Origin of the sequence: Brevibacillus sp. SYP-B805, from assembly GCF_011059135.1 — a bacterium.
In the GTDB taxonomy this organism is placed as follows: Bacteria; Bacillota; Bacilli; order Brevibacillales; family Brevibacillaceae; genus Brevibacillus_F.
The window spans coordinates 1-55,954 of the sequence record NZ_JAALGD010000018.1 but is presented as its reverse complement, the minus strand read 5'-3'; the positions used below and the strand labels follow the sequence as shown (position 1 = coordinate 55,954).

Genomic DNA, 55,954 nt, shown 5'->3' with positions numbered 1-55,954 from the left:
CTTCGGCATCGAAACAGGCCTGAACTGACGTTGGCTCAGCGGACGGCTTGCCCGCAGTAGGCATTGACTGCCCGGGCGAATCGCTCCACACCCAGCATCATGGTTTCCCGGTCGGCATGCGTGAAATTGATGCGGAGCGTGTTGCGTTTGGGCGTGTCGACATAGAACGGCGCTCCCGGAACAAAGGCGACCCCTTCCTTGACGGCATAGGGAAGCAGCTGCTCGGCGTCCACATCCTCGGGAAGCTCCACCCAGAAAAACATGCCGCCTTTGGGCGCATTCCAGGTGATCTCTTCCCACCCCTGCTGGGTCAGGAGATGATGCATCATCTCCTTGCGCTCGCGATACTCTTTCCGGATCTTGGCGATGTGGCTGTCCAGGTCAAAATGGGTAAGCAGCTCATGCAGCCCCATCTGATCCAGCGAGCTGGAATGGAGGTCGACGGCCTGCTTCGCCCGCACCATCGCCTGGATGATGTTCACATCGCCCATCGCCCAACCTGTGCGCACGGCCGGCGCGACGATCTTGGAGAAGGTGCTGGTGTAGACCACGGCCGATCCGTTCGGATGCTCATCCAGGGAGAAAATGGTGGGATAGGCAGCGGACGAGTCGTCAAACCGCAGCTCGCCGTACGGATCGTCTTCGAGAATCAGGACATTGTTCTCCCGGCAAATGCGCAAAAGCCCCAAACGGCGCTCCAGGCTCCACGCCTTCCCGGTCGGATTGGAAAAGGTGGGAACCACATAAACCATTTTGGGTCGGTATGCGGCGATCTTTGCCTGCAGATCGTCGAGATCCATGCCGTCCGCATCCGCCTCGACCCCGATCATGCGGACTCCCCGCGATTGGAACAGCTGAATGGCGGCCAGATAGCTGGGATTCTCCATCAGGACACAGTCGCCCGGATCCAGGTAAACGCGGCTCAGCAGATCGAGCACCTGCTGGGAGCCGGTGGTGAGGATCATGTTGTCCAGACCAACATGCATGTTCTTTTGCTTCATCCGGCCGATAATCCATTCTCTCAGCGGAATGTAGCCGTCAGTCAAGCCATATTGCAGCGCTTTCTTTTCTTGGGAAAAGACGCGATTGAACGCTTCTTTCATTTCCGCGACAGGGAAAAACTCCTCAGCCGGCAGACCGCCCGAAAACGAGATCACGGAACTGCCCTGCGTCAATTTGAGGATTTCGCGCACGGCCGACGATTTCAATGCATCCAAGGATTTCGAGAATGAATACTCCATCTTTCCGAGCCTCCCCCGGTGAACTATTATTCCTGTTGTACCACCTGCCGCATATGAAGTCCAATCTTTTGTAATTATCGCCCCGATAGGTTTCCCCTATAGTGCGGGACTCAAGCCGACAGCCCCACCGGGAAAACGGCTCTATTGAATCATCCCGGGAATCAAAGTATAATTTCAACGGCTGTTCTGCCAGAATGCCGTTTTTTCATCTTGTTTCAGGATGTGAGAGCATTCTCCATGATCGGAAAAATACGCTATCTGCTGTTTCTCTCGGTCTCCTGTGCGATTTTAAGCGAGTGGAAGCTTTCCCCGTTCGAAGATCAATTCCGGTTCAGCTTCGGGGCGGCGGTCTTCTTTTTCTTCCTGCTGTGGAACCGCAGCGTCCATCCGGTTCTGGCGGGGGCGTCGGTCGGCGGCGTGATCGTCCTGTTTCGCACCGGGATCAACTTGCTGGTCGAAAACGTCCATGGACACTTGCTCGATTTGATTCTTCAAAATGTTCCCCCATTCATGTATTATTTTTCGTTTTCCGTCTTTTTCTCTCTGTTCCGCCTTCAACGTTTTGCGGAACGGCCCGTTCTGCTCGGCATGCTCGGCACGCTTGTCGATGTGCTGTCCAACTCCTGTGAACTGCTAGCCCGTTTCCTGATGTACCATAGCATGGTCACCATCTCCAAATTTAATATGATCATCTATATCGCCATCTTCCGCAGCTATTTCGTCGTCGGCTTCCTCACGCTGCTGAATCTGAAGCAAAGCAAGATCGCGGAAGAAAAGATGCGGCAGCGAAACGAGGAGATGCTGCTGTTCATCTCGGATTTGTACGAAGAAACCATTCAGCTGCAGTCCTCGCTGCAGCACATCGAGGAGATTACCCATTCCGCCTATTTGCTGTATGATTATCTCAAGCAGAAGGATGATCGGGCGGAAGAAGCCCTGCGGCTGGTGGGCCAAATCCATGAGATCAAGAAAAACAACCAGCGCATTTACGCGGGCCTCAAAAAGCTGATCGACCAGGAGAAAAACTTCGACTACCTGAATATGAAAGAGCTGAGCGAGCTGGTCGTGCGCTCCAACGAGAAGTATGCCGGCATGCTGGGGAAACGAATTCACTTTGCGCTGGATGTGCAGCCCGACCAGTATGAGGTGCATGCGTTCACCCTGTTGTCGGTGATCAACAATCTGGTGGTCAACGCGGTGGAGGCCATCAAGGAAACCGGCACCATCACCCTGAAGGTGTACCGCCGCGAGGAACAGGTCCATATCTCGGTCATCGATGACGGTCCCGGCATCCCGCCCGCCAAGAAAGCGGTGATTTTCAATCCCGGCTATACCAACAAATTCGATCATTCCGGCAAACCTTCCACCGGCATCGGCCTCACCTATGTCAAACAGCTCGTGGAAAGCCTCGGCGGAATCATCGCGGTGGAATCCAGCGGCAGCAACCAGGGCGCGCAGTTTCTCGTACAGCTGCCCATGAAAACGATTTCAACAAGTGAAGGGAGGGAAGAACAGCGGTGAACATTTTTATTGTGGATGATGATGAAAGCACCCGCTACATGCTGCGGGAAATCATCGAGGACAATGACGTGGGCAGGGTTGTGGGAGAGGCGGACTGCGGCAGCAAAATCAATCATCATCTTCTCCAGTCCCTCAAAACGGATGTGCTGCTGATCGACCTGCTCATGCCCAAGTCGGACGGCATCGAAATCATCCATCAGCTGAAAAACAGCCCGTTCGACGGCATCATTATCATGATTTCACAGGTCAGCTCCAAGGAGATGATCTCCAAGGCATACCTCAGGGGCATCGAGTATTACATACTGAAACCGATCAACCAGATTGAAGTGCTCTCCATCCTGCGGAAGGTTTCCGAAAAGCTGCTGTTAAGGCGAACGGTGGATACCATCCAGCAATCGCTGCGTCTGGTGACCAGCTCCCGGCCGGTCCTGCAGCAGACGGCCGAAAAAGATAGCGCTTTCGTCACCATCGTGAAACATGTGCTGCATGATCTGGGGTTGACGGGGGAACCCGGATACCATGATCTGGTGGAAATCGTCAGCATCATGCGGGAGATGGACAACCATCGAACGCTGCCCCATGAGTCCCCGAAGCTGAAAGAGATCTACGCCTTGCTTGCGCTGCGCAGGCTCGGACTTTCGGAGGTCAACGCGCAGGTGAATCGGGAAATCAAGGCATGCGAGCAGCGGATCAGAAGAAGCATCACCCATTCCATCATCCATATCGCTTCGATCGGGCTCACGGACTTTTCCAACCCGCTGTTCGAAAAGTATGCGCCCAAATTCTTCGACTTCCAGGAAGTCCGCAGGGTGATGAAGGAACTGGAGAAAGACAGCCTGCAGATCAATCACATCTCCGTCAATACCAAAAAATTTATCCAGGCTCTCTATCTGGAGACCATCCTGTAGACAAGCCGCAAAACCCGACTCTGCTGCAACTCCCGGGTCTTGCGGCTTTTTCCCCGCTAGCCGGCGCAGATCTCCCGCACCGCGTCCGCCGTCTGTTCGCCGAAGGCATCCTGAATAAGCCGAAGCCCCCAGAGGTAGGCGGGCCGATACCCCTCGACGGCGAAGAGGTCGTCAGCCAGATGAGCGGCCGCCAGCCTGCGGGGCAAGCTGGCGCAATAGAACTGCTCCAGATAGTCGGTCCCCCAGCGGGAAAAAGTGGCGGTCTGGGCTGTCACCGCCGTGATCAGGACCCGGTCCCCCATCTCGATCATCTCCAACGGATACAGCTGGCAGCTGAGCGGTTTCAGCGCATAGAGATCCTGTCCGGTCGCCTCCGCATGGGCATGCAGGGCGCATCCGCGGCTGCCGTTGATCGCTGTGCAGTAGTAGCAGCTGCCCTCATGGAGCGGGATGCTCCCCAGGCGATTTCCCTGCTCCCAGATGCCGTGCTTTTCCGCTCTGGCGATCCTGCCAGGGTCCAGATAGCCGGTGAGCACCGCGGCGGCTTCCCGATCGATGAACGGGATCTGCCAGGCATCTACCGCATACGGCTGCCCACCCTCGCAGCAGGTCATGCCATGAACCTGCCGGCAGTGGAGGCAGTCCAGATGTAACGGCGTCCGCAGCGCCTCCCGGTCGATCAGGAAGGAACCGTAGCGAACCAGGTCGGCTTTCCGCCGCTTCACATATTTCATGCAGTGGTACGCCTCTTTTTCTCCCATCGGCTCCGGCGTGCCATAGTAGCGGCAGCTTCCCTTTTTCATCGCTCCAGAATCGCCTCTGCCTCCAACCCGAAGATCTGCAGTCGCCCTTCCGCGAATGCGCCCAGATCCGACTCTTCCGCCGGAATCTCCATCAAAATCTCCACTTCGTCTCCGTCCGCTTCGAACAGCAGGAAGAGATCCTTCTCGCCGAATTCGTTATCGGTCAAGCGGATCTCCGTCAACACCGCGCGAAAGGTGGTAACTTCCTCATCCTCGCTCTCCGTATCCCACTGGGTGAAGGTAATGCTCGCCTCCTGCCGGAGATATTCCCGTGTCAGCACATCCAACAGTTCATGATGTGTATTGAGATCCATGCCAGCTCCTCCTTGTCATGGCGGATGTCCATCCCGCCACTCCCATCGTACAGCCTTCCCGGGGAGGATGCAACGTTTCCGCTTCACCGGTTGATTCACGGTGCAAACCGGCATGATCTCCAACTGCCCTGCCAAAAAACAACCACCCCCCGTATGAAACGGGAAGTGGTCGTCCATTACCGGCGAGGACTTCTGTTCGCCTTGTGGATGATTCGGCAAAATTACGATGGATCCACTCGTTTCAAGACGCCCTTTTCCAGACTGTAAACGCCGTTGCCTTCCGTCGCTTCCAGCTGCCCGTTTCGGAAATAGAGACAGGCGTTTTCATCAATGCCATAATTGCTGTGGTTGGGAAATGTGCCGACTGCGCTGCGCAGATGAGCTTCATCATTCCATTGGGTAAAGTGTACCGCAATCAATACGTCAGACAACAGCCCCAATCCCTTTCTTAGCTGAAATTCGCCTTGTGCATTGTCGTTTGGGGAAATGATGCACCATTCAGGAATGATTAACGCCCCTGCCGAAAATCCTGCAATCGGGATGCCTGACTCATAGCTTTCCTTCAATGCATTGGAAATCGGCGTTTCCACAATATAATCAGCATACAAATTCGTATCGCCGCCACCGATGATGATGCCTGAACTGTTTTTTATGGCATCGATCGCTTTCTCCACAGGTGTAGAGGGAAGAGGCAAATAATTGAATGCTCTTAGGCCCCATTCTTCCAATGCTTGTGTATAGAGGGGGATAAATTGTTCCCAACCATCCCGCTCCACGAATAAAAGGACGACAGGCGCCTTTGTTTTTGACGCAGCTTCTACGAACTTTTTTGCCATATGTAAGGTGAACGGAGGAACGCCTCCAAAAAGGAACAGATGCTTATCCATATGCTCCCCCTTCTTTTTTGCAATCGATCGCGTTGGTTTGCATGAAAAAACCGCCTTTCCCGGCGGTCATGCAGACTGGGTCAACTTGTTGACCAGTTGGGCCAGCGCAAAATCCTTGCCGGTCAGCCCCTTCGCTTCTTTTGTCGACAGCGTAAAGGTAATGCTGTGTCCGACGATGCGCATCTCCAGGTGCTGATAATCCTGTTCCAGGTATTCCGCCACCTGGTTGATCAGCCGAATGACGGACCGGAAGTCTTCACATACGAATGTACGGGATAATGCCATTTGCTGATCGTCCAGCTTCCAGCCGGGAATCTTGCCAAGATTAAACTTCACCTGCTCCAGCGTCAGCCTGCTCATGTGAAATACCCCCCTTTGGCAAAGTGAACGGGATGCCTTACCACATCTTATTCACGATCACGGGGGGATAGTCACATGATTCTTGTCCATCCGATGCCTATTCTTTGACGGCAAAGAAAATCATCCGGGGCGATGTCAGCCGATCGTAACCGGCATAGGTGTAGTCACCAAAAAGCTGAATCTGGGAGAATCCGGCCCGTTCCAGCATGGCGGTCATCTCATCCGCTTCATACAGCCGTACCTGTTCCAGGTATTCGCGCGGCTCCGACGCTTCCGCATCCCGGACGCGGATGCGCTTTTTCACGCAGCCGCCCTCGATCCAGCGCGTCTCTTCGATGAAGAGTCCCTCGATCTCCTTGGTGGAGAAGGGAACCAGATGGGTCCTGACATAGGACGGATTCAGGTAGTCGATCACCACTTGGCCGCCCTGCTTCAACGCTTTTGCCATATTGGCCACGACCAGGGCATTCTCGTCATCCGTGGAAAAATAGCCAAAGCTCGTAAACAGGTTGACGACGATGTCAAATTCGTCCTCAAACGGGATGCGGCGCATGTCATGCTGGTAAAACGTGAGGTTGGGGTATGGATTCTGTTCGCTGGCGAGCTGCAGCAGAACGGAGGAAAGATCGACCCCCACCACTTCGTATCCCCGTTTGGCAAAGGCACGCGCGTGTCTCCCGCTGCCGCAGCAGAGGTCGAGGACGCGGCCAGCAGGCTTGATGGGCAGGCGGGCCAGCAGGTTGGCCACCTCTCTGTCGGCCGATTCCTCATCCCGGTGTTTGTAGACAAGCACGTAATCCTCGCGAAAACTGCGTTCAAACCACGCTTCTTCCATGCGGCAGTACTCTCCTTTGTCAAGTTGCTCCACCCATTATACCACAGGTTGTGCGCATGGCTTACGCTTTGAGCCGGTCGCTTACACCTGTGAAGAAGGAGAACAGGGTGTGGCAGGCCGCGCGCACGGAGACGACCGCCTTGCATCGTGAACGGCTCATCGCCCGCACATGCTTGGCGATGCTTGCTTTGGCCAGCTTGACATACGCTTCCGGATGGATATGGAGTTGACCCTGGCAGCGCGTTACCCGTTCCACTCTCTTTCGGGAAAGGGATGAGCCTGAAATCCTTGTTGACAGGGTGGATGCGAAAATGTTAACTTTTAGTCGTAATTCAGTTAACAATTAACGGAGGAATACGTATGCAAAATCAACGTTTGCGAGGACTTATTTTATCCGCCTTATTTGCCGCGGTCACCGCGATCCTGGCACAGGTGACCATTCCGCTGCCGCTTGTTCCCATTACCGGACAAACCCTGGCAGTCGGGCTGACCGCCACCATTCTGGGCAGCCGTCTCGGCACGCTGTCCATGGTGCTGTATGCCTTGCTCGGGGCGATCGGTTTACCGGTGTTTTCGGAAGCGTCCGGGGGCTTTCACGTGATCATCGGACCGACCGGCGGCTACATTCTCGGCTTTATCGTCACCGCCTATATTATCGGCCTGATGCTGGAGAAGACGCGCTTCACCTTCGTCATGGCGATGGCGGCCAATACGGTGGGCATGATCGTCACCCTGCTGATCGGCGTCGTGCAGTTGAAATTCGTGACCGCCATGCCCTGGGACAAGGCGTTTGCGGTCGGAGTCGCCCCCTTCATCGTCGTCGGCCTGATCAAGGCGGCCCTCGCCTCTGTCATCGGGGTGAAGGTGCGCCAGCGTCTGGCCCAGGCCCGCTTGCTGCCCGCAACTGCCGCAGCGGAATAACAACGCTGGGTGATGGTTCCTGCTCGCTCTCTTGACAACCGGCGAAGAGGTTGAACGTGTTCGCTGCGAAACACGACAGCGCGCAGGGGGCAAACATCCGGACAGCAAAACAACGGTTGCTTGAAGCAACCGTTGTTTTTTGTCTGCTCCTTCATGACGTGTTTTCCAACCGCTCTATCAATGCGCGGATCTCCTGAACCACCCGATTCCGCTGCCTGACAAAATAGGTTTTCCTGAACAGGAAGGTTTCGGGGGAAGTGTTGTTCCGATAGGTGTTCTTCACCTGATGCAAGCCGGGGAACGGTCTGAACGGAAACGTATTGTCATGGTCATAAGGGCTTGAATAGGAGAACATGAGCCGATTCAAACTGCCGCCCAGCTTTTTCAGCAGACGATTGTATGCATCCTGCTGTAACGAAAGCTTTTCGTGACGCTCCTGCCACTTTTCGACAAGGGCATCCATGGCCAGAAAGATTGGGCCAAAATCAAATTCTTCATCCGAATGCCGGTCTATTTCCCAGAGGAGCTGTTTTGCCTTTTCCAGAAAACCGACGATCCGGATCGGTAAAACCTCACGCTCGGCAAGGGCATGGATGAGGGCGACATGGAGTTTGGTATCCCGGTGGAGCAAATCCAGATCCACCTTGTCATACAAATCTTCCTCCGTATGCCACCACCATCCACCGGCGCAGCCGGGGCTGCATATCGGTGTGCCTTCCGGCGGTTCGTACTTGATGCCCAGATGAATGGGAATGTCCACACCCCAAAAAGATTGATCGGCTCCTCTTGGCAGATATGCCCATGTTGTCGGTTCCTCGCCGGTAATCCTTACGAAGAGATCCCGCAGAAATTCCGGATCTTCCATGCCGGTCGAGCGGGGCACCATCTTGATCCCGCCCCGTGTGCCGGGGAAGTCGACGTTGATGTGGGCCACGCAGTTTTGGTTAAGGTCTTGCCAATGATGGTCGCAATACCAGGCAGATCCCGCGTATCTGGCATTGGAATGTCCCGGCCACCACGCGATTTTGATCCCCCGCTTCAACTGACGGGAATAGCGGGCAAATACAATGGCAATCTCCAGGCATAAGGCATTGCCGACCGCATTGTCCGTTGCTCCCTTATGCCACGAATCGTAATGGCCGGACAGGAGAATGTACTCGTCTGTTTTACCTGGAATCGTAGCTACCGGCAAGCTTGCCGTTTTGATCCCCGTGCGCACTGCCGTTTTCACCAGGACATTGACCGGATGTTGTTTTACCTGCTCCAGCAGCCTGACGCCATCCTCGTGCGTCACGCCGACCACCGGAATGTTGGGCAGGGTATGCACGTTCTCGGGCGTTGGGGTTCCCCAGATCGGACGACGGTTTCCTCATGGATCAATGCCTCCGGAGTCGGCCAGATATGGATCAAGCCCTTTGCGCCCACCTGTTCCAGCTTCTGTACATAATCCTCGTAGTAGTTCCAGGAAAGGACCACTTTCCCTGCCAGTTTCCGCAGCCATTCTTCCTCTTCCCGCGGATTGAGCCCCTCCCCCCGGCTGTATGGGTCGTAGATGACTTCGCCGCTGATTCCGTCCGGGCAATGCTTGCAAAATGAGCGGGCCTTTGCGCGCAGCGAATATGGTTCGGGCGAGAGTACCTGCACCTCCCCGTGAATGGGGTCGCTGCAATACATCTCCAGCCGATGCCGCTCATGGTCGATCCCGTACGCGGACAGTTCCTCGATAATGGCGTCAACGGCACGTTCGGCTCCACTCTCTCCCGTCAACCGATCCCACTGGCACAATGCCTTCACATGTTTGTCCAACCGTTCGCGATCAACGGCTTGCAGCAGCGATTCCAATCCAGCGTGATCCGCATCCGATTTCCCCATGATTCCTTCACCTTCCTAGCGTCAACGATCTGCCGGTTAATAGGCAATCAGGTTGGCGATGATGACAAAGACGGCGCCGGTAGTCACCCAGACAAGCATGAGCGGCCAGATGAATTTCACCCATTGCTGGTAGGTAATTCCCGATACGGCCAGGCTCCCCATCAATGCAGACGACGTGGGGAGAATCATGTTGGTGAAACCGTCCCCCATCTGGAATGCAAACACAGCGGTTTGCCGGGTGATGCCGAGCAGATCGGCCAGGGGCACCATGATCGGCATCGTGGTGGCAGCCAGTCCCGTACCCGAGGTGATGAAGACGTTCATAATGGTTTGGAAGAAGTACATGCCCAGCACCTGGATCGAACCGGGCAGATGGCCGACTGCATTGGACAAGGTGAAAACGATCGTGTCAATCACGTTTCCCTGTTCCAGCACAATCAGAATGGAACGGGCGATCCCGATGATAAAGGCCCCGAATGTGATGGCGCTCGCCCCTTTGACGAACTCACTGGCAATCCGGCTCGGACCAAAGCCGGCACAAAATCCGGACACCACGCCCATGGTAAGGAACAGGGCGGACAATTCTTCCATCCACCAGTCTTTTTGGGAAACGCCCCAGATCAGGAGCGCAAAGCTGGCGACAATGGTCAACACCGTCAGAATATGCTTGACTTCCAGTCCCGGAAGCTGGGTCAGATCCAATTTCGCTTCGGAGGACTCTCCTTCCAGATTGTGGACGATGCTTTTCGACGGGTCATTTTTCACCTTGCGCGCATAACGGATCAGGTACCAGCTGGTAATCACGAGGAGGACAAGCAGCAGCAGCGCGCGCATCCACATGCCGGAAAACATCGGAACTTCCGCGATCACCTGCGCGATCCCCACGTTAAACGGATTCATCAAGCCGGATGTAAAGCCGATCGAAGCGCCGAGCGACACCATCGCCGTTCCCGTTAACGCATCGTATCCAAGCGATCGGGCAATCGCAATGCCCAACGGTACGAACACCATCACTTCCGACGACATGCCCATCGTGAAACCGCCGATGGAGAACAGGGCCAAAAACACGGGGATAACCAAAATCCCCCGTTTGGAAAAGGCCCGTGCCACTCTGCCCGTGACAGCTTCGATGGTTCCGGTTGCGGTAATCACCTGGAATGCCCCGCCGATGATAAAAATGAAGAAAACGATGTCACTGGAATCAATCAGGCCCTGCACAATCGCTTTCGGGACTTCAACCAGACTGATTGGATCCGCCTCAACCGGATGATAGGAATTCGGTACCACCAGCTTCTTTCCCGAAGCGGGGTCCTTCGCTCTTTCAAATTCGCCGGCAGGCACCAGATAGGTAAGCGCCGTCGCGATGAGGGTCAGAATCACCAACAGGACGAAGGTGTGAGGGATCTTGAAGTATCTCCGCCAAAAGGATGTCGGTTTGTTGGTACCGGCTGCCAAGGGGGTTGGAGAATGTGCATTCATGATACGGCCTCCTCGTCTCTTTTTTTCTTCCAGTCCTCGAATTCTTTCCGAACCTGGTGAAACGCATCCGGGTCGGTGCATAGATCATACGCAGTCATCGCCAGCGCTTTTGCAGCGCGATTCAGCCCGATCAAGCCATTCTCGGAAGCGGCCGCGGCGGTAAACTCCGGCGTATGGGTGCCGGCCTCCGTAATTTTGATGTAGGGATGGATGGTAGCCGTCACCTGGCTCACATTGCCGATATCGGAGGAACCGATTCCCCCCTTGCTCGGCGGTTCGCTGACCTCGATTCCCATGGACTCCAGATTGCGCGCAAACAAAGAGGCAAGCGCTTTGTTGCTGTTTCTTTCCGCGTACACAAGGCCTTCCTTGATTTCCGCCCGCGCCCCTACCGCCTGGGCGGAAAGCATGACCGCCTTGTACACTTTTTCGGTCAGCTCGCGCAGCTCCCGGACGGTGGTCGCCCGGATGATAAATTTGGCCTCGCAGTAGTCCGGAACGATATTGGGCGCATCTCCCCCTTTGGTGATAATCCCGTGAATCCGCACGTCTTCCTTGCAAAACTGGCGCAGAGAATTGATGGCAACAAAGGCATTGATCAACGCATCCAGGGCGCTGATGCCTTTTTCCGGTGCGGAAGACGCATGGGCCTGCTTGCCATAGAAGCTGAAGGTAGCGTCAACGCAAGCCAACGCGCCGCGAAGCACCATCGTTCGATTGTGCGGGTGGCACAGCATGGCCACATCCACGCTGTCGAAAACGCCCTGTTCGCACATGATGATCTTGCCGCCGCCATCCTCCTCGGCCGGTGTGCCAAGTACCACAATCCGACCGGGCAGCTCGGGAACCGCATCTTTTAAGGAGAGAGCCGCCCCCACCGCCGCGGTTCCGATCAAATTATGGCCGCAGGCATGACCGATTTCCGGCAGGGCATCATACTCGGCGAGCAAGGCGATCGTGGGTCCGCCCGCTCTTCCTTCCCAGGTGGCGCGAAAAGCGGTTTCAAGACCGGCAATGCCTCGTTCCACGGCAAATCCAGCCTCCTGAAGGGGGGCCGTCAGCCACTCTGCCGCTTTTTTCTCGTGAAAGCTGAGCTCCGGGTTGGCGTGAATGGCCAGGGCGATCTCGCGCAGTTGGGCGTCACGCTGATCCACGGCCTGCTGAATGCGGAGCTTGTCTGAAGAAATGTGTTCCTTGCTCATGAAAAAGCCTCCTGATGGCACGTCTAAATATTCCAAAAATTACTGATGGCTTCATTGTATGGCTTATGCTTCTATAAGTAAAATTGAAAAATTTTAGCTCTAAACTATAAAATTTTTTATAGGTTTTGTAAAAAAAGTCGCACCCCGAAAAGGTCATCTCCACTCCCTTGTCTTTTGGCACGGGAAGCCGTCTATATCTGAAAATCGCAGCTCTTCATGAACTGCACGAACCGATCCACCACCGTGAACTGCAAGGTTGCCTCCCTGTAAAGCATCCACGTCCTGCGCTTGATCGGTTGACCGTTCTTCAATGTCAGATCGACGGTATGCAAGCCTTCATTCGGTCTGACAAACACGCTTGGGATGATGGTATACCCCAATCCGTACTTCACCATTTCCTTGCAGGTCTCATAGCTATCCACCTGCATGGTGATCGTGGGTGGCTCCCGGTATCTTTCATGCCACCATTGGTCGATAGCGTGGCTCAGCGAAAAGGACATCTGATCCCCCATCTTTAAAGTGAGCTTGGGTGGCCGATAGTTAATCCTCGGCAAGTACGGCAGCGCTTCCAGATCCAGCTCCTCCGACGACACCAGGCAGATATTTTCCTCCTGAATCAAGTGTTTTTGATCCAGCCATTGAAACTCTCCCCGAATAATGCCCACCTGTATCTCATCCTGCAGCAGCAAGTCAAAGATTTCCGAGCTGAAGCCGGTATCCACGTGAATTTGCACTTTGGGATACAGCTTCAGAAAGTTCTTGATCAGCAAAGGAAGTTTGTACTGGCCAAAATAGATGGAAGCCCCGATCCGGAGCGTTCCCTGCACTTCCGTCTGCATATTGACGATATGGTCTTTGATCTCACGCAACTCGGCCAGCATTTTGTAGGCGCAGGTAATGAGGTACTCTCCTTCCGGGGTAAACCGGAAGCCTTTTCCGTTTTTCACGATGAGAGGCACTCCAAACCGTTTCTCCAACTGCTGCAGGCGATAGGTCAGCGCTGGCTGCGTCATGTACATACGCTCCGCCGCTCGCGTCAGGCTCTTTTCCTTGTGGAGTGCTTGCAGCATCAGCCAATCCTTTTCGTCCATTTGTATACCCCTCTTTCCGCGCTTTCATGATGAACAATTTTTTCAGAATAGACTAACAGATGTCGGCCAATGCGTCTACATCCTTATAATTCTACCGTCAAAAAAATGCAGCCTTGCTCAAAGAAAGCAGGCTGCATGTCCTTTTCTTGCAATCAGCGGCGCACCGCGCGCACGAGATGAATTTTTTCCGCGAGGCGGGGAAGGATGATCTCCACCGAGCTTTCATCTTCCACGCAGTCGTATTCGTTGATGTTGATCCGCAGCACCGGGCAGGCCGTAAACGAATTGATCCAGCGCTCATACCGCTGGTAGAGATCCTCCCAGTAGGAGATCGGGGTCTGCTGCTCCATGGGGCGTCCCCGTTCTTTGACCCGCTGGATGATTTCCTCGAAGCTGCCCTCCAGATAGACCAGGACGTCCGGATGCGGGAAATACGGCGTCATCACCATGGCTTCGAACAGCTGGGTATAGGTTTCATAATCCTCATCGCTCATGTGCCCCTGTTCATGCAGCATCTTGGCGAATATGCCGGTATCCTCATAAATGGAGCGATCCTGGACAAAACCGCCCCCATATTCAAACATGCGTTTCTGCTCCTTGAAACGCTCCGCCAGAAAATAGATTTGCAGATGAAAGCTCCAGCGGGAAAAATCGTCATAAAAGCGGCTCAAATACGGGTTGTTGTCCACTTTTTCAATGGAGACCCGAAAGCCCAGCAGGTCGGCCAGCGCACGCGTAAAGGTGGATTTCCCCACGCCAACCGTACCGCCGATGGTAATCACGGCATTGTGCGGAATGCCGTATTTTTCACGAAGATGGCTGTTTTTGAAATCTGTCATGAAACCATTTACCCCTTACCTGTTAACTGAATGTCCACATCTTTCCGTTACTTGCAGGCAGCGTTCGGCAGAAACGGTTCGATCCGGTCCAGCACGAAGCGCAGGTCTTCGGGATGATGCACATAATCAAGATGATCGCAATCAAACATCAAGACGGGCACTTCCGGATGGCGCAGTTGGAATTGGTGCATGAACTCATGGTAATCGGCGATCAGATTCTCCATGTAGCGAACGTCCATGTTGCGTTCGACATCGCGATCGCGCAGCGCGATCCGTTTCATCACGGTATCGATGGAGGCGGTCAGGTAGACGACCAGATTGGCTGGCGGGATGTCGTGGGTCAAGATGTCGTAGATCTGCAAATATTTCGGCAGGTTTTCCTCATCCAGCGTCCGTTTGGCGAAGATCGTATTCTTAAAGATATTATAGTCGGAAACGACGGAGATGCCTTTGGCCAGATACTGTTTGCGGATATCCTGCAGCTGCTTGTAGCGGTTGCACAGGAAAAACATCTCCAGCTGAAAGCTCCATTCCGACATATTCTCATAAAATTTGCCGAGGAACGGGTTCTCGTACACGATCTCCTCCAGCAGCTGCAAGCCGTATGTACGGCTGATCGCGTGCGCCAAGGAGGTTTTCCCGATGCCGATGGGCCCTTCCACGGTGATAAACACAGGCTTCATGGTGATGTGCGATCCTCCCCCAACGATGTAGAGCGAATTTAATTGTAACACGCTTGTACCGGTTTGTCGAAATGATTCGAGGGAAGTCGATCAAAAAGTTTTGCTAAACCGTCAATTCCGATATGGTATAATGGAATAACTGCCAACTTCCTCAGTAAAGGAGCGTTTTGCGTGCGTGTCGTTACTCATATGGGCGAGCTGATCGGGCAGACGCCGGTCGTGCGGCTGCGCCGCCTCGTCACCTCCGAGATGGCCGAGATTTTCGTCAAGTTGGAAAAGTTTAATCCGAGCGGCAGCGTCAAAGACCGGGCCGCCTATCATATGCTCGTGGAAGCGGAAGCCGCCGGGCTGCTGCAGCCGGGTGCCACCATCATCGAACCGACCAGCGGCAATACCGGCATCGGCCTCGCCATGGCCGCCGCCGTGAAGGGATACCGCGCGATCATCATCATGCCGGATACGATGACACGGGAGCGGATACAGCTGTTGAAAGCATATGGCGCCGAAGTCGTCCTGACGCCCGGTGCGGAAAGGATGCCCGGCGCCATCCGCAAGGCAAAGGAACTGCTCGGCCAAATTCCGGGCAGCTTCATGCCGATGCAGTTTGAAAACGAAGCAAACCCCCGGATTCACCGCATGACGACCGCCCAGGAGATCCTGCGGCAGATGGACGGCAAGCTGGACGGATTCGTTGCCACCGCCGGAACAGGCGGCACCATCACCGGTACCGGCGAAGTGCTGCGCCAGCATCTGCCGCATCTGCATATCGCCGTCGTCGAACCGGCCGGCTCCCCCGTTCTGTCGGGCGGTTCCCCCGGCCCGCACAAGGTGGTGGGCACCAGTCCGGGTTTTATTCCGCCCATCCTGAACCGTTCGATCTATGACGAAATCATCCAGATTACCGACGAACAGGCGCTGGAGACCACGAGACAGCTCGCCAGCAAGGAAGGCATCCTGGTGGGGCCTTCCTCCGGGGCGTCCGTCTACGCCGCCCTGCAGGTGGCCCGCAAGCTGGGGCCCCACAAAAAAGTGCTCGCCATGTGCGCGGACAGTGGCGAGCGGTATTTGTCGATGACGGAACTGTTCGGGTCGTGATCAGGCCCTAATGTGTCCGGGTGGTTAAGGTGTCTTCCCCCAGCAGATGCTCCAGATGATGGACATCAAATTCCATCGTCTGCAGCTGGTGTTTCAGCATGGTCTCCGTCGTGAAATCGCCGGCCTGGGCGGCAAGCTGGATCAGATCGCGAAAACGGGCGATGATCTGCTGGTAGGCGCGCATGTCGTTGGTCAGCATCGTGCGCAGGTCCAGCACACCCTCCTCTTCCGGGGAGAACACGCACATCTCCTGCTGCTTGCGCGGGCTTGAAATCGGATAAGCCCCCAACACGGTGATGCGCTCCGCCACCTCATCCGCGATCTTCAACTGCCGGGCGGCGAACTCATCCAGCAGGACATGAAGATCCCGAAAGCTCGGCCCTTCCACGACCCAGTGGTGCTTTTTGAGCTGATGGTACAGCGTATACACACTGCCCAATGCCACATTGAGCGCATCGCTCATTTGTTTTGCGTGCATCCTGTCGAGTCCGACAGGATTTTCCTTTACCTCGCCGATTTTGTGGAGCAGCATCTGCTGCGTGCCCAGCATGCGGTTCACCTCTTTTTTTTCTTGATTCCTGCCTATTATGCGCGCAGGCAAAGGGCTCGATACGCATGAAAAAAAAGCGATCATTCTCCCGGTTGTGACCACAAAAATCCCCCTTGCCGCAGCATTTCCGCAAAGGTCGACGGTCAAGAGGGGAATATGGAGGGGTGGGCAGGCGTTCAGCCGTCACGCAGCTGTTTCTTGCAGCGGGAAAGAAGCGATATCGCCCGTTCCTTCTGCTCTTGGGGAACCTGCAGGGTATAGAGGAAAACGGAGCGTCTCGCCCTGCCGGACAATTTCACGCGAATGCCCTGGTGTTCCAGATATTTGCGGCATTCATGCGCCGCCCTTGGCAATCCGTAAGATTCGTGGATGGTAACCCATTTTGTCCACATGGCTGGTACCGCCTTTACTGCCTTCTTACTTCATACATAAGCAGCAGGTGGGCGTTTGGTTCTTCGTTTCAGGAGGAAATCTCCGCCCAGTGATTGGTGGGCCCGTGCCCGCTTCCCAGCTGCGGAGCCGTTTGGATGGCCGCGACAATGAAGCGCTGCGCCCGCTCCACCGCTTGGAGCAGTGCCGTCCCTTTGGCCAGCTCGGCCGTCAATGCCGCGGAAAACGTGCAGCCGGTGCCGTGTGTGTTTTGGGTGTGGATGCGCCGATGCGGAAACAGGTGGTATTGCTGCCCGTCGTAGAAAAGATCGACAAGGTCATCGCTGTCCAGATGCCCCCCTTTGACCATCACATGCCGGGCCCCCATCGCATGGATCCGTTTGGCTGCTTCCTTCATCTCCGGCAAGCCGGCGATGGTCATGCCCGTCAAGCATTCCGCTTCCGGCAGGTTGGGCGTCACCACCTGGGCAAGGGGCAGCAGGTGCCGCTTGAGGGCCTCGATGGCATCATCGCGCAACAGTTTGGCCCCGCCTTTGGCGACCATCACCGGGTCAACCACCACCTGCGTCACGCGATGGGCCCGTATTTTCTCCGCGACCGTTTCGATGATCTCGGCACTGAACAGCATGCCGGTTTTCAGCGCATCGGTGCCGATATCGCGGAGAACCTCCTCCATCTGGGCAGCGGTCGCCTCGGCCGGCAGCGGGTATACCGCCGCCACCCCCAGCGTATTCTGCGCGGTGATCGCCGTGATGGCGCTCATGCCATAAACGCCGAAGCGGTGGAATGTTTTCAAATCTGCCTGGATGCCTGCGCCGCCGCCGCTGTCCGATCCGGCCACGGTCAGCGCCCGTGCCAATGCTCCCATCCTGTTAGGCTCCTTTCCCATGTCGTTTTGTCACAATCCGGTTACAAGTATAACACCTGTCCGTTCCGTTCGGTATACTAGGAGGTGTGAATGGCTTCCGCAAAGGTTGTGATAACGTTGACATACCGCAAACTTTTTCTCGTCGTGGTTCTTCTTCCCCCGCTCATCATCGGCGGTTTTGAATTTATCCGGCATGACTTCCTGCTGGCATACATGTCCATGGAAACGGGGAACCTCTATATTACCTTGATCGCCTTCCTGCTTTCCTTCCTGTTTGCCAGTTGGGTTTTTGGCATGATCAAGCGGATGAATGCCCGGCTGGTGGAAGAGCAGGCCCGCCTGGCGGTCTACCAGGAACGGGAACGCCTGGCCCGGGAGCTGCATGACGGCATTGCCCAATCCCTCTTCTTCCTCAATGTCAAGCTGCGTCAGGGGCAGCTGGAGGAAGCCCGCGCCGCCGTTTCGGAGATCGACCGGCATGTGCGCCAGGCGATTTTCAACCTGCGCGCGCTGCCGGAGGAAGGCCACTCCTTCACCGCGCGTCTGGAGAAATGGCTCGCCCAGTGGAGCGCCCTTACCGGGGTCGAGGTGGAGCATCAGCTTGATCTCCCGGACGGCCGCTTCACGCCCGCTGAGCAGGTGCAGCTCTTCGGCATTGTGCAGGAGGCGTTTGCCAACATCCGCAAGCATGCCCAGGCCAGGCATGCGCGCATCGTCCTTCAGCAGGAAGGGAAGCAAGGGTGGCGGCTGGCCATCACGGATGATGGCAAAGGATTGGACCCGCAGGCCGGCTGGGAAAACAAATACGGCATGATGATGATGCGTGAGCGGGCCCAGCAGTTGGGGGCCGATTTTGCCTTGCGTACACGGGAGACCGGCGGGACGGAACTGCTGCTTGTCTTTGGCAAGGGAGGGAAAAGCGCGTGACCCATTACCGTGTCCTGATTGCGGATGACCACCCCATGGCCAGACAGGCCATCCGCAGCCTGCTGGAGCAGGATGCATCCTTTCAGATCATTGGAGAGGCGGCGGACGGCGAAGAGGCTTATCGCCAGTGCGGCCGCCTGCTGCCCGACCTCGTGCTGATGGATATCAGCATGCCGGTTTGGGACGGGCTGAAAGCCACCAAGGCGGTCAAGAAAACATACCCGCAGATCAAGGTCGTCATTTTGAGCGTCTCCGACGACGTCGGCGACCTGATCACGGCCATCCAATACGGCGCACAGGGCTACCTGCTGAAGAATCTGGAGCCCGAGGATTGGCTCAGCTACCTGCACGCGCTGCTTGACGAGGATGCCGAAATCCCCCGGGAGATGGCAAGCCGCCTGCTTCACCGCTTCCGCAGCGGACAGGCGGAGAACGAGCCCGCCCCCGATGTGCTGACGCCGCGGGAGAAGGAGATCCTCCTGTGCATAGCCGCCGGGGAGACCAACCGGGAGATCAGCGAGGCGCTTTATATCTCCGAGAATACCGTTAAAAATCACATCAAAAACATCCTGGAAAAACTGCATCTGTCCAATCGGGTCCAGCTTGCCGCCTACGCCGTGCGCCACGGGCTGATTCAGAAGTGATCGGAAAGAGAAGACGCCCTGCGCCAAGGGGCGGGGTGGCAGACAAGAATCGGGATGGCAGAGAACTGCGACCGAAAAAAAGTGGCAAGCCGCTGCTGGCTTGCCACTTTTTTTCGAAATGTCCCTTAGTCTTCCATGGTGGAGAGATCGCCCGTGGGCAGTCCCAGTTCCCATGCCTTCAAGACGCGGCGCATGATTTTGCCGGAACGTGTCTTGGGCAGCTTGTCGCAGAATTCGATCTCGCGGGGCGCCGCATGCGCAGCCAGACCCTGCTTCACAAACTTCTTGATATCCTCCATCAGTTCCTCGCTCGGCTCATAGTCCGCCCGCAGGGAGATGAAGGCCTTGATGATTTCGCCGCGCACCGGATCGGGTTTGCCGATGACCCCCGCTTCCGCGACGGCCGGATGCTCCACCAGCTTGCTCTCCACTTCGAACGGACCGACGCGCTCGCCGGACGTGTTGATCACATCGTCAATCCTGCCCTGGAACCAGAAATAGCCGTCCTCGTCCATATATGCGGAGTCTCCCGATACATACCAGCCGGGGATGCGGAAGTATTCCTCATACTTGGCCGGATTTTTCCAGATCTGCCGCATCATCGACGGCCAGCCCACGCGGATGGCCAGATTCCCCATGCGGTTCGGCGGCAATTCATTGCCGTGGTCATCGATGATTGCCGCATGAATGCCCGGGAACGGTTTCCCCATCGATCCCGGTTTGATCGGCATGCATTTGAAGTTGGTGATCAGCTGGCCGCCCGTCTCCGTCATCCACCAGGTGTCGTGGATGCGCTGGTTGTATACCTTCAAGCCCCAGTATACCACTTCCGGATTCAGCGGCTCTCCCACACTCAGCACATGGCGGAGAGAGGACAGATCGTAACGTTTGACGACATCATCGCCCGCCCCCATCAGCATCCGGAATGAAGTGGGCGCACTGTACCAGACGGTGACCTTGTACTTTTCAATGGTGCTGTACCAGCCGTCCGGGCTGAAGCGGCCGCCGCGTACCACGTTTGTCGCCCCATTGAGCCACGGTGCGAAAATCCCGTAGGAAGTGCCTGTCACCCAGCCGGGGTCCGCCGTGCACCAGTAGATGTCGTCCTCCTGCAGGTCGAGTACCCATTTCCCGGTCTGGTAATGCTGGATCATCGCGTTGTGGACGTGCAGCACCCCTTTTGGCTTGCCGGTCGAGCCGGACGTATAGTGCAGGATCATGCCGTCTTCCCGATCCACCCATTCGATCTCCAATTCGGCGGAAGCTGCCTTCATCGCTTCATGGAAATCTACTACCTCCACATCGGTCTCGCTGTCCTTGCTGCCGACGAGAATGACGTGCTTCAGCGCAGGCAGTTCCTTCACCGGCACCCGCGGCAGCAGCGACGGCGTGGTAACGATGGCGACGGCCTCGCTGTCCTGCAGGCGGTCGCGCACAGCCGCTTCCATGAACGCTTCAAACAGCGGCCCGACGATCGCACCGATTTTCAGCGTTCCTAAAACGCTTACATAAAGCTCCGGCGTACGAGGCATGAAAACGAAAACCCGGTCCCCCTTCCCGATGCCGAGGCTTTTCAGCACATTGCCGAACTTATTGGAGAGTTCGCTCAATTGGGCGAACGTATACGACTCTTCTCTCTCCGCATCGCTGTAAAGAAGCGCGATTTTGTTCTTCCGGTCCGTCAGAAGGTGGCGGTCGATCGCTTCGTATGCCATGTTCACCTTGCCTGTCTCATGCCAACTGAATGCCTTCTCCACGTCAGCCCAACTGAAGTTGGCATAAGCTTTTTCATAATCCTGCAAATTATAATGGCCTTCCACAGGTGGGATCAGTTCCACTTTCATACTTCCACACTCCTCGCCTTCTGCATTTTTCATTTTCTTATATTATTTCTTCCTTTTCTGATAAATTCCTTGTTCCTGCGACAGGAAACTTTCCCGTTTTTCCCAACAACTGCTTGTCCTGTCGACGCATCGAATCACGTATAATGGTTGCGATCATGTGTTTTTCGACGGGGTGAAAGAACGGCAATGATGTGGGGATTCGCGTTGTTTTTTCTTTTCATACTGTTTGCAAAAGCGTATCGCAACACGTTTGACCTGCAAATCTCCTGCGTTCCGGTAGCCATGAAAGCTTCGGAACGGATTCGGACCGATCAGTGGCTGCCGCTGAGAATCCTGCATCTTTCCGACCTGCATATGGAAAATCTTTCCGTGAAAGCGTCCGCCATCGTCGACCATCTGAAGGGAGAGCCGCTCGACCTGATCGCCATCACCGGCGATCTTCTGGATCGCGCCAAAAACATCCCCGCTGCCGTCCAGTACGTGGCAGCGCTGCAGCAGCTGAATCCGCAGCTGGGCACCTATATCGTCTTCGGCAACCATGACTACGTGCTTCCCCCCCACAATCTGGCGCAGTTGAAAACGGAACTGGAGCGGATCGGGTGCCGGGTTCTCCGCAACCAGACCCACACGCTTGATGTTCACGGGCAGAAGCTGCACATCATCGGCATCGATGATTACGCCACCCGCCGCAGCGATCTGGAAAAAAGCTACCGCAGCGTGACGGACGAGGGATTGCGGCTGGTTCTTACCCACGATCCCAACATCGTCCTGCGGATGAAAGATTACGAATACGATTATCTGCTCGCCGGCCATTTCCACGGCGGCCAAATCCACTGGCCCAAACCATATCATCTCATCAAAATGGGCAAGCTGCCGCGCATGAACATCGTGAAGGGGCTGCACTACCGGGAAGGCCGTCCTTTTTACATCAGCGAAGGCCTTGGTCAGACGGGGCTCAATTTCCGTCTGCGTTCCCGCCCGGAAATCACGGTGCACATCCTGCAGCCGCAGCCGCTGCCAGAGCACCAGGCCGTCCGTCTGGAGCAGGCGAAGGCGCAGCCGGAAGCCGCTCCCACATGGGCGCTTGAATAAGCTATAATTAAGGGAAACGAACTGCGTTTCCTTTTTTGATGCGGAAAAACGGATGCGAGGGAGCAAGCGTGGAGAACCAGTGGAAGACCGAAATTGACCGAATTCGCCAAGCGACCGGCCTGCCGATCGGTTTGCATACCTGCGCGGCTCACGCCTGGGAGCGGGAGCGCCGCCGTTTTGAAGCGGAAGGGGGCGAGGTGGTCCGTTGGGCTGCCGACCAGCATGCCGTCTGGTACATCGGCATTCCCCGTGATGCGTGGCCGGAAGCGGCACGGGCGCTGCTGCCCCTGCTTTTGCCCCCGCCGGAACGGGAAATGACGATTCAGCAGCAAGCGATCAACTGGTTGACATCCTTCTGCAGCGGCCGGACCGAACCGCTGCCGGCCGCCCTGGAAGCCGTCTGGCAGTGGCGGGAACCGCGCGCCGTTTTCCTGCTGACACGGGCCCATGCGGACCGTCCGTTGGAGCTGTCCCAGTGGCAGCAGCTGCTGGCCGACTTTTTCCCTTCGCCCTCCGCGCAGCACATCTGGCTGCTGCCGTTATCGGCCGTCCACCTGCTGCTGCTGGTACCGGTCACCGCCCTTCCGGAGACGGAACCGGCGGAAGACGACAGGGCCATGTGGCTCGACTGGGCCTTTGGCCTGCATGATTTGCTGACGACAGAGACGATGGAGAGCGTCATCGTCTGCGTCACGGAACCTGCTGCCCATCCGCGCCAGCTGCCGCAGCTCTTGCAGAAGTGCCTGCTTCTCTCCCGGGCCCTGCAGCGTTTCCGTTTCCGGGAGATGGTGGCGGGCACCTGGCAGTACCCGCTTGAGCAATGGGCAGCCTCCCTGGATGATGCGACCCGGGAGGCCGTGCGCCGCTCTCTCGACCGAATGGGCGCAATGACGCTGTCACCCGATCAAGCGGAGATTCTGGATGCCCTGTTTGCCCACCACCTGAATATCAGCGAAACGGCGCGTCACCTGTATCTTCACCGCAATACCCTGCTGTATCGGCTGGACAAGCTGAAGGATCAAACCAATCTGGATCCGCGCCAGTTTTCCGATGCGATCCTGCTTCGGCTGGCCATGCTCTTTCAGCAAAATGCTTAAACTTTTTGTGCATGTTTGCCATAGTGCGCTTCTTCCCCCCTTGCTTACAATGAAGACAAGCAACTGAAGGAGGAATGAGCATGGCACAGGTACGGCTCAATCACATCTACAAGCGCTATGCAAACAATGTAACAGCCGTGAAAGATTTTCATCTGGATATTGAAGACCGTGAATTTATCGTCCTGGTCGGTCCGTCCGGCTGCGGAAAATCCACCACCCTGCGGATGATCGCCGGACTGGAGGAAATTTCCGAAGGCGACCTCTATATCGGAGACCGCCGGGTAAACGACGTTCCGCCGAAAGACCGGGATATTGCGATGGTGTTCCAAAGCTACGCGCTTTATCCGCACATGAATGTGTATGAAAACATGGCGTTCGGCCTGAAGCTGCGCAAATTCCCCAAAGCGGAGATCGACAAGCGGATTCAGGAAGCCGCCCGCATCCTGGACATCGCCCACCTGCTTGACCGCAAGCCCAAGGCGCTCTCCGGCGGTCAGCGCCAGCGCGTGGCACTGGGCCGTGCGATTGTGCGCGAACCGCAGGTGTTCCTGATGGACGAACCGCTGTCCAACCTGGATGCCAAGCTGCGCGTGCAGATGCGGACGGAGATCTCCAAACTGCATCAGCGGCTGAATACCACCTTTATTTATGTCACGCACGATCAGACGGAAGCCATGACGATGGGCGACCGCATCGTGGTGATGAAGGACGGCGTGATCCAGCAGGTGGCAACCCCCACCGAGATCTACAATCATCCCGTCAATCAGTTCGTGGCAAGCTTTATCGGATCGCCCGGCATGAACTTTGTGAAAGGGCGCGTGAGAGAAGAAGGCGGCAGCGTGCTGTTTGAGACGAAAGGCATGCAGATCCAGTTCCCGGAAGACAAGGCCCATGTCCTGCGCCAGCAAGGCTATGTGGGCAAGGAGGTCACCTTCGGCATCCGCCCGGAAGACATTTATAGCGACAACCAGTTTATGGAAGCCAACCCGTTCAAGTCCACGATCCGCGCGGAAGTGGATGTCGTGGAGAACATGGGGTCTGAGCTGTATGTATACTTCAACAACATCGGCGATACGGAAATGGTGGCGCGGGTCGACGCCCGCGAAGGCTTGAAACCTACCATGGCCGTAACCCTCGCGATGGATCTCTCCAAATGCCATGTGTTCGACAGCACGACGGAAGTCGCCGTATTCTAACAGGCCAATCCCCCGTAGCAGACGTTACGGGGGAATTTTCTATGCGTTACAATCCGTTCCTTTCATCATTTTTCCTTCATAAACACTCCCTTCATGCAGCAGGATAAGCGTAATGAACGTGCAGGGAGTGAGTTGGTTGCGCAGGTTCTCCGCTTTACTGATTGTTGTTCTGTTCCTTGGTCTCGTCCTCATTCCGGTTCAACAATACCGGATGCAAGAGATGCGGGAACCCCATCCGTCCGTCACTTCACTGGATTCCACCATCCCGCGGATCAACTACATGGAACAGGTAAGAGATATTCGGCGCACTCTCGAAAGAAAGCCGCATATCGCCGAAATCCATCACAATGAACGGGACCGCAGTCATTTCGTGGAGCATGAGGTGGTCGTCCGCTTCTCTCCCCGTCCCAGCCAGGCCGCCATTGACGCCATGCTGAAAAAAGCGCATGCGCACGTCAAGCGGGATTACGGCCACGCCATGATCATTAAATCGGAGTCGCTGACCACCAAACAGCTGATGAAGTTGTTTGCGGAGCATCCCGACTCGATCTACGCCGAACCCAACTATCTGCTGCTGCCGAACCGTGTCCCCAATGATATCCTGTACCGGCGCTATCAATGGAATCTCCCCCTGATCGGGATGGAGCAGAGCTGGAATGTCAGCCGGGGCAGCGGCAAGGTGGTCGTCGCCATCGTCGATACGGGCATCGACCTGGATCATCCCGAATTTCGGGGCAAGCTGGCAACAGGCTATAACGTGCTGGAAGACAACCATTATCCCATGGATGACAACGGCCACGGCACCCATGTGGCCGGGATTATTGCGGCCCGGACCAACAATCGGGTAGGGATCGCCGGCATGTCCTGGAACAGCAGGCTGATGCCGGTCAAGGCGATCGGCGCTGACGGCTCGGGGACCGCCTTTGACATTGCGCAAGGCATCCGCTGGGCAGCCGATCATGGGGCGGATGTCATCAATTTGAGCGTGGGCAATTACACCTCTTCGGCCGCCCTGCGCGAAGCATGCCGGTACGCCTACGACAAAAACGTCGTGCTCGTGGCGGCCACCGGCAATGACGCGACGGATCAGCCGGGCTATCCAGCGGCGTACAGGGAAGTGTTTGGCGTCTCGGCCGTTGACCATAACCGCAACCGGGCCGATTTCTCCAATTACGGCGATTATGTCGATGTGGTTGCCCCGGGGGTGGATATCGCCAGCACCTATATCTACAGCGATTATGCCGCTCTTTCCGGCACCTCGATGGCTTGTCCGCATGTGGCTGCGCTTGCTTCCCTGATCCGCTCCGTCAACCCGGACTTGAGCAGCGAGCAGGTGATGAACATCATGCGTTCCACGGCGAGGGACCTGGGCAGGCCGGGAAAAGACCCATTGTACGGCTACGGCCTGATCGATGTCAATGCCGCCGTCCATCAGGCCAAGGCAATGGCAAAACTAAAGCCGAACGAACAGCCGCTGCAGGTGCAGCCCCCCGGCGTCGGCGGGCTGCTGAACAGGTTTCTCCACCGTCTCCGCTTCGGCTTGTAACAACATATGGGAGGGCTATCCATGAAAGCATGCATACTCTTTGCCCAGCCAGGTGAGCAAAGCTTCCACCATGAAATCCTGCACCGCGTGGAGCGCGCCCTGAACCAGGCCGACATCTCCTATACCGTGCGCGATCTGTACAAGATGAACTTTCAACCTGTCCTGAGTGCCGCAGACATGAAAGGCGTCGAACAAGGGCGTGTCAGTGCCGATATCGAAGAAGAGCAGCAGCTGGTTACCGATGCCGATCTGTTGGTGATGGTCTACCCGGTCTGGTGGTGGTCCCAACCCGCTGTGCTGAAGGGATGGATCGATCGTGTCTTTACGCATGGCTTTGCTTTTCGCTATGAGGCGCATGGGCCGGTCGGCCTGCTGACCGAAAAACGAGCGATCGTGTTTACGACCACCCATGAGTCGGAGGAAGAGATACGGGCGAGGGGCTTCGATGATCTGATCACCAAACAGATCGCCGACGGCATCCTCTCCTTTGTCGGCTGCGAGGATGTGGTGCATCGCAACTTTGCCGCCGTCTCCTCTGCGAGCGACCAGCAGCGCAATCAGATGCTGGATGAGGTGGAGACAATCGTCTCCCGGGCTGTCCAGCCGGTTACCGTCTAGGGCAAGCGCCTGCAAAAAGAGCACAGCCACCTGGCTGTGCTCTTTGATTGTCCTTATTTCGCTGTCGGTTCCATCCGTTTTTTGGTCAGGTAGTCCGTCTCGTAGTAATGCAGATCATCGCGCATCTGCTCGAATTCCTTGTACAGGGAAAGCGTCAGTTTCTGCAGTTCGGGAGTGACCGGTTTGCGGAAATGGATCGCGTCCTTCCCTTCGTATGCATAGCGGCCGTCTTCATCGTACACTTCGCCCTTGGGATAAAAAAAGGAATTGATGCACGTATGATACACCTGATACAGCACTTCTTCGGCAAACGCCTCGTCGAAACGCGCCCGGCGCAGGACGACGCCCAGCTTTTCATAAGCGTTTTCCGAATAGACAAGCAGATGGCGCAGATCGGATAGGAACGCACGGTAGTAAGCTTCATACTCTTCCGGGTCTCCGGACGCCTTTACCAGCCCGGCCAGCGTTACCTGATTGAGAAAGCGCTCCAGTTCCTTGCTTACTCGCTTCAGCTTGGTGCAGGTTTCTTCACATAACTGCTTCAAGTGCTTTTCAGACATAGGAACCTCCTCGGCCATCATGGGTCGTATTGTTTTTTACCATTGTAAAAAAAGCTGGAAGGAGACACAAGGATTTTCTTCCTACACGGTTCCCGATGTTTCGGCCGTCCTCACACCGGCTGCGGCCGTTTTCCGCAGATAGATCAGATAGGCGGCAAACAAGCCGAGCAGCGTCATCAGGAGCAGCACGAGGGCGTCCACCCGGACAGCGGAGAGGCCGTGCCCTTTTGTCAAAATCTCGCGGACCGCGTGCAAAAAGTATGTGAGCGGCAGCGATTTGCCGATGGCGGCGATCCCGGCCGGCATGGACGCAAGCGGCCAGGTAAATCCGGACAGCATGAATGACGGCACGGCGATCAGCATCGCGGTTTGGGTCGCCTGCAGCTGATCTTTGGCATAAAACGAGATGGCAAAGCCAATCCCCAGCACGGCGGCATGAAAAAGGGTTCCGACCAGCAGGAGATGCAGCGGATTGCCGTAATACGGCACCGCGAAGCCTTTCAGCAGGATGGCAAAGGTGAATACCAGATTGAACGTGGCGATCAGCAGATACGGCAGCAGCTTCCCTGCCGCCAGCTGCCAGAAGGTATGCGCGGCCAGCGTCTCCTGCCATGTTCCCGCATCCTTCTCCCGGGCAACGGCCAGCGCCACGCCGAGAAACAGCGTTTGTTGCAGGACGGTTCCCCCCAACCCGAACACCATGAACGAAAGGTAGCTGAACGTCGGATTGTAGAGAACGCGGTAACGATAGTCAATGCCGGTGTAGACGTTCTTCCCCTCGTCGCCCCACTGGCCGCTGGCTTCCAGTTTTTTCAGCGTCACGCCGGCCGATACCGACTTGATCACCGTGTTGGCGGCGCGGACGGCCGTATTGGATATCATCAGGTTGCTGCCGTCAATGATCGTCAGCACCTCCGTCTCCCGCCCGGCCTTTACCTGCTGCTCCAGCCCGGCCGGAATCAGGACCGCGACCTGTGCGCCGCCTTCGTCGATCAGCTTGACCGCTTCCGCTTCGGAGCCGACAAGAGCCGTGACGGCAAACGATTGATCGAAGTCAAACGCCCGAATCAATTCCCGGCTCAGTTCTGTCTGATCGCTGTCCACGATCACCGTGGGCAGCTCCATCACTTTTTTCTGTTCATAGAGAAAGCCGAAAAGGGTGAAGTACATAAACGGTACGACCAGCATGACGAGCAGGATCGTTCGGTTGCGAAAAATGGCGCGCCACTCCCGTTCAAACAGCCGGATGGCTTTATTCACGGCGATCCGCCCCTTCCAGCCGCCATTCAACGGAATAACCCGGCCGAAGTTGTGGATCGTGGAGACTCAGCTTCACCTGAAAAGCCCTCACGTCCCGATCCCCCAGCTCCTGGGTCGCTTTCTTCACCGCAAAATCGGCGGCCGGGGCAATGGCGGCGATGGTTCCTTCCACTTCCTTGCCCAGGGCAGGAACATACAGCGTCGCCTTTTGCCCGACGTTCAGCTTGCCGAGCTCATTCTCGTCCAGATAGAACTTGACGAAATGCTCACCTTCTGCCTGGATCGTGGCGACCGTAAAGCCTTGTGCCACTAACTCCCCTTTTTGCACGGCCACGCTTTTCACCACCCCGGCAACCGGTGCCACCAGCCTGGTGTCGTTCAGATAGGCGTCGATTTCAGCCAGCGCTCCTTTTGCCTGCTGCACCGCCGCTTCCGCCTGCTGGACGTCCAGCTGTTTGAGTCCCACCTGGCCGCGCCCGGCAACCGCCTGCTGGTAGGCCGCCTCCGCCTGTTCCCACTGCGCCTTTGCGGCCTCCAACTGCTCGCGGCGGGAGCCGGATTGGGCCATTTTCAACTGTTCTTCCACGGCCGAAAGCTCCGCCTGCGCCTTGTCGAACTGCATCTGCGCTTCTTCCAGCGCGGTTTTGGCCACCGCTCCTTCCTCATAGAGCTTTTTCACCCGATCCAGTGAGGTTTGGGCCACCTGCTTGGCGGTGCGGGCTGCCTGCAGCTTCGCCTCAAGCTGGGCGATCTCTTCGGGGCGCGCCCCGTTTTTGTTGGCTTCGTATTGGGCGCGCGCCGCTTCTACAGCCGCCTGTGTCTGCCGGATTTGCGCGCTGCTCGCGTCATCCGTGACCGAGACGCCTTTTTTGGCCTGCTCCCACTTGGTCAGGGCCAACTGGTAGGCTGCCTGCGCCTGCTGCCGTTTGGCAAGCAGTTCGTCGCTGTCCAGGAGGGCGATCGGCTGCCCCGCCTTCACGGTATCGCCTTCTTTCACCAGCACTTCCTTGATGGAACCGCCCATCTTGAAGGCAAGATCCACTTCGGTTCCCTCCACCACGCCGACATGCCGGTTGGCGAGATCGGCCGCCCCGTTCGCTCCCGGAGACAGCAGATAGCCCCCTACCAGGACAATGCACGCCAGGAAACCAATCACACCGAGCCATGAACGTTTATGCATGCGCGTTCTCCCCTTCCGTCATACGCTTGATTCCGAGCGCACCCTGACACAAGCGGATCAGGGTGCTGCGCGTCTCCTCCGTATAGACCGGCTCCTCCCGAAACATTTTGCGCAGCACCGTAAACCCGACCATCCCGAACAGCGCCGATGCGACGGTGCGCACCTCCAGGTCGGGGGAGATGATACCTTCTTCCTGCAGCTCGCGGAAGTACACCTCCATGGTGGCAAAGTATTCGGAGAGAACCGTTCCGATCAGCCGGTCACGCTGCCAGTCGCCGGAAATGCTGAGAAGCAGCAGGCACAGCTCCCTGTTCTCCGCGAAGAAGCGAAGATGCTCATCCAGTACGTAAAGCATGCGCTCCGAGACAGAGCGGGTACTGTCTTTCATCGCGCCGGTTACGGAATCGATCAGCATCTCCACGCCTTTCTGATTGACATGCAGGAACAGCTCTTCCTTGGTTTTGAAATGATAATACAGCGTTCCCTTGGCGACATTGGCCGCTTCTGCGATCGTATCCATCGTGGTTTCACTGTAGCCGTTTTGCGCAAAGGCGCGCAGGGCTCCCTGTGAAATCTGTTCTTTTTTGGATGCAGCCATCGAATAATGCCTCCTCCCTAAATTGAACTGACTAGTCAGTACAAAAATAATATAGACCTCTTCTCCTCTTTCGTCAAGGATAAAAAGATCCTTTCCGTGAAACCTTAATTGGAAGGAGCCCTAAGAACACCCCGCCGACCTAAGCTAACGCTGCTGTCGGCGGGGGCCCCCCAACCTTTCTTGCTTCGCTTTCGTGCTGTAAAAATATTAAACACGCCCACGCTTGCCGTTGCCGGTAAGGGTGGACGTGATGCTTTTCAGTCAACCAGGTTATATCCTTTGGTCGTATAGCCGATATCATTCATCAGGGATTTCATCTCATCATCCGATATGGGTTGGCCGGTCTGGATGCGCCGGGTCAGCTCCGCCACCCTTTGATACAGGGCGGGATTGGTGGTGACATACAGGAGATTGTAGCGCGTCTCCGCCTGCAGACGGGAGCGGATGGCGGTGACCACCTGATGGTGCAACCCATCCGGACTGTTTTTTACCGTATCGTCCGGCGCAACGGGTGACCCTTTCGTATCGATCCTCGTGTTGACCTGATCCCGTTTCGGCGCACCGCTGGGGAGAACGGCGACAATCATGTTATCCATATACGTCAGGATTTTGGCGTCGGCCACGCCGGGCATTCGCTCCACCCGCCGCTCAATCAGGCCGAACAGGCGCGGCTCCCGCTGCTCACGCCGGGCGACAAAGTACATGGCCGCCGGTCCTTTGTCCCTGCCCCTGTTGTCATCCACAAAATTGATCCCATACGCATCATAGCGATTCTTCCTGCTGCCCGGCCCAAGATCCTCTGCTCCCCGCTGTTTGTCCGGCGTGCAGGCCGCTGATCCAAGCAGGGCAAGCAGCAGCACGATAACGAACGATCCGATCGCGGTTTTCTTCAACGCACCCACCTCCGTTTATCCTTAGGTTGGCTGCAGGAGGGGGTTTTACCCGTGTAAAAGTTTACCGAACGCTCGTCTAACCCCGCCGACTTAAGCTAACGCTGGTGTCGGCGGGGCCCCCAACCTTTCCACCTTCGCTTTAGCGCTTTAAAGAACTTAAAATTTCCGATATACCAAAAAAACAAAGCCAGCGCTCCACACGCGCTGGCTTCGGACGTCTCTTACTGTTCATATTCGCCTTCAAACGTATCCTGTTTGTTGTCTTTCTCCGCTTTCAATGTAAAGGTGGTAATCTCCGGATCCCCGCTCTTCTGGAAGACGAAAGAGCCGTCGTCCTCAACCGGTACTTCATACCATTTGCCATCGAATTCAACGGTCAGTTTGGAACCCGTCTCCACTTTCCCTTCGATGCGGAAGCTGGATACAATCCCGGCCACATTGAACGATTTCGATTTAATGGAGGTCTTGTCGATCAGGTTGGCAGCTGCCGGTTGTTGTCCCTGGTTTTGCGTCGGGTTGGACGGCTGCTCCTGGGTAGGCGCCTGCGCCGCTTCCTTGTCGGTAATCTTCACCGTCTGGGTAACCTGCTCCCAGTCAACCTTGTAATCCAGGGCTTCCGCAATGAAGCGAACCGGAACCACGGTACGTTGGTTCACAATTTGGGCAGGCACATCCAGCGTGATGGTCTGACCGTTGCGCTTCGCGATTTTTTGGCTGACCACCAGGCTTACCGTGTTTTTATTCTTGGTGATGGTAACGGTGCGGGTCGTGTTGTTCCAATCCACCTTGAAGCCCAGCCCTTCCGCGATCGGCCGGATCGGAACCAGGGTGCGGCTGTTCATGATCAGCGGCTTTTGATCAGGAAAGCTGATGGCTTTATTGTTATACGTTACTTTGATTTCGACTTTGGCTGCGGTTGCGGCGAGAGCCGAAGCAGGTACTAGGGCCAGCGCCAAACACAGGGCCGTGATTTTTTTCCACATCGTTTACAATCAACTCCTCTATGTATGATGGTGAACAGCTATTAATCTACTATATTCGACAACCGGTTGCAAGGCACCTTCGTACGGAAAGGGAGAAGAAGCGGTGGTCTATTCGTCCTATCCTATTTTTTCCGTTCCTTTGTTATAATGAGAGGCATGAATCGACAAAGAAAACGAAGGGATAGGAGAACATTGAAAAAGATATGGCTGCTGTTCATGCTGACGGTTTTGCTCGTATCCGGTCCCGCCGCCGTCGGGCAGGCCGAACCGGCCAAGATCAAGCTGGGCAGCGATCTGATTACCACCCAGTTTCATGCGCTGATCCAGGGAAAAAGGGTCGGGTTGGTGACAAACCAGACCGGGGTCAACAGCAACGGCGTCAGCACCATCACGCTCCTGGCACAGGATAAAACCCTCTCGCTGAAGGCCTTGTATGCGCCGGAGCACGGCATCGACGGGAAGGCAAGCGCAGGAGCCTATGTGAAATCCACCATTCATCCGACGCTGCGCATCCCCATCTACAGCTTGTACGGGGAGACGAGAATGCCGACAGCCGACATGCTGAAGGATATCGACGTGCTGCTGTTCGACCTGCAGGATATCGGCTCGCGCACGTACACGTACATGTCGACGCTGAACTACTGCCTCAAGGCAGCGAAGGCAAACAACAAGCCGCTGATCGTTCTCGACCGGCCCAATCCGGTTGGCGGCGAAATCGTGGAAGGCCCCGTCCTGAAAGACCCTTACCTGTCGTTTGTCGGTGTGGACAACCTGCCGATGGCCCATGGCATGACCGCCGGAGAGCTCGCCCTCTTTTTCAACCGCAAAATCGGCGCCAATCTGACGGTAATCCCGATGGCCGGCTATACGCGCAGCATGGTTTATCAAGACACGGGACTTACCTGGATCCCCAGCTCTCCCCGCATCCCCGATCTGGACGCCGTCTTTGGCTACATGGCGACCGGCATCGGCGAAGGAACAGGCATCTTCCAATCCGATTTCAGATGGATCGGCGGCAAGGGGATCGACTCCTATCGATATGCCACACTGTTGAATGCGGCGAATCTGCCGGGCGTCCTGTTTGTCCCGGATCCGAGAGGCAGCAACGGAGGGGTCAAGCTGGTGATCACCGATGTACACGCCTTCAATCCGGCCAAAACCGGCCTCTACGCCCTTGCCTACGCCCATACGCTCACCCCCTTCCCCGTACCGAAAAGCACGGGCAAGAACATTGTGATGTTTGACAAAATTTGGGGAACCAACAAAATTGGCGAATATTTGGAAAAAGGGTATTCCCCGCAGCAAATCGAAGCCGAGTACGCCGAAGAACTGGCCGCTTTTTACGTCCTGCGAAGCCAATACTTGATCTATGGTGATCAGCCGTACCAGCCGACGGCTCCGATCACCAGCCCAACCCGGTAAGCCTGCCTTCCCGGGTTTTTTTCTTTTCACCGGTAAAGGATGAAGACCCGATGCCCTCTGCCGGAGAAAACGGCCATTGGGAAAAAAAGAGACCCGCAGCAGCAGCGGGCCTGTCAAATGGAGGTAGAGAGAGAAACCATGTAATAAATTCTAACATAAAAACACCAATAGTCAACCAATTTTTTCTATATGTCAGATTTTATTACATTGAATTAACAAAAACATTCTCTAAATGTGCGATTCTTGTCAGTAGGGTGTTCCGGAATCGGCTCACTGTCTCCTTTGTAAAAATAAAAAACTGCCACAAAGGGCAGTCATACTACTTCAATAAATGTAAAACACCATTTGGTAACTGATTTGCTTGTGTTAACATGGCTTGTGAAGCTTGCACTAAGATATTTTGTTTTATGAATTCCATCATCTCTTTTGCCATATCTGCATCTCTAATCCGGGATTCTGCCGCTGTAAGGTTTTCTGTGTAGGTGCTTACATTTTCCATGATATGTTCGCAACGGTTTTGGTATGCTCCTAATGCAGAGCGTATTTCTGAAACGCGATTAGTGGCATTATTAATAAATCCGATAGCTTTTGAAGCATCAATTTGAGTATCAACTTTCGCAATATGAATACCTATGGCTACAGTATTCATTGCTGGTATCTTTATATCAAGTTTCTGATTAGCTTGAGATCCAATTTGCAAGGAGATTGTAGTATCACTAAACCCGACGACCACCTTGCCGTTATATCCAACTCCAACGTAACTTTCACCGTTAAAAGCTAATCCGTTAATGTCATCAAAAGTAGAACCAGAATCTGACGTTTCCCATACTGATCCATCTTTCGAAGTGAAAAGTTGTCCGCCCCATGAAACAGCAAGCAGTTGCTGTCCATTATATAGTACATTATAAAAAATGTCGCTTGGATTAGCTACCTGTGTCCAAGATAAACCATCAGGTGATGTTAGAATTACTCCGTTTCCAACAGCCACATATTGATTGTTTGCCCAAATTACAGCATTTATGTCACCTGTTGTGCCTGATGATTGCGATACCCAATTCACGCCGTCTGTTGATCTAAGTATTGTTCCATTCCTTCCAACCACAATGTACTCCTTACCACTAGAAGCTACATCAAGTAATTGTTCTGTTGTTCCAGACACAAGAGGAACCCAATTATTACTTATGGTAGGATCTGTAGTTGTGGCTAACTGCCCATTATCACCAACTGCAAGGTACTTTCCGCCAACATAATCAATGTCAAACCACCTGCCAGTCATACCGGTAATAGAACTAAATCCTATTCGATCTGCTCCATCTGTAGATAAGTAAATATGATCACCTTCACCGATCAAGAAATGCTGTCCATCCCAATTTACCGTGTTAAGATTTACACTGGTCACTGGTGGCGCCGGTTGGTACCAATTTATACCATCTGTTGACGCTAATAAATTCCCTTGAGTGCCCACTGCTAAGAATATATTTCCATTCGTTGCTATTTTCCAATAGTTCCCTGATGACCCACTATCAATAACATTCCAGCTTATACTGTTGCCATCACCACCATCAAATACCTTTATCCCATTAAATTCTGTGTTCTTGGCAATGTTATCAATTTCTTCCTTTAACTCTTCAAATTCCTCTTGAATACGTTTCCTGTCATCGTCGCTATAAGTACCGTTCGCAGCCTGTACAGCCAGCTCATTCATTCTTTGAAGTATATCATGAACAGTTCCTAAAGCACCCTCAGCAGTCTGAATAAGAGATATTCCATCCTGAACATTTCGTTTTGCCTGCTCTAACCCTCTAATCTGTGCCCTCATCTTTTCAGAGATCGCCAATCCAGCAGCATCATCTGCGGCTTTGTTGATCCTTAGGCCAGAGGACAATTTTTCCAAAGCGTTAGTTGACTTTCTATTATTTGATCGCAGTTTGTTATAAGTGTTGAGGGCTGCTAGATTGTGCGAAATAATCATGAAAACCATCCTTACAAAAATAGTTCCGTATACCTATTATATCGGTAACATTTCCCAATTTCGTAAGATATTTTTCTTGTTTTTCAGCGCGGATTACGCTCGGCTGAACCTCCTTCAGAAAAAAGCAAAAAGCAGGTGAATTATCTTCACCTGCATCCCTAACGATCTGGATTAAAAGACGAACTCCATCTATTTTGACTTTTTCACACAATCTGTTTCAAAAGTATCCAAGTCGGTAAAACCCTTGATATGACGAGTATGGCGGAGGGAGAGGGATTCGAACCCCCGTGGGCTTGCACCCTAACGGTTTTCAAGACCGCCCCGTTATGACCACTTCGGTATCCCTCCGTATGATATGACTGCCACATGCAAGTTAAAGTATAGCATACGGATTGTTTGTTATGCAAATCATTTTTTCACGTTCTTTAAAAGAACCACTCTTTTTTCACCTATCCGTGAGACTGGAGCATCCGATGAGACTGAAGCCGATCGGGAGCGTCTTCCGGTGCCGATCGGCTTCAGCCGCAAGTTGACGACTACGCCAAACGGATGCCCAGAAACTTCGGTTCCGTCATTTCTTCCATGGCAGCTTTCACGCCTTCTCTGCCGACACCGCTCAGCTTGACTCCCCCGTACGGATAGTTGTCCTGCCGATAGGTGGAAACCTCGTTGATCCACACCCCGCCCATTTCCAATTGCTCATACAGGCGGAATGCGCGGTGAATATCCGAGGTAAACACCCCTGCCTGCAACCCATAACGGGAATCATTGGCAAGGGCCACTGCCTCTTCTTCGGAATCAAACGGCGCAATCGTCACGATCGGAGCAAACACTTCCTCACAAACCACTTTCATGTCGGGCGTCGTATGGGTCAACACGGTCGGCTGCAGAAGCGTTCCTTCTCGCCGACCGCCTGCTGCGACCACGGCCCCTTGGGCGACGGCCTCGTTGATCCAGCTTTCCGCCCGAATAGCGGCCTCTTCCGTGATCATCGGCCCGACGTCGGTCGTTTCCAGGGATGGATCGCCGACCTGCAGCGCTTTCACCCGCGTCACAAACTGCTCGAGGAAACATTCGTAAATCTCCCGCTGCACATAGATGCGCTGCACGGAAATGCAGGTTTGGCCGGCAAAGGCAAACGCCCCTTTGACCAATCCTTCCACGGCGGCATGGAGATTGGCATCCGCGAAGACAATGTTGGGCGAGTTGGCGCCCAGTTCCAGCGTCACTCGTTTGTTGCCGGCCATCTCCTTGATTTTGTACCCGACTGCACCGCTGCCGGTAAAGGTGACCATCTTGACGAGCGGATGCGTAACCAGATGTTCTCCCACGTCTTGACCGGTGCCCATCACGACGTTCAGCGCCCCTTTGCACAATCCGGCTTCCTCGAGCAGCCGGGCGAGTTTCATGGCCGAAAGCGGGGTTTTCTCCGCCGGCTTCAGGACGACGGTGCAGCCGACCGCCAAGGCGGGGGCCACTTTGTGCAGCACCAGGTTGAGCGGAAAGTTAAACGGAGTAATGGCTGCGACGACGCCGACGGGGAAACGTTTCACCAGGCCGAACCGGTTTTCCCCGCCGATCGCGCTGTCCATCTTCAGCAGCTCTCCGTCGTCCGCCTTGGCCTGCTCGGAAGCGAAGCGCAGCACCTGCACCGCTCTCGCCACTTCCCCCCGCGAGTCCCGGATCGGTTTACCCGCTTCCTGCGTCAACAGCGCAGCAAACTCCTCACTCCGTTCCTCCAGCAGGTCGGCCGCTTTGCGCAGGATGGCGGAACGCCGATGAGCGGGCAGCTGTTTCATCGTTTCCACAAACACCCGATGGGCTGCCTGGATGGCTTCTTCCACATCATTCCGCGTGGCCAAGTCGACCATGCCGACCAGTTCGCCGTTAAATGGATTGCGTACCTCGAACGAGGTTCGTCCGTCTCCCCGTCTTTCTTCCCCGTTAATCAGTGATCCGATATGCAGCATAAGCCGCCCGGCCGCCGCAAGACAGCCGGGACCCACCTCCGTCCTCTACGTTGTCATTGTTTGACCCTGCTGAGAAAATTTCGCGCCCTCTCGCTCCTGGGCTGATGGAAAAACGCTTGCGGCGTCGCTTCTTCCACGATCGTTCCGCCGTCCATGAAGACGATGCGATCGCCGATATCTTCGGCAAATTTCATCTCGTGCGTCACGATCACCATCGTCATTCCTTCCCCCGCCAGTTCGCGCATGACATTCAGCACTTCCCCTACCAGCTCCGGGTCCAGGGCCGAGGTGGCCTCGTCAAACAGCATCACTTTGGGCTCCATCGCGAGTGCGCGGGCAATCGCCACGCGCTGCTGCTGGCCGCCGGACAGCTGGCTGGGGTAATGGTCCATCCGGTCGGCCAGACCTACCTTTTGCAAATATTTTTCTGCCGTCGCCCGGGCTTCCTCCGGTCTCTTTTTCCGCACCGTGATCTGCGCCGCCATCACATTTTCCAGCGCTGTCTTGGTCGGGAAGAGATTGAACCGCTGAAAGACCATGCCCACCTCGGCCCTCAGGGAAGCCACATGTTTTTCGTCGTACTTCTTCCCTTCCTCGCAAAAAGGAACGCCTTCAATCCGGACGCTGCCCGAGGAGGGTTGCTCCAGAAAATTCATGCAGCGGAGCAGCGTTGATTTTCCTGAACCGGAAGGCCCGAGAATGACCACTTTTTCTCCGCGATGGACGATCAGGTCAATCCCTTTGAGAATCTCCATGCTGCCAAACCGCTTGTGCAAGTTTTCCACTTCTATCATCGGTTTAGACGTTTGCATGACGCGATAACCTCCGTTCGAGCAAGCGCACGCCTTGACCGAGCGGAATGCCCATCAGCAAGTAGACCAAAGCGGCGATGGTGTAGGATTCAATGGTCAGGAACGTTTGCGAAGCGTATGCCTGTGTCGTCAAAATAATCTCGCCCAGGGTAATAAACGCGCATAACGACGTATCTTTGGTCATCATGATGAAATAGTTGCCGAGCGGCGGTATGGAGATGCGGAATGACTGGGGAATCACAATGTGCCACATCGCCTGTCTCTGCGTGTATCCCAATGCCAGGGCAGCCTCCATCTGTCCCTTGTCGATGGCCAGGATGGACGAGCGGATCACTTCAGACATGTAACAGCCGTAGTTGATGCCAAGGCCGATGACGCCCGCCGTAAACGCGTTGAAGTTCACATGATAATCGGGAATCCAGATCGCCCCCACCCGGCTGACAATTTCCGGTAGCACATAGTACACATAGAGCAATTGCACCAGCAGCGGGGTACCCCGGACCAGCTCGAGAAAGAGAACCAGGATTCTGTTAAGCCATTGTTTCTTGCCAAGCCGTCCCAGGGCGATCAGCATGCCGATGACGAGCGCCAGGCTGAACGCAATCAGCGTGAGGGAAACGACCGTCCACAGCGCCTCAAGAAGAGACGGCGTCAGTTCCTTGAACGCTGTTCCGAAATCAATGTTGTTCAATCGTCATCTCTCCTGTTACTGAGCCATGTTATCTTCGTTCAGCCCGTACTTTTTCAAGACCTCCAGGACAAAGCCTTCCTCTTTCAGTTTTTTCAGCTCCTGGTTGACGGCCTCCAGCAGGTCTTTGTCCTCTTTGCGCACGGCTGCCGCGATGGTTCCCTCAAAATGCGGAGTGTACGGCGAAACAAGCTTCAAGGCAAGTGTCGGGTCGTGGGCGATGCTGTACGCCGCCGTGGCGCTGTCGGTGATGCAGGCGTCGATTTTTTGGGTGTTGGTGGCAAGCAGGAGTTCCGCCTGGGAACCGAAGATTTTTACTTCCTTGATTTTCCCTTCTTTTTGCAATTGCTGCGCGTACTCCAGGAATGCCATCCCCTTCTGTCCGCCCACCACTTTGTCCTTCAGGTCTTCAATGCCTTTGATGTCCGAATCTTTGCGGACGACCAATCCTTCTCCCTCCCGGTACCAGGGGATCGTGAAGGTGGCGATTTTCTCCCGTTCCGGCTTGATATACATTCCGTCCGTTACCATGTCGATGTTTTTGTTGTTCAATTCGATCAGCAAATTCTCGAATTTGATTTCTTTCATTTCTACTTTGGGAATCCCCAGCCGCTTGGCAATTTCCTTGATGATTTCCGCATCGATGCCGGTAAACTCCTTGGTGTCCTTGTCAATAAAAGCGAACGGGGTGTCGTTGGAGGAACCGACGACCAGGACGCCTCTCTCCTTGATGGTTTGCAGGGTTCCTTTGCTTGTGGAGGAAGTGGCTCCGGAGCCGGCGGATTGGTTGACCGGCGCGCTCTGACCGCCGCAGCCTGCCAGAAGAGCGAGAGAGAATGAGGCGACCGCCACATATTTCAGCCATTTTTTCATCGAAAACCCACCTTTCACCTGAATACCTTGATTTTTTTCAGCCTAGTGGAGCTCTTCTTTCAGCACACTCTCCAGCACCTGGAGGCCTTCTTCCAGCTGCTCGTCCGTGATCACCAGCGGCACGAGCACGCGAATCACGTTTCCGTACAAGCCGGCACTCAGCAGGATCAGCCCTTTTTGCTGGGCATTGTGGATGATTCGCTGTGTCAGCTCTTTATCCGGCGCCTTGCTGACGGGATCCTTTACCAGTTCCATTGCACACATGGCACCGAGCCCCCGCACATCCCCGATCTTTGGATACAGGGTTTGCCATTGGCGAAAACGGCCCATGATCGCTTGTCCGATCTGCTGCGAGCGCGCCACCAGCCCTTCTTCTTCGATGATCTTGATCACTTCGAGCGCGGCTGCGCAGCCCAACGGACTTCCACAGTATGTACCGCCGATCTCGCCCGCTTCCGGTGCGTCCATGATCTCCGCCCGACCGACAACGGCGCTGATCGGAATGCCGGCACCCAACGACTTGGACAGTGTGATCAAATCCGGTACCACCCCGAACTGCTCAATGGCAAACATCGAACCTGTTCTGCCGAATCCGGTCTGAATCTCGTCCGCGATGAACAGGATTCCGAATCTTTCGCAAATTTTCTTTAAACCTTGCATGAACGGCACGGAAGGAACAATAAAGCCTCCTTCCCCCTGCACCGGCTCGATGATCACCGCGGCAATCTCCTCTGCGGGCGCTTCGGCGAGGAAGAATGTTTCCAGACGGTTCAGCAGTTCCCGGTCCAGTTGCTCGGCTGACATTCCTTCGGGTGCGCGGTAGTAATACGGATGGCCGACGCGATACACTTCCGGAGCAAACGGGCCGAACTGGAACTTGTATGGCCTTACCTTGCTGGTCAGCGTCATGGTCAGCAGCGTGCGCCCGTGATATCCCCGTTCAAACGAGATGATGCCTTTGCGCCCCGTATACTTGCGCGCGATTTTGACCGCATTTTCCACGGCTTCCGCGCCGCTGTTGGCCAAAAAGGTTTTCTTCGGGAAGTCCCCCGGCGTAATGCGTGCCAGTTCCTCGGCCAGCCGGATATACGGCTCATACATCATGACGTTAAAGCAGGGGTGGATGTACTGCTCCGCCTGTTTTTTGATCGCCTCGACCACCCTCGGCGGACAATGTCCCACGTTCAGCGTGCCGATCGCGCCGGCAAAATCGATAAACGTGTTGCCGTCGACGTCGGTCAGGAGGGCTCCCTCTCCTTTTTCCGCAAAGGTAAGCACCGTGTTAAACGGCCCCCGTGCGACAACCTGTTGCTTTCTCTTCAGCAATTCCTGGGCTTTCGGTCCCGGAACAGCCGTCTTCATATGAATGTAGCCCACTTCTGTTCCCCCTCAACGATTAATGTGTACAAAAATTGAATACAGAATTGTATACGATTTAAGTCATATTATAAAAAATCGAAAAAACGCTTACAAGTCAGAATATTAGATATATCAACAAAATTAATTTTGCCGAAGCGGAAGCATTTACCGCTTCACGTATCGCGACACCAACTGCTCGATGGACAAACTGTGTTTCACCGCTTTGGAAAAATCGACATCGCCTTTGATCTCATGAATATGGCTGCTGGCCAGCTCCGCAGCCAAGCGGCCATCCCTGTTTTTGATCGCTTCGAGGATCGCCCCGTGTTCATCCATGGAATGCGGCTCTCCTTGGTCCGTCGTGTCATAAAAGGTGAAAATGATGTGGGAAAGCGAGATCAACTGACGCAGGTAGCTGATCAGAAACGGGTTGTGAGACGCCTCGGCCAAGGTGAGATGAAAGTCCGCGATGGCTTTTAACGCCTTGTGATTTTCTTTCTGTCTGTAATATTCTCTTTCCTGATGCAAAAACGTCTCCATCTCCTCCAACTGCTGCGGTGTCGCGTGTTCGGCGGCAAGGCGGGCCGCTTCCCCTTCCAGCAGCGTTCTCAACGAAAAAATCTGTTCCGCTTCGTCGGGTGAAGGACAATAGACGAACGCTCCCCGATTCGGGACAAGCTTGATCAACGATTCGTACTTGAGCCGCTGCAGAACGGCACGAATCGGCGTGCGGCTGACTCCGAACGCTTCCGCCAGCGACGTCTCCACAAGCTGGGTGCCCGGGGAAAGTTCCGCGTTGAAGATCGCCTCTTTCAATACCCTGTAGATTTCTTCTTCTCCAATTCTTTGGCTCACTCTACTTCCCCCTTTGGTACGGTTCCTGCACAGAGGCCTGGGTAATCAAACCTGTTTTACTTAGTTAGGTAAGCACACGCAAGCTGTTTCGTCAAGATGTGTGAAGAAAACCCGGCCGCAAGGGAGTCGACCGGGTCCGCATTCGAATCAGCGTTTGATGGCAACCAGTTTCAATTCCGTCAGTTCCTCGATGGCGTACCTGATGCCTTCGCGGCCCATTCCGCTCTCCTTCACGCCGCCATACGGCATGTGATCGACGCGGAACGTCGGCACGTCGTTGATCATCACGCCGCCGACGTGCAGCTCATCAGCCGCCTGCAGCGCCAGAGACAGGTTGTTGGTATACAGCCCCGCCTGCAGGCCGTACCGGGAGTCGTTGACCAGCGCAATCGCCTCCTCCACCGAGTCTACGGGATTGACCAGGACGACGGGGCCAAACACCTCCTGGCAGGAGACTTTCGCATCGGCGGGAACGCCTGTGAGGATGGTGGGCTGCAGCACGCGACCCTCCACTTCCCCGCCGCATGCCACGCTTGCGCCGCGCTGCTTCGCTTCCTCGATCCAGGCCAGGGCTCGCTCCGTCTCTTTCGGGCTGATCATCGCCGAGTAATCCGTCTCCTCCGACAGTGGATCTCCCCCGCGCAGCTTGCGGGTCTCGGAGACGAATGCCTCCAGGAAGGCCTGATACATCTCCTTCACCACATAGATGCGCTGGACGGAGATGCAGACCTGCCCCGAGTAGGCGAACGCCCCGAATACGCAGCGCGGCACGACAGCGGCCAGATTGACGTCCCGATCCACGATTACCGCCGAGTTGGACCCCAGCTCCAGGGTGACGCGTTTCAAGCCTGCCCGGCTGCGGATGCCGATCCCCACCGCCGGACTGCCGGTGAACGTAATCGCCTTTATCCGCGGGTCCGCCACCAGTTTGTCGCCAACGGTTCCGCCGCTGCCCGTGACCACATTGAGCGCCCCGGGAGGAAGCCCGGCCGCCTCGGCCAGTTCGGCCAGGAAAAATGCGGAGAGCGGTGTCTGGGAGGCGGGTTTCAGCACGACGGCATTGCCCGCAGCCAGCGCAGGCCCCACCTTGTGCGCCACCAGGTTCATCGGGAAGTTAAACGGGGTGATCGCCCCGATGACGCCCAACGGTTCCCGGACGGTATAGGCGACGCGCCCTTCGCCGCCGATCGCCGCATCCAGCGGCACGGTTTCTCCATGGATCCGCTTTGCCTCTTCCGCCGCAAACTTGTAGGTTTGGATCGTGCGGATCACCTCGCCCCGCGCCGTTTTGATCGGCTTCCCCGCTTCCAGCGCGATGATGCGGGCCGCTTCTTCCAGGCGTTCCTCAAACAGGCGGGAGATTTTTTCCAGGATGGCAGCGCGCTGATGGGCAGGCATCCGGCGCATGGCATAAGCCGCCTCCTGGGCGCTGGCGATGGCCTGATCCACCGTTCGTTCGTCCGCCTGCGGGATTTCGGCAATCCGCTCGCCGCTGTAGGGAGCGTGCAAAGGGGCATAAACCGTTCCCTCTCGCCATTCCCCCGCGATATAAAAGGCCTTTTTCACGATTGGTCCCTTCCTCTCTTCTCGGAATACGGTGTGCACCACTCTTCCAATACGCTTTCCTGGACGTTTAATCCTTCCTCCAACTGCGCCTCCGTAATCACCCGTGCGGACAGAGGATGCGGATGACATTGCAAAGGCTTCATGCTTCCTCCTCCGCCAGTCCGCACCATTCCAGGAGGGTAAGCGCGAATATTTCGGCACATTGGAATATGGTGTCCAATTCGATGTACTCGTTGGGATAGTGGGCCACCTGTGTCACCCCTGGACCAAACACAACCGCCGGCGTGTCCGCCAGCTTAGTCAGCAGGCCGCCGTCCGTTCCCCACGGCGAAGCTTCGATCACCGGATCGGTTCCGACGACCGCGCGGTATGTTTCCTGCAGAAGCATCACCAGCGGATGATCCTCCGCCACGGCTCCCGGCACCCAGCGGGCCCCGAACCATTCCAGTTCGACAGGATGCTCGGCAAACCACGGATCCTTGTCGGCCAAGCGGGCCAATGCCTCCGCCATCTCGCGCTTGGCCTCCTCCATCTCCTCGCCCGGTGCAACGCCCATGCGCCCTTCCAGCGTCACCAGGTCGGCGACGGAGGAGGGCCACTTGCCTCCCTGGATTACCCCGATGTTGATGGGAATCGGAATGGGCAGCGTGGCATACAAGGGATCGGTGATGCGCCGGTTGCGCTCCTTCTCCAGTTCGGCTACCGCCTGGACGACCAGCAGGCTTTTCTCGATGGCGCTGACGCCCTCATACCGTGTGCCGCCGTGGGCCGAACGCCCTTTCACCCGCAGCCGGAACCACATGGAGCCTTGCTGCTTGGGAAAAATTTTCATATTGGTCGGCTCCGGCACCAGCGCCGCATCCGCCCGGTATCCGCGCAGAATGGCAGCCAGCGTGCCCGCTCCGCCGCTTTCTTCTTCCACCACGCTCTGGAAGATCACATCCCCTTTCAGGCGGACGCCGAGCGCCTGCAGGGTTTGGATCGCCAGGAGAGCGGCCAGATTGCCCCCCTTCATGTCGGTGGCGCCGCGTCCATACAGCCGGCCGTCGCGGATGACGCCGGAAAACGGGTCATCGTCCCACTGCTTCTCATCGCCTGCGGGAACCACATCCACGTGGCCGTTCAGGATGATGGAGCGCCCTCCCCCCGTTCCTTTCCAGACCCCGACCACATTGGGACTGGCTTCAAACGTCCGGCGTGGAGAGACGAAGTACGGATGCTTCAGGAGCTCATCCCCTTCCATCACCCACAGGTCAACCTCCAGGCCCATCGCAGCCAGCCGGGACGCGATCTTCTCCTGAAGCGGCCGTTCCTGCCCCTGCAGGCTGGGCTCCTTCACCCACTCCTGCAGCAGCCGCGCTGCCGCCTCCCGCTCCTGCTGCAGCTGCGCATGAATCCTTTCCTGCCATTCCTTTCGCACGGTATCACTCCCCTTTATTCAAATACCGTTACTTCCCCGTCGATCTTCAGCTCCGCTTCCGTCGCGCCGATAACGTCGGCCACCGTATAGGGATGCATCACCTCGCGCAGATACAGGCCATCCGCCCGAACCTCCATGACGGCCATGTCCGTGATGATCAGGTCAGCCGCTCCCCTTGCCGTAAGCGGCAGGCTGCATTCCCTGATCACCTTGGAACGGCCGTTTTTATCCAGATGGGTGGTGAGCACCATGACCCGCTTCGCCTTCTGGGCCAGTTCCATGGCTCCTCCCATTCCCGGCACGCGTTTGCCCGGCACGATCCAGTTCGCGATGTCCCCTTTTTCGCTGACCTCCAGCACGCCCAGGATCGTCATGTCCAGCAGGCCCCGGCGGATGATGGCGAAGGCGGTGGCGCTGTCAAAGAAGGAGGCCCCCGGCATCAATGTGACGGGAAACCCGCCGGCGTTGCACAGCATCGGATTCTCTTCCCCTTTGGCCGGACTCGGCCCCGTTCCGAGGATGCCGTTCTCCGCGTGGAAAAATACGCGCTTCTCCCTGGGGATGTAATCTGCCACCAGCGTGGGAATGCCGATCCCCAAATTGATGATCATGCCGTCTTCGATTTCCATGGCCGCTCGGCGGGCGATCCGCTCGCGGTAGCCTTCCGCTTCCCTTACTTCTCCCACGCCCATCGCCAGTTCACCCCTTTGCTCTGTACGATCATGTCGACGAATACCCCGGGCGTCACGATCTCTTCCGGATGCAAATCACCGATCTGCACGATCTCATCCGCTTCGACGATCGTGATGTCGCCGGCCATCGCCACCAGCGGGTTAAAATTGCGCGCGCTGGTGTCATAGACGAGATTGCCGAAGCGGTCCGCTTTTTTGGCATGGACAATCGCCACCTCCGCCGTCAGCGGCGTTTCGAGCAGGTATTCCTTGTCGCCCACCGTGACTTTCGTTTTTCCCTTTTCCGCGATGGTGCCGATGCCGATATCGGAGAGGATGCCGCCCAGGCCAACTCCTCCGGCCCGCACACGCTCCGCCAGGATCCCCTGCGGGCAAAACTCCACTTCCAGTTCCCCGGCCGTCATCTGCGCACCGGCATTGGGATTGGATCCGATATGGGAAGCGATCACCTTCTTCACCCGGCGCTCCGTCACCAGCCTCCCCACGCCGATATGCGGGAAGGCCGTGTCATTGCTGATCAGGGTGATCTCCCTTATTCCCTTTTCCAGGATGCCTTCAATCAGGGTGGGCGGATTGCCCACGCCCCCGAAGCCGCCGACCATGAGGGTCATGCCGCTGTGAAAATAGCTCAAGGCATGCTCCAGGGAGACGACTTTGTCGAATCGATCGCCTGTGTGCGCCATCTTTACACCTCCGCCAACTCAGCCTGCACGTCTTCCAGCGTCGCTTTGAGCAGGGCAAGCAGGTGGTCGATTTCTTCCTTCGCAATCGTCAGCGGGGGGGCGACGATGATGGCATCCCCCGCGACGCCGTCCAGTCCGCCCGCCGCCGGATAGAGGATCAAGCCTTTTTCAAAAGCCTTGCTCAACACTTTCTGCGTCACGCCCAACGACAGCGCAAACGGTTCCTTGGTCTCCTTGTTTTTCACCAGCTCGATCCCGCACAACAGTCCCAGGCCGCGCGCCTCTCCGATGAACGGGCAGTCGGCCGCCAGCTTTTTGAGCTCATTCAATAGATATGCGCCTTGTGACGCCGCTCGCTCTACCAGATGATGTTTTTCCACATAGCGCAGCACCGCCAGGGAAGTCGCCGCCGATTGCGGATTGGCGCTGTAGGTGTGTCCCGCCATGATGGCCCCGCTGCCGCGAGCGATCGTCCCGATAATCTCCTCGGAAGCCATGGCCGCCGCCATCGGGGTATACCCGGCGCTCATCCCTTTGCCCAACGCCATCAGATCGGGTACCACGCCCCAGTGATCGATGCCGAAATGCCTGCCCGTCCGACCGATGCCGGTCATCACTTCATCCGCGATAAACAGCACCTGGTAGCGATCGCAGATTTCCCGGATGCGCTGAAAATACCCGTCCGGCGGCACCACCGCCCCGCCGGAAGCGCCGATCACCGGCTCGGCGATAAACGCCGCCACATGTTCGGGGCCGATGCGCCGGATCGCGGCCTCCAGTTCATCGGCACACTGCCGCGCATACGCTTCTTCGCTGATGCCGTCCGGCCGGCGGTAGGGATACGGCGCGCTCACCATCGGATAGTCGGCCAGCAGCGGGACGAACCGTTTGCGGCGCAACACATGGCCGGACATGGAGAGCGCCCCCATCGTGATGCCGTGATAGCTCATCCAGCGGGAGATGATGCGGTTTTTCTTCTCAAAGCCTTTCTCCTGCCAATATTGGATGGCGATTTTTTGGGCGGTTTCGGTAGCTTCCGAACCGCTGCTGACAAAAAAGCTCCAGTTGAGCTCGCCGGGCGCCCATTTGGCCAATGTGGCCGCCAGCTCTTCCACGGCATCGCTGCTAAAATGGGAGCGATACGCAAACGAGACCCGTTTGGCCTGTTCATGCATGGCATCGGCAATCTCTTCCACACCGTGGCCGATGCTGGCTGTCACGGCGCCGGAGCAGCCGTCCAGATACGCTTTCCCCTGCTTGTCGTACAGATATACGCCTTTGCCGTAAGCGATAAACGGGTATTGTTTGGCCAGTTCCGGCTTAATGACAAAGCTTCTCTCCATGCCTTCCACCTCGTGCATTTTACTTTCCTTCATCGTATCGCAGCCAAGCGACCGCGCCATTCGCCCCGCTGGCAAAAAAAGATTGGTGAAAAAGCAAAATCTTTTGTACATTTTGTATAAGAGACTTGCATCGGAGAGGGGAGCATGCGATGACCATTACCATCCGGGAAGCCCTGCAACTGCCGGACATGGTGCAGACGCGGCTGGTTGCCGGGGCAAACGGCCTGGACAATCAAATCCGCTGGGTCACCATCGTGGAAGTGCTGGAAGACGCCTCGCGGTTGATGGAGGGGGAATTCCTCATCACCACAGGCTTTGGCCTGGAAGGGGATCCCGTAAAACTGAAGCGGTTCATCCCTTCGCTTGCGGAGCGGAAGTTGAGCGGTGTGGCCCTGCATACGGGCTTCTATCTGCGGGAGATCCCGCCGATCCTGATCGAGACGGCCGACCGGTATCACCTGCCGCTGATCGAAATACCGGTGGAAATGAACTTCTCCACCGTGACGAAAGCCATCCTGCAGCCGATCATCAATCGGCAGTTTGAGACGCTTGCCTATTCCGAGGCGATTCACAACCGGATGATCAATGCGGCCTTGTCCAAGGGAGGACTGCCCGCGATTGCCAGGGAGCTCGTTCAGCTGACAGGCGGTGAGGTGGAGATCGCGGATGCGCTCGGCTACGACCTGGTCCGCCTTGCACCGGATACCGCGCCGCCCCCGGCGGGTCAAACGGAGCGGAAAACCCGTCAGGTTCCGATCCGCGCTCACCGGGAAACATACGGCACCCTGACGCTTTGTAAACCGGCCGCAGCCTGGAAAGAGCTGGATGATGTCGCGCTGCAGCATGCAGCCACCTTGTGTGCGCTGGAATATGTGAAGGAACGTGCGGTATCGGCCACGGAATGGCGTTTGAAGGGGGATTTTGCGGAAGAGCTTCTCAGCGGGAGGATCACCGTCGGCGCGGAGGCGGAAGCGCGCAGCCGCATGCTCGGCTATCCGCTCGCCGGCAGCCATCTGATCGCCGGGATGCGCATCGCTGCCGGGCAGCAGGAGGATCTGCCCCTGCTGCACCAGAAGCTGAACACCCTGCTCACCAGGCTGGCCGACCGCAGCGGTCTCCATTACCTCCTGCGCGAACGAGCCGCCTATCTGCTGATGATTTTGCCCGATCAGCGGAGCAGCCATGCGCTTCTCCAGCAGCTAGCCCTCCAGTGGCAAAGGCTGGACCCGGCTCATCCGCTGCAAATCGGCGTCAGCAACCCGCGGGCCCATGTGTCCGAGATACCGGAGGCGGCCCAGGAGGCTCTTTTTGCCCTGCAAGCCTATCCCCTGCTGGCCGATGTCCCGCAGGTTCTTTCCTATGCCGGCATGAAAGGGTATCAATTCCTGTTTCCGTATCATCAGCAGCCGGAGAAGCTGGAGCAGCTGTGGCGGCCGCTGCTCGGCCAACTGGTCGCCCATGACGCCAAACACGGACAGCAGCTCCTCGAGACGCTGGACGCCTATTTTGCCCAAGGCCTCAACGGGCTGCAAACCGCCCAGGCGCTTTACATTCACCGGCATACCCTGAAATACCGGCTGCAGCAGATCGAAAGCAAAACCGGGTGCAGCCTGGAGGATGCAGCCGCCCGCTGGCAGCTGCAGCTGGCGCTGATGGCATACCGCCTGCACCGGCTGCTGTACCCTGCCTGACCGGCTACTCCCACGTTTCTTTCAACGGTTTCACCCAGATATTCATATCTTCATACCCGGAGGAAATACGGCAGTTGTTGATCAGACGGCCCCGGTACGCATACCCCTGCCTGGCCGCCGTGATATTCATGGCCGCCGATTGGGCACGGGTCAGGGTGTACAAATAATAGATCCCTTTCGCTTTCATCTTCTCTTCCAGGGCCGCAAACAGCGGCTGCAGCAGTCCCCTGCCCGCATGCGCGGGATGGGTGGCGCAATCCGTCATCTCCGCCGAGCCGAAGCGTGCGCTGATCTCGGCCGATGCCGCGCAGGCGATACCATCGTCCGTTTCCGCCACGACATAACAGGTTCCCTCCCGCATCGTCTTGCGGATATAAGCGGCGTCATCCATCGGCGTCGGATAGACGGGGAATACCTGTCGATACAACGCGGCCAAAGCGTCGGCATCACCCTCGTCCGCATCCCGCAGCCGGTAGCCGTCCGGCAGCTCCCTGCGTTCCGCCCGCCCCTTTGCCAGGCTCAGGCGCAGATTCTCCTCCGCCAGCGCAGGGGCGGTGGACGCCGCCCGTTCCGGCGTCAGGAAGTAAGAGAGCATCTGCGCGTTCTCGCCCCGGAAAAAACCGTCGATCTTTCCTTCCTGCCGGTACCCGAGCTCGAGCAGGGCGGGGACGTCCGCTTTTTTTGCATACATGATGATCTTGTGCAGGTCATTCTGTTGGCCTTCCCGCAGCAGCGCGGCATGCAGCCGGGGAATGGCTGCCGCTTCATAGGAAAGAACCCGGATGCGCTGGTTATGCGGATCCACCACGATATCGCCATTGTCAGCCAGTTGGGCGATCTCCATCTTCTCCCTCCCTGTTCTCCGGTTTTTTACCATTGTAGCACCTGCGCATGGGGCGTCATCCGTCAAATTGTACAATTTTCATGCGCCTATTCCGCCTGCCATGCATAGGATAATGGCAAAAACGGATGGAAGGAGAGATACGCGTTGAGTTCGTCAGACTTTTTGTTCAATCAGGAATTTCGTATCGTGCTGGTCCTGTTTATCTTGCTGGTGATCCTCTTCCTCATTGTGGAGAACTGATCGCCAGCCGACTTCACCCCCGCGTGACCGCGGGAGTTTTTATGTGGGCGCCCGCGCATATGGATTACTAGGTGCGGATTACACGGGAAGGAGGAAGCGCGGATGGCACCTTTGATTTACGCTCACCGTGGAGCCTCGGCCCATTGTCCGGAGAACACGATGGAGGCTTTCCGGCTGGCCAGAAAACAGCGGGCAGACGGCATTGAACTGGATGTGCAGCTGACAAGGGACGGGGAACCGGTGGTGATCCATGATCACACCCTCAACCGGACAACCGACGGCTCCGGACCCGTCAGTGAATATACATGCCGGGAGCTGCAGCGCTTTAGCGCCGGCGCCTGGTTCCATCCGCTCTTTCAACAGGCTCGCATTCCCACCTTGGAGGAGGTTTGCGCTTACCTCGCCCCCACCTCCATGCGCCTGATTGTGGAGTTGAAAAACTTTTTCCTGCCCCAAGCCGATCTGGAGGAAAAAGTGGTGGAGCTTCTTCGCGCGTATGGGCTGTCCGAGCGCACCATCATCTCCTCCTTTAACTTCGATAGTCTGCTGCGGATCAAAGAGCTGGACGACCGGCTGGCAACGGCTCTCCTCTATGTGGGAAACCTGCAGGACCCCTGGGAGATTGCCAGCCGTTACCAGGCGCAGGAACTGCATGCGCCGAGAGAGGCCGTCACGTCTTCCCTGATCAAAAAGGCACATCGCCGCGGATTTCCTGTTGTTGCCTGGACCGTCAACGCCGCTCCGCATTTGCGGGAGGTGTTTGCGATGAAGGTGGACGGCGTGATCACGAACTATCCGCTGCGCGCCAGAAAAATCCGGGAGAAAAAGCGAAAAGGATGAGCACAGACAGCAAAAGGGAGCCTTTGTTCGTTGCACAAGGCTCCCTTTTGCCATGGGCTGTATCAGGTGGTGGGGGTCCAATATTTCCCCTGCCACGAGTTTCTTCTGAGCAGTTCGGCGTCGATGCCGTTTAATACTTCCCATTTCTTCCGGCTCCACATCGGACCGATCAGCAGATCAGGCGGGCCGTCGCCGGTGACGCGATGGACAATCATGTCCGGGGGAAGGATCTCCAGGGTGTCCACCACCAGCTTGGTGTATTCCTCCTGTGTCAGGAACTGCAGCAATCCCTGTTCATACTGCTTCACCATCGGGGTTTTGCGCAGCAAATGGAGCAGGTGGATCTTGATCCCCTGTACATCAAGACCGGCCACCGCTCTCGCCGTTTCCATCATCTCCTCGTGGGTTTCCTGCGGCAAGCCGAAAATGATATGGGAGCATACGCGGATATTGTGCTTCCGCAGTTTGGCCACCCCATCCAGATAGCATTGATAATCGTGGGCCCGGTTGATCAGCCGGGCGGTTTTTTCATGGATGGTTTGCAGCCCCAACTCAACCCACAGGTAAGTGCGTTCATTCAGCTCGGCGAGATATTCCACCACGTCGTCGGGCAGGCAGTCCGGCCGCGTCGCGATGGAGAGGCCGACAACGCCCTCCTGCTTGAGGATCACCTCGTACATCTCCCGCAGCTCTTCCACCGGCGCGTACGTATTGCTAAAGGCCTGGAAAAATCCGATGTACTTGGCTTGCGGCCATTTTTCATGCATGCGGCTTTTGACATCGTGAAACTGCCGCTCGAGATCCATGCGTCGATCCCCGGCAAAATCGCCCGAGCCTCGCGCACTGCAGAACGTGCACCCGCCGATGGCTGCCGTCCCGTCGCGGTTGGGACAAGTAAAGCCGCCATCCAGGGGAACTTTGAACACTTTATCCTGAAACATCTGACGCAGATGATAATTCCATGTATGATAACGTTTGTCGCCCCAACACAACGGCTGGGCGTCCACGATCGGTTTCGCCGTTTGCTTCATCGTTCAGGCTCCTTTCTCTTTGCCTCCATCCCTTTATTATAACAGGTTTTGCCGCAGTCCGCGAAAAGCAATTCCTGCAAGGTATAAGGGCTATCCCTCTGTCCCATCCTAACCATTGTGCCGGACGGGCACGCGAGTTGAACATCGTGAAGGGGGATGCAGCATGCCGAATCAACGTTTTGCGCCGCATGAATGCCTGGAAGTGCATGAATTGGTCGCAGCCAAGGCGATTTGTGTGGAAAAGGCCCAAGCGTATCTGTCCCAGGTGACCAATCCCCAGCTGAAAGCGCTCATCCAGCAGGATATCGGCACCGCCCGGCAGCACATTCAGCAGCTGCAGCAGGTTTTCGGCCGGTAACGCTTGCCATCCACCATTTCCCTGAAGGAGGATAACGCATGACCATCGCCGCTCCTGTGAAGACCCTTTCGGAAAAAGCCATCGCGCTGGATATGCTCCTCGGAGCCAAACAGCTTGTCGGTTCTTACAGCCGCGCGCTGAACGAATCCCAAGATCAGCAGCTGCGCTCCGTGCTGGAAACCCAGCTGCGCGATGCGATCCATTTCCAGGAAAGTGTGGCGCAATTTGCGATTCAACAAGGCTATTATGCACCGCAGCTCCCGCCCCAACAACTCGTCCAGCAGGATATCCAGGAAGCCATGCGCGTGATCGGACAGGCCAACCAATCGATGTGAGGCTTCCTCCGGCGCGCGCAATCGCTTCAAAGGAAAAACCACAGGGTCGTGCCTCTGTGGTTTTTCCCATGCTATTGCATTTCCTCAATGCGGATCGCCCGCGTGTGAACCGTATGGCTCCATTCTTGATTGTTCTTGGTAAAGAACGCGTAGAAGAAAATGGGCAGCCAGGTTAGGAAGAAAATCGGCAGCAGCAGCAAGCCCAGATACGCTTTTAGCGGCACCTTCTCCAAATACAGCGCCAGGATGGGCAGCAGGTAGAACAGGGCGGTCGACCCGTAAACCAGCCATTCCGGCAGCACGGTTGCCATCGGCATGCTGTCCCAGTCGAAGAGGCGGCCGACAAACAACAGCGACATCAGCGTGACAATCAGCACATACATCGGTTGAAAGAGATAGAAAGCGGCATCGAGCATGCCTAAACGGCGCGCCTTCAGGCCATTTTTGATCACGCTGCCGATGTAGCGTCCGGCCACGTCGTAGTGCCCCTGCATCCAGCGAAGGCGCTGGCGCATGGACGCCTTCAGATCAATCGGCTTCTCGTCATATACCTTGGTATCGTGGCACCATGTGGGGTAAATCCCCCGCTCGATGCATCGGGTGGCAAACTCCAGGTCCTCCGTCAGGCTGGTTGCCCCCCATCCCATTTCCTTCAACAGGTTGCTTTCGATGCACAACCCCGTCCCGCCCAATGTATTGGGCAGACCAAGGTTGTGGCGGGCCAACTGCCACATCCGGTTGGTAAACCAGTACGTCACGGCGTAGGAGAGGGTAATCCACGAGTCAAACGGGTTTTTGGAGTCCAAAAACGCCTGAATAACCCGCTCCCCCTTGCAGAGACGATCGTTCATGGCCAGCAGGAAATTCTTTTCCACCAGATTGTCGGCGTCGAACATTACGACGGCATCATACTGGCGCGGCATCGCCCAAAGATTCTCCAGCATCCATTCGATTCCGTACCCTTTGCCGCGCTTGGTGCTGTCAAACCGTTCGCAGGCATAAGCGCCGTGCGCGCGCACGATCTCGGCGGTGTTATCGGTACAGTTATCGCAAATGACAAAGATATCGTACATTTCTTTGGGATAATCCAGTTGCTTCAGGTTTTCAATCAACGGCCCGATGACGGCGCTTTCGTTATGCGCGGCGACAAGCACCGCAAATGTTTTTTCCGGTTGGTGCGTGATCGCTTCCTTCTTCCGGAACAAGCCCGCACAGGATACCAAGGTCTGGTAGGTGCTGACGACACCAACCGTAGTGCTGAATCCGATGAAAAGCCCCTCAATGATCTCTTTTATTGTACTCATTTTTTTCTTCTCCTCGACCTATGCCATAAAGTCTCTATGGGTAATAGGCAGTGATCAATCATTGTTTCTCTCTAAACCCTCAATTGAGTTTACATGAAACGGTACCATGCTGCAATCGGACGAAAGTGGCAAAATCCTTGATTTTCCACGAAATCACAGGGTTTTTCTCCATTTCGTCACCCTACCGCCTGATAAAGCACTGCTATCACCTTTCCCACGATCGGGGAGTTCTATTCTCACTGCTCGACCTAAAATGTATTTGTACGCAGAAAAAAAAGCCTTTATGCTGAAAGGCTTCGCTGACAAGGAAGAAAATCTGGAAAGTGGTGACCCGTAGGGGATTCGAACCCCTGCATGACAGCGTGAAAGGCTGCTGTGTTAAACCGCTTCACCAACGGGCCGCTAACAAAATATGTATGGTGCGGTCGGCGAGACTCGAACTCGCACGGGTCGCCCCGCCACCCCCTCAAGATGGTGTGTCTGCCAATTCCACCACGACCGCATGATCTTACGTTGTTCCCTTTGTTGACCTGCTTGTGTCAACCCAGGAAATGAGAGAAGGTAAGGATGGTGAGCCTACCAGGACTCGAACCTGGGCACCTGGTTCCGGAGACCAGTGCTCTATCCTCTGAGCTATAGGCTCATCGCGTCTGTTGAAAAAATGGCGTCCCAGGAGAGATTCGAACTCCCGACCGACGGCTTAGAAGGCCGTTGCTCTATCCAGCTGAGCTACTGGGACATCTTGGAGGGAGTACCCGGATTCGAACCGGGGCATAAGAGTTTTGCAGACTCGTGCCTTACCACTTGGCTATACTCCCGTTGAAATGGGGCGATCGATGGGATTCGAACCCACGAATGCCGGAGCCACAATCCGGTGCGTTAACCCCTTCGCCACGACCGCCATCATCGGAAAGAAATAATATTGTTGCTGGCAGGGGCAGTAGGAATCGAACCCACGCCAAAGGTTTTGGAGACCTTCGTTCTACCGTTAAACTATGCCCCTGTGGTAGCGGTGGAGGGGATCGAACCCCCGACCTTTCGGGTATGAACCGAACGCTCTAGCCAGCTGAGCTACACCGCCACGATGATGAAGTTAAGTGGAGGAAATGGCGGAGAGTGAGGGATTCGAACCCTCGCTACGCTTGCGCATACTAACGGTTTAGCAAACCGTCCCCTTCGGCCTCTTGGGTAACTCTCCGTAAGTTTACACCTTCAAAACTGGATACGCAAGATTTTGCTGAAGGCTTGCTGTGGATAAGTCCTCGACCGATTAGTATTCGTCAGCTCCACGCGTTGCCGCGCTTCCACACCGAACCTATCAACCTCATCGTCTATGAGGGGTCTTACCAGCTTGACGCT

Annotated in this window: 56 protein-coding genes, 10 tRNA genes and 1 rRNA gene; 16 read left to right on the top strand and 51 right to left on the bottom strand. The window is 56.1% G+C overall.

Features of this window, described 5'->3' with window-relative positions:
- Positions 1–35 precede the first annotated feature (35 nt).
- The gene (locus G3578_RS18420) at positions 36–1,241 is read right to left on the bottom strand and encodes an aminotransferase-like domain-containing protein (RefSeq protein WP_165214663.1); all 1,206 of its coding nucleotides are present in this window, start codon (positions 1,239–1,241) and stop codon (positions 36–38) included.
- A 237-nt stretch (positions 1,242–1,478) separates the two neighbouring features.
- Between G3578_RS18420 and G3578_RS18415 the strand changes: the two genes are divergently transcribed.
- Together G3578_RS18415 and G3578_RS18410 are read left to right on the top strand one after the other, a co-directional pair.
- Positions 1,479–2,762 carry a sensor histidine kinase gene (locus G3578_RS18415; protein ID WP_165214661.1) on the top strand — a complete coding sequence of 428 codons (1,284 nt, stop codon included), beginning with the start codon at positions 1,479–1,481 and terminating at the stop codon, positions 2,760–2,762.
- Positions 2,759–3,670 carry a DNA-binding domain-containing protein gene (locus G3578_RS18410; protein WP_165214659.1) on the top strand — a complete coding sequence of 304 codons (912 nt, stop codon included), beginning with the start codon at positions 2,759–2,761 and terminating at the stop codon, positions 3,668–3,670. Before G3578_RS18415 ends, G3578_RS18410 begins: the two co-directional genes overlap by 4 nt.
- A gap of 56 nt (positions 3,671–3,726) precedes the next feature.
- Here G3578_RS18410 and G3578_RS18405 read toward each other — a convergent pair whose 3' ends face one another.
- The 6 genes from G3578_RS18405 to G3578_RS18380 all read right to left on the bottom strand — a co-directional run bounded on the left by G3578_RS18405 (position 3,727) and on the right by G3578_RS18380 (position 7,125).
- Positions 3,727–4,473, bottom strand: coding sequence for a DUF3109 family protein (locus G3578_RS18405; RefSeq protein WP_165214657.1), 747 nt, complete (start codon positions 4,471–4,473; stop codon positions 3,727–3,729).
- Positions 4,470–4,787 carry a hypothetical protein gene (locus G3578_RS18400; RefSeq protein WP_165214654.1) on the bottom strand — a complete coding sequence of 106 codons (318 nt, stop codon included), beginning with the start codon at positions 4,785–4,787 and terminating at the stop codon, positions 4,470–4,472. Before G3578_RS18400 ends, G3578_RS18405 begins: the two co-directional genes overlap by 4 nt.
- 221 nt (positions 4,788–5,008) lie before the next feature.
- Positions 5,009–5,674: a Type 1 glutamine amidotransferase-like domain-containing protein gene (locus G3578_RS18395; RefSeq protein WP_165214651.1), complete on the bottom strand. Its 666-nt coding sequence runs from the start codon at positions 5,672–5,674 to the stop codon at positions 5,009–5,011.
- A 66-nt stretch (positions 5,675–5,740) separates the two neighbouring features.
- Positions 5,741–6,034, bottom strand: a complete 294-nt coding sequence (locus tag G3578_RS18390) for a 4a-hydroxytetrahydrobiopterin dehydratase (protein WP_165214648.1) — start codon at positions 6,032–6,034, stop codon at positions 5,741–5,743.
- Positions 6,035–6,131: 97 nt separating this feature from the next.
- Complete coding sequence (locus G3578_RS18385) at positions 6,132–6,869, bottom strand: class I SAM-dependent methyltransferase (protein WP_165214645.1); 738 nt, start codon at positions 6,867–6,869, stop codon at positions 6,132–6,134.
- 61 nt (positions 6,870–6,930) lie between these two features.
- A complete protein-coding gene (locus G3578_RS18380; RefSeq protein ID WP_165214642.1) occupies positions 6,931–7,125 on the bottom strand; it encodes a hypothetical protein in 195 nt (64 codons plus the stop codon).
- Between the two features lie 104 nt (positions 7,126–7,229).
- Here G3578_RS18380 and G3578_RS18375 point away from each other — a divergent pair, with 104 nt between their 5' ends.
- The gene (locus G3578_RS18375; protein WP_165214639.1) at positions 7,230–7,790 is read left to right on the top strand and encodes a biotin transporter BioY; all 561 of its coding nucleotides are present in this window, start codon (positions 7,230–7,232) and stop codon (positions 7,788–7,790) included.
- 151 nt (positions 7,791–7,941) lie between these two features.
- On the opposite strand, the gene G3578_RS18370 is transcribed toward G3578_RS18375, so the two are convergent.
- From G3578_RS18370 to G3578_RS18340, 7 genes are all read right to left on the bottom strand, one after another.
- Entirely contained in the window at positions 7,942–9,084 is a 1,143-nt protein-coding gene (locus G3578_RS18370) for a M28 family peptidase (protein ID WP_165214636.1), read from the bottom strand.
- Entirely contained in the window at positions 9,081–9,662 is a 582-nt protein-coding gene (locus G3578_RS18365; protein WP_165214633.1) for a hypothetical protein, read from the bottom strand. The genes G3578_RS18370 and G3578_RS18365 overlap by 4 nt, the downstream gene beginning before the upstream one ends.
- 36 nt (positions 9,663–9,698) lie before the next feature.
- Positions 9,699–11,141: a YfcC family protein gene (locus tag G3578_RS18360; protein WP_165214630.1), complete on the bottom strand. Its 1,443-nt coding sequence runs from the start codon at positions 11,139–11,141 to the stop codon at positions 9,699–9,701.
- Positions 11,138–12,343: a M20 family metallopeptidase gene (locus G3578_RS18355; RefSeq protein ID WP_165214627.1), complete on the bottom strand. Its 1,206-nt coding sequence runs from the start codon at positions 12,341–12,343 to the stop codon at positions 11,138–11,140. The genes G3578_RS18360 and G3578_RS18355 overlap by 4 nt, the downstream gene beginning before the upstream one ends.
- A 191-nt stretch (positions 12,344–12,534) precedes the next feature.
- A complete protein-coding gene (locus G3578_RS18350) occupies positions 12,535–13,434 on the bottom strand; it encodes a LysR family transcriptional regulator (protein ID WP_165214624.1) in 900 nt (299 codons plus the stop codon).
- A gap of 152 nt (positions 13,435–13,586) precedes the next feature.
- Positions 13,587–14,273, bottom strand: a complete 687-nt coding sequence (locus G3578_RS18345; protein WP_165214621.1) for a deoxynucleoside kinase — start codon at positions 14,271–14,273, stop codon at positions 13,587–13,589.
- A gap of 47 nt (positions 14,274–14,320) precedes the next feature.
- Positions 14,321–14,956, bottom strand: coding sequence for a deoxynucleoside kinase (locus tag G3578_RS18340; RefSeq protein ID WP_165214618.1), 636 nt, complete (start codon positions 14,954–14,956; stop codon positions 14,321–14,323).
- Between the two features lie 189 nt (positions 14,957–15,145).
- Here G3578_RS18340 and cysK point away from each other — a divergent pair, with 189 nt between their 5' ends.
- Positions 15,146–16,051 carry a cysteine synthase A gene (cysK, locus tag G3578_RS18335; protein WP_165214707.1) on the top strand — a complete coding sequence of 302 codons (906 nt, stop codon included), beginning with the start codon at positions 15,146–15,148 and terminating at the stop codon, positions 16,049–16,051.
- 7 nt (positions 16,052–16,058) lie between these two features.
- On the opposite strand, the gene dpsA is transcribed toward cysK, so the two are convergent.
- The 3 genes from dpsA to thiD all read right to left on the bottom strand — a co-directional run bounded on the left by dpsA (position 16,059) and on the right by thiD (position 17,859).
- Positions 16,059–16,601 carry a DNA starvation/stationary phase protection protein DpsA gene (gene dpsA, locus G3578_RS18330; RefSeq protein ID WP_165214615.1) on the bottom strand — a complete coding sequence of 181 codons (543 nt, stop codon included), beginning with the start codon at positions 16,599–16,601 and terminating at the stop codon, positions 16,059–16,061.
- A 176-nt stretch (positions 16,602–16,777) separates the two neighbouring features.
- Entirely contained in the window at positions 16,778–16,993 is a 216-nt protein-coding gene (locus G3578_RS18325) for a hypothetical protein (protein WP_165214612.1), read from the bottom strand.
- Between the two features lie 68 nt (positions 16,994–17,061).
- Positions 17,062–17,859: a bifunctional hydroxymethylpyrimidine kinase/phosphomethylpyrimidine kinase gene (thiD, locus tag G3578_RS18320; RefSeq protein WP_165214609.1), complete on the bottom strand. Its 798-nt coding sequence runs from the start codon at positions 17,857–17,859 to the stop codon at positions 17,062–17,064.
- Positions 17,860–17,949: 90 nt separating this feature from the next.
- Between thiD and G3578_RS18315 the strand changes: the two genes are divergently transcribed.
- Both G3578_RS18315 and G3578_RS18310 read left to right on the top strand, forming a co-directional pair.
- Positions 17,950–18,786, top strand: coding sequence for a sensor histidine kinase (locus G3578_RS18315; RefSeq protein ID WP_241254710.1), 837 nt, complete (start codon positions 17,950–17,952; stop codon positions 18,784–18,786).
- Positions 18,783–19,430, top strand: a complete 648-nt coding sequence (locus G3578_RS18310) for a response regulator (protein WP_165214606.1) — start codon at positions 18,783–18,785, stop codon at positions 19,428–19,430. The genes G3578_RS18315 and G3578_RS18310 overlap by 4 nt, the downstream gene beginning before the upstream one ends.
- A 125-nt stretch (positions 19,431–19,555) precedes the next feature.
- Here the strand turns inward: G3578_RS18310 and acsA are convergent, their stop codons facing one another.
- Positions 19,556–21,274: an acetate--CoA ligase gene (gene acsA / locus G3578_RS18305; protein ID WP_165214604.1), complete on the bottom strand. Its 1,719-nt coding sequence runs from the start codon at positions 21,272–21,274 to the stop codon at positions 19,556–19,558.
- Between the two features lie 186 nt (positions 21,275–21,460).
- Between acsA and G3578_RS18300 the strand changes: the two genes are divergently transcribed.
- The 5 genes from G3578_RS18300 to G3578_RS18280 all read left to right on the top strand — a co-directional run bounded on the left by G3578_RS18300 (position 21,461) and on the right by G3578_RS18280 (position 26,823).
- Positions 21,461–22,366, top strand: a complete 906-nt coding sequence (locus G3578_RS18300; RefSeq protein WP_165214602.1) for a metallophosphoesterase — start codon at positions 21,461–21,463, stop codon at positions 22,364–22,366.
- Between the two features lie 68 nt (positions 22,367–22,434).
- Positions 22,435–23,463: a helix-turn-helix domain-containing protein gene (locus tag G3578_RS21295; protein WP_165214600.1), complete on the top strand. Its 1,029-nt coding sequence runs from the start codon at positions 22,435–22,437 to the stop codon at positions 23,461–23,463.
- An 80-nt stretch (positions 23,464–23,543) separates the two neighbouring features.
- Positions 23,544–24,659, top strand: coding sequence for an ABC transporter ATP-binding protein (locus tag G3578_RS18290; RefSeq protein WP_165214598.1), 1,116 nt, complete (start codon positions 23,544–23,546; stop codon positions 24,657–24,659).
- Positions 24,660–24,795: 136 nt separating this feature from the next.
- Complete coding sequence (locus G3578_RS18285) at positions 24,796–26,205, top strand: S8 family peptidase (protein ID WP_241254709.1); 1,410 nt, start codon at positions 24,796–24,798, stop codon at positions 26,203–26,205.
- A gap of 21 nt (positions 26,206–26,226) precedes the next feature.
- Positions 26,227–26,823, top strand: a complete 597-nt coding sequence (locus G3578_RS18280) for an NAD(P)H-dependent oxidoreductase (RefSeq protein WP_165214594.1) — start codon at positions 26,227–26,229, stop codon at positions 26,821–26,823.
- Between the two features lie 53 nt (positions 26,824–26,876).
- Here G3578_RS18280 and G3578_RS18275 read toward each other — a convergent pair whose 3' ends face one another.
- The 6 genes from G3578_RS18275 to G3578_RS18250 form a co-directional block, all read right to left on the bottom strand.
- On the bottom strand, positions 26,877–27,383 hold the full coding sequence (locus tag G3578_RS18275; RefSeq protein WP_165214592.1) for a DUF3907 family protein: 507 nt from the start codon (positions 27,381–27,383) through the stop codon (positions 26,877–26,879).
- Between the two features lie 81 nt (positions 27,384–27,464).
- Positions 27,465–28,643, bottom strand: a complete 1,179-nt coding sequence (locus tag G3578_RS18270) for an ABC transporter permease (RefSeq protein ID WP_165214589.1) — start codon at positions 28,641–28,643, stop codon at positions 27,465–27,467.
- Positions 28,636–29,823, bottom strand: a complete 1,188-nt coding sequence (locus tag G3578_RS18265; protein ID WP_165214586.1) for an HlyD family secretion protein — start codon at positions 29,821–29,823, stop codon at positions 28,636–28,638. Before G3578_RS18265 ends, G3578_RS18270 begins: the two co-directional genes overlap by 8 nt.
- The gene (locus G3578_RS18260; RefSeq protein ID WP_165214583.1) at positions 29,816–30,421 is read right to left on the bottom strand and encodes a TetR/AcrR family transcriptional regulator; all 606 of its coding nucleotides are present in this window, start codon (positions 30,419–30,421) and stop codon (positions 29,816–29,818) included. The genes G3578_RS18265 and G3578_RS18260 overlap by 8 nt, the downstream gene beginning before the upstream one ends.
- A gap of 257 nt (positions 30,422–30,678) precedes the next feature.
- Complete coding sequence (locus G3578_RS18255; RefSeq protein WP_241254708.1) at positions 30,679–31,314, bottom strand: YhcN/YlaJ family sporulation lipoprotein; 636 nt, start codon at positions 31,312–31,314, stop codon at positions 30,679–30,681.
- A 221-nt stretch (positions 31,315–31,535) separates the two neighbouring features.
- A complete protein-coding gene (locus tag G3578_RS18250) occupies positions 31,536–32,297 on the bottom strand; it encodes a copper amine oxidase N-terminal domain-containing protein (RefSeq protein WP_165214580.1) in 762 nt (253 codons plus the stop codon).
- A gap of 192 nt (positions 32,298–32,489) precedes the next feature.
- Between G3578_RS18250 and G3578_RS18245 the strand changes: the two genes are divergently transcribed.
- Positions 32,490–33,719: a DUF1343 domain-containing protein gene (locus tag G3578_RS18245; protein WP_346774036.1), complete on the top strand. Its 1,230-nt coding sequence runs from the start codon at positions 32,490–32,492 to the stop codon at positions 33,717–33,719.
- A gap of 319 nt (positions 33,720–34,038) precedes the next feature.
- Here the strand turns inward: G3578_RS18245 and G3578_RS21000 are convergent, their stop codons facing one another.
- The 14 genes from G3578_RS21000 to G3578_RS18180 form a co-directional block, all read right to left on the bottom strand.
- Entirely contained in the window at positions 34,039–35,691 is a 1,653-nt protein-coding gene (locus G3578_RS21000; RefSeq protein WP_165214576.1) for a flagellin N-terminal helical domain-containing protein, read from the bottom strand.
- A 259-nt stretch (positions 35,692–35,950) separates the two neighbouring features.
- A tRNA-Ser gene (locus G3578_RS18235) sits at positions 35,951–36,039 on the bottom strand.
- A 188-nt stretch (positions 36,040–36,227) separates the two neighbouring features.
- The gene (locus G3578_RS18230; protein ID WP_165214695.1) at positions 36,228–37,661 is read right to left on the bottom strand and encodes an aldehyde dehydrogenase family protein; all 1,434 of its coding nucleotides are present in this window, start codon (positions 37,659–37,661) and stop codon (positions 36,228–36,230) included.
- A 53-nt stretch (positions 37,662–37,714) separates the two neighbouring features.
- Complete coding sequence (locus G3578_RS18225; RefSeq protein ID WP_165214692.1) at positions 37,715–38,455, bottom strand: amino acid ABC transporter ATP-binding protein; 741 nt, start codon at positions 38,453–38,455, stop codon at positions 37,715–37,717.
- A gap of 4 nt (positions 38,456–38,459) precedes the next feature.
- Positions 38,460–39,164 carry an amino acid ABC transporter permease gene (locus G3578_RS18220; RefSeq protein ID WP_165214573.1) on the bottom strand — a complete coding sequence of 235 codons (705 nt, stop codon included), beginning with the start codon at positions 39,162–39,164 and terminating at the stop codon, positions 38,460–38,462.
- A 15-nt stretch (positions 39,165–39,179) separates the two neighbouring features.
- Positions 39,180–40,034 (bottom strand): substrate-binding periplasmic protein, encoded by an 855-nt coding sequence (locus tag G3578_RS18215; protein WP_165214570.1) that lies wholly within the window; start codon positions 40,032–40,034, stop codon positions 39,180–39,182.
- Positions 40,035–40,076: 42 nt separating this feature from the next.
- Complete coding sequence (gene gabT / locus G3578_RS18210; RefSeq protein WP_165214690.1) at positions 40,077–41,396, bottom strand: 4-aminobutyrate--2-oxoglutarate transaminase; 1,320 nt, start codon at positions 41,394–41,396, stop codon at positions 40,077–40,079.
- Positions 41,397–41,558: 162 nt separating this feature from the next.
- Positions 41,559–42,248: a GntR family transcriptional regulator gene (locus G3578_RS18205; protein WP_346774035.1), complete on the bottom strand. Its 690-nt coding sequence runs from the start codon at positions 42,246–42,248 to the stop codon at positions 41,559–41,561.
- Positions 42,249–42,395: 147 nt separating this feature from the next.
- Entirely contained in the window at positions 42,396–43,814 is a 1,419-nt protein-coding gene (locus tag G3578_RS18200; protein ID WP_346774034.1) for an aldehyde dehydrogenase family protein, read from the bottom strand.
- A complete protein-coding gene (locus G3578_RS20995; protein ID WP_241254707.1) occupies positions 43,811–43,957 on the bottom strand; it encodes a hypothetical protein in 147 nt (48 codons plus the stop codon). Before G3578_RS20995 ends, G3578_RS18200 begins: the two co-directional genes overlap by 4 nt.
- On the bottom strand, positions 43,954–45,234 hold the full coding sequence (locus tag G3578_RS18195; protein WP_165214564.1) for a peptidase: 1,281 nt from the start codon (positions 45,232–45,234) through the stop codon (positions 43,954–43,956). Before G3578_RS18195 ends, G3578_RS20995 begins: the two co-directional genes overlap by 4 nt.
- Before the next feature lie 14 nt (positions 45,235–45,248).
- Entirely contained in the window at positions 45,249–45,926 is a 678-nt protein-coding gene (locus G3578_RS18190; protein WP_165214561.1) for a 3-oxoacid CoA-transferase subunit B, read from the bottom strand.
- Positions 45,908–46,609 carry a 3-oxoacid CoA-transferase subunit A gene (locus G3578_RS18185; protein ID WP_165214558.1) on the bottom strand — a complete coding sequence of 234 codons (702 nt, stop codon included), beginning with the start codon at positions 46,607–46,609 and terminating at the stop codon, positions 45,908–45,910. Before G3578_RS18185 ends, G3578_RS18190 begins: the two co-directional genes overlap by 19 nt.
- Positions 46,610–46,611: 2 nt before the next feature.
- On the bottom strand, positions 46,612–47,952 hold the full coding sequence (locus tag G3578_RS18180) for an aspartate aminotransferase family protein (protein ID WP_165214555.1): 1,341 nt from the start codon (positions 47,950–47,952) through the stop codon (positions 46,612–46,614).
- Between the two features lie 149 nt (positions 47,953–48,101).
- Between G3578_RS18180 and G3578_RS18175 the strand changes: the two genes are divergently transcribed.
- Positions 48,102–49,643, top strand: a complete 1,542-nt coding sequence (locus G3578_RS18175) for a PucR family transcriptional regulator (RefSeq protein ID WP_165214552.1) — start codon at positions 48,102–48,104, stop codon at positions 49,641–49,643.
- Between the two features lie 4 nt (positions 49,644–49,647).
- Here the strand turns inward: G3578_RS18175 and ablB are convergent, their stop codons facing one another.
- Complete coding sequence (gene ablB / locus G3578_RS18170; protein WP_165214549.1) at positions 49,648–50,487, bottom strand: putative beta-lysine N-acetyltransferase; 840 nt, start codon at positions 50,485–50,487, stop codon at positions 49,648–49,650.
- Positions 50,488–50,829: 342 nt separating this feature from the next.
- On the opposite strand from ablB, the gene G3578_RS18165 reads away from it, so the two are divergent.
- Entirely contained in the window at positions 50,830–51,567 is a 738-nt protein-coding gene (locus G3578_RS18165) for a glycerophosphodiester phosphodiesterase (RefSeq protein ID WP_165214546.1), read from the top strand.
- 62 nt (positions 51,568–51,629) lie between these two features.
- Here the strand turns inward: G3578_RS18165 and mnmL are convergent, their stop codons facing one another.
- Positions 51,630–52,598: a tRNA modification radical SAM protein MnmL/YtqA gene (mnmL, locus tag G3578_RS18160; RefSeq protein ID WP_165214543.1), complete on the bottom strand. Its 969-nt coding sequence runs from the start codon at positions 52,596–52,598 to the stop codon at positions 51,630–51,632.
- Between the two features lie 163 nt (positions 52,599–52,761).
- Here mnmL and G3578_RS18155 point away from each other — a divergent pair, with 163 nt between their 5' ends.
- Entirely contained in the window at positions 52,762–52,956 is a 195-nt protein-coding gene (locus tag G3578_RS18155; protein WP_165214540.1) for a hypothetical protein, read from the top strand.
- A gap of 38 nt (positions 52,957–52,994) precedes the next feature.
- A complete protein-coding gene (locus G3578_RS18150; RefSeq protein ID WP_165214537.1) occupies positions 52,995–53,291 on the top strand; it encodes a spore coat protein in 297 nt (98 codons plus the stop codon).
- Positions 53,292–53,362: 71 nt separating this feature from the next.
- Here G3578_RS18150 and G3578_RS18145 read toward each other — a convergent pair whose 3' ends face one another.
- The 11 genes from G3578_RS18145 to G3578_RS18095 form a co-directional block, all read right to left on the bottom strand.
- Entirely contained in the window at positions 53,363–54,595 is a 1,233-nt protein-coding gene (locus tag G3578_RS18145) for a glycosyltransferase family 2 protein (RefSeq protein WP_165214534.1), read from the bottom strand.
- 324 nt (positions 54,596–54,919) lie between these two features.
- Positions 54,920–54,996 (bottom strand) — tRNA-Glu (locus G3578_RS18140).
- A 16-nt stretch (positions 54,997–55,012) separates the two neighbouring features.
- A tRNA-Leu gene (locus G3578_RS18135) sits at positions 55,013–55,097 on the bottom strand.
- Positions 55,098–55,163: 66 nt separating this feature from the next.
- Positions 55,164–55,238: transfer RNA gene (locus tag G3578_RS18130), tRNA-Arg, on the bottom strand.
- 19 nt (positions 55,239–55,257) lie between these two features.
- Positions 55,258–55,334, bottom strand: a tRNA-Arg gene (locus G3578_RS18125).
- A gap of 4 nt (positions 55,335–55,338) precedes the next feature.
- Positions 55,339–55,413: transfer RNA gene (locus G3578_RS18120), tRNA-Cys, on the bottom strand.
- A 7-nt stretch (positions 55,414–55,420) separates the two neighbouring features.
- Positions 55,421–55,496: transfer RNA gene (locus tag G3578_RS18115), tRNA-His, on the bottom strand.
- A gap of 28 nt (positions 55,497–55,524) precedes the next feature.
- Positions 55,525–55,598, bottom strand: a tRNA-Trp gene (locus G3578_RS18110).
- A 1-nt stretch (position 55,599) separates the two neighbouring features.
- Positions 55,600–55,676, bottom strand: a tRNA-Met gene (locus tag G3578_RS18105).
- Positions 55,677–55,702: 26 nt separating this feature from the next.
- A tRNA-Ser gene (locus G3578_RS18100) sits at positions 55,703–55,793 on the bottom strand.
- 52 nt (positions 55,794–55,845) lie between these two features.
- Positions 55,846–55,954: ribosomal RNA gene (locus G3578_RS18095) — 23S ribosomal RNA — on the bottom strand; the annotation flags it as partial.

Coding starts and splice junctions, on each gene's coding strand:
- G3578_RS18350 (WP_165214624.1), bottom strand. CDS start 13,434: ATGGACGAAAAGGATTGGCTGATGCTGCAAGCACTCCACAAGGAAAAG.
- G3578_RS18260 (WP_165214583.1), bottom strand. CDS start 30,421: ATGGCTGCATCCAAAAAAGAACAGATTTCACAGGGAGCCCTGCGCGCC.
- G3578_RS18325 (WP_165214612.1), bottom strand. CDS start 16,993: ATGTGGACAAAATGGGTTACCATCCACGAATCTTACGGATTGCCAAGG.
- G3578_RS18405 (WP_165214657.1), bottom strand. CDS start 4,473: ATGAAAAAGGGAAGCTGCCGCTACTATGGCACGCCGGAGCCGATGGGA.
- G3578_RS18265 (WP_165214586.1), bottom strand. CDS start 29,823: ATGCATAAACGTTCATGGCTCGGTGTGATTGGTTTCCTGGCGTGCATT.
- G3578_RS21000 (WP_165214576.1), bottom strand. CDS start 35,691: ATGATTATTTCGCACAATCTAGCAGCCCTCAACACTTATAACAAACTG.
- G3578_RS18150 (WP_165214537.1), top strand. CDS start 52,995: ATGACCATCGCCGCTCCTGTGAAGACCCTTTCGGAAAAAGCCATCGCG.
- G3578_RS18400 (WP_165214654.1), bottom strand. CDS start 4,787: ATGGATCTCAATACACATCATGAACTGTTGGATGTGCTGACACGGGAA.
- G3578_RS18375 (WP_165214639.1), top strand. CDS start 7,230: ATGCAAAATCAACGTTTGCGAGGACTTATTTTATCCGCCTTATTTGCC.
- ablB (WP_165214549.1), bottom strand. CDS start 50,487: ATGGAGATCGCCCAACTGGCTGACAATGGCGATATCGTGGTGGATCCG.
- G3578_RS18155 (WP_165214540.1), top strand. CDS start 52,762: ATGCCGAATCAACGTTTTGCGCCGCATGAATGCCTGGAAGTGCATGAA.
- G3578_RS18300 (WP_165214602.1), top strand. CDS start 21,461: ATGATGTGGGGATTCGCGTTGTTTTTTCTTTTCATACTGTTTGCAAAA.
- thiD (WP_165214609.1), bottom strand. CDS start 17,859: ATGGGAGCATTGGCACGGGCGCTGACCGTGGCCGGATCGGACAGCGGC.
- G3578_RS18145 (WP_165214534.1), bottom strand. CDS start 54,595: ATGAGTACAATAAAAGAGATCATTGAGGGGCTTTTCATCGGATTCAGC.
- G3578_RS18415 (WP_165214661.1), top strand. CDS start 1,479: ATGATCGGAAAAATACGCTATCTGCTGTTTCTCTCGGTCTCCTGTGCG.
- mnmL (WP_165214543.1), bottom strand. CDS start 52,598: ATGAAGCAAACGGCGAAACCGATCGTGGACGCCCAGCCGTTGTGTTGG.
- G3578_RS18250 (WP_165214580.1), bottom strand. CDS start 32,297: ATGTGGAAAAAAATCACGGCCCTGTGTTTGGCGCTGGCCCTAGTACCT.
- G3578_RS18175 (WP_165214552.1), top strand. CDS start 48,102: ATGACCATTACCATCCGGGAAGCCCTGCAACTGCCGGACATGGTGCAG.
- G3578_RS18345 (WP_165214621.1), bottom strand. CDS start 14,273: ATGACAGATTTCAAAAACAGCCATCTTCGTGAAAAATACGGCATTCCG.
- gabT (WP_165214690.1), bottom strand. CDS start 41,396: ATGAAGACGGCTGTTCCGGGACCGAAAGCCCAGGAATTGCTGAAGAGA.
- G3578_RS18225 (WP_165214692.1), bottom strand. CDS start 38,455: ATGATAGAAGTGGAAAACTTGCACAAGCGGTTTGGCAGCATGGAGATT.
- G3578_RS18290 (WP_165214598.1), top strand. CDS start 23,544: ATGGCACAGGTACGGCTCAATCACATCTACAAGCGCTATGCAAACAAT.
- G3578_RS18395 (WP_165214651.1), bottom strand. CDS start 5,674: ATGGATAAGCATCTGTTCCTTTTTGGAGGCGTTCCTCCGTTCACCTTA.
- G3578_RS18275 (WP_165214592.1), bottom strand. CDS start 27,383: ATGTCTGAAAAGCACTTGAAGCAGTTATGTGAAGAAACCTGCACCAAG.
- dpsA (WP_165214615.1), bottom strand. CDS start 16,601: ATGCTGGGCACGCAGCAGATGCTGCTCCACAAAATCGGCGAGGTAAAG.
- G3578_RS18280 (WP_165214594.1), top strand. CDS start 26,227: ATGAAAGCATGCATACTCTTTGCCCAGCCAGGTGAGCAAAGCTTCCAC.
- cysK (WP_165214707.1), top strand. CDS start 15,146: ATGGGCGAGCTGATCGGGCAGACGCCGGTCGTGCGGCTGCGCCGCCTC.
- G3578_RS18420 (WP_165214663.1), bottom strand. CDS start 1,241: ATGGAGTATTCATTCTCGAAATCCTTGGATGCATTGAAATCGTCGGCC.
- G3578_RS18180 (WP_165214555.1), bottom strand. CDS start 47,952: ATGGAGAGAAGCTTTGTCATTAAGCCGGAACTGGCCAAACAATACCCG.
- G3578_RS20995 (WP_241254707.1), bottom strand. CDS start 43,957: ATGAAGCCTTTGCAATGTCATCCGCATCCTCTGTCCGCACGGGTGATT.
- G3578_RS18230 (WP_165214695.1), bottom strand. CDS start 37,661: ATGCTGCATATCGGATCACTGATTAACGGGGAAGAAAGACGGGGAGAC.
- G3578_RS18365 (WP_165214633.1), bottom strand. CDS start 9,662: ATGGGGAAATCGGATGCGGATCACGCTGGATTGGAATCGCTGCTGCAA.
- G3578_RS18390 (WP_165214648.1), bottom strand. CDS start 6,034: ATGAGCAGGCTGACGCTGGAGCAGGTGAAGTTTAATCTTGGCAAGATT.
- G3578_RS18165 (WP_165214546.1), top strand. CDS start 50,830: ATGGCACCTTTGATTTACGCTCACCGTGGAGCCTCGGCCCATTGTCCG.
- G3578_RS18385 (WP_165214645.1), bottom strand. CDS start 6,869: ATGGAAGAAGCGTGGTTTGAACGCAGTTTTCGCGAGGATTACGTGCTT.
- G3578_RS18340 (WP_165214618.1), bottom strand. CDS start 14,956: ATGAAGCCTGTGTTTATCACCGTGGAAGGGCCCATCGGCATCGGGAAA.
- acsA (WP_165214604.1), bottom strand. CDS start 21,274: ATGAAAGTGGAACTGATCCCACCTGTGGAAGGCCATTATAATTTGCAG.
- G3578_RS18360 (WP_165214630.1), bottom strand. CDS start 11,141: ATGAATGCACATTCTCCAACCCCCTTGGCAGCCGGTACCAACAAACCG.
- G3578_RS18190 (WP_165214561.1), bottom strand. CDS start 45,926: ATGGGCGTGGGAGAAGTAAGGGAAGCGGAAGGCTACCGCGAGCGGATC.
- G3578_RS18315 (WP_241254710.1), top strand. CDS start 17,950: ATGGCTTCCGCAAAGGTTGTGATAACGTTGACATACCGCAAACTTTTT.
- G3578_RS18215 (WP_165214570.1), bottom strand. CDS start 40,034: ATGAAAAAATGGCTGAAATATGTGGCGGTCGCCTCATTCTCTCTCGCT.
- G3578_RS18185 (WP_165214558.1), bottom strand. CDS start 46,609: ATGGCGCACACAGGCGATCGATTCGACAAAGTCGTCTCCCTGGAGCAT.
- G3578_RS18355 (WP_165214627.1), bottom strand. CDS start 12,343: ATGAGCAAGGAACACATTTCTTCAGACAAGCTCCGCATTCAGCAGGCC.